This window comes from Arenicella sp. 4NH20-0111 (genome assembly GCF_040366405.1).
Taxonomy (GTDB): domain Bacteria; phylum Pseudomonadota; class Gammaproteobacteria; order Arenicellales; family Arenicellaceae; genus Arenicella.
Map to the genome: position 1 here is coordinate 230,686 of NZ_BAABWF010000003.1, position 57,671 is coordinate 288,356.

General features: G+C 46.5%; 46 protein-coding genes (2 of these 46 only partly in view). 31 read left to right on the plus strand and 15 right to left on the minus strand.

What is annotated here, in order from left to right:
* Together ABWW54_RS08395 and ABWW54_RS08400 are read left to right on the plus strand one after the other, a co-directional pair.
* Window positions 1-204 carry the final stretch of a tryptophan halogenase family protein gene (locus ABWW54_RS08395; RefSeq protein WP_353411799.1) on the plus strand. Its footprint begins 1,317 nt before the window's first position, so the window shows 204 of its 1,521 coding nt (coding positions 1,318-1,521); its start codon lies off the left edge, out of view; it ends in the stop codon at window positions 202-204.
* An 88-nt stretch (window positions 205-292) separates the two neighbouring features.
* Entirely contained in the window at window positions 293-3,085 is a 2,793-nt protein-coding gene (locus tag ABWW54_RS08400) for a Kelch repeat-containing protein (protein WP_353411800.1), read from the plus strand.
* 61 nt (window positions 3,086-3,146) lie between these two features.
* Here the strand turns inward: ABWW54_RS08400 and ABWW54_RS08405 are convergent, their stop codons facing one another.
* Window positions 3,147-3,899: a DUF481 domain-containing protein gene (locus tag ABWW54_RS08405; RefSeq protein ID WP_353411802.1), complete on the minus strand. Its 753-nt coding sequence runs from the start codon at window positions 3,897-3,899 to the stop codon at window positions 3,147-3,149.
* 148 nt (window positions 3,900-4,047) lie between these two features.
* On the opposite strand from ABWW54_RS08405, the gene ABWW54_RS08410 reads away from it, so the two are divergent.
* Both ABWW54_RS08410 and ABWW54_RS08415 read left to right on the plus strand, forming a co-directional pair.
* Complete coding sequence (locus tag ABWW54_RS08410; protein WP_353411803.1) at window positions 4,048-5,202, plus strand: cation:proton antiporter domain-containing protein; 1,155 nt, start codon at window positions 4,048-4,050, stop codon at window positions 5,200-5,202.
* Window positions 5,202-6,065, plus strand: coding sequence for a Rossmann-fold NAD(P)-binding domain-containing protein (locus tag ABWW54_RS08415; protein WP_353411804.1), 864 nt, complete (start codon window positions 5,202-5,204; stop codon window positions 6,063-6,065). Before ABWW54_RS08410 ends, ABWW54_RS08415 begins: the two co-directional genes overlap by 1 nt.
* Window positions 6,066-6,203: 138 nt before the next feature.
* On the opposite strand, the gene ABWW54_RS08420 is transcribed toward ABWW54_RS08415, so the two are convergent.
* A complete protein-coding gene (locus tag ABWW54_RS08420) occupies window positions 6,204-6,713 on the minus strand; it encodes a hypothetical protein (RefSeq protein WP_353411805.1) in 510 nt (169 codons plus the stop codon).
* Between the two features lie 95 nt (window positions 6,714-6,808).
* Between ABWW54_RS08420 and cobB the strand changes: the two genes are divergently transcribed.
* Together cobB and ABWW54_RS08430 are read left to right on the plus strand one after the other, a co-directional pair.
* Window positions 6,809-7,522 carry a Sir2 family NAD+-dependent deacetylase gene (gene cobB / locus ABWW54_RS08425; RefSeq protein WP_353411806.1) on the plus strand — a complete coding sequence of 238 codons (714 nt, stop codon included), beginning with the start codon at window positions 6,809-6,811 and terminating at the stop codon, window positions 7,520-7,522.
* 121 nt (window positions 7,523-7,643) lie between these two features.
* Complete coding sequence (locus ABWW54_RS08430; protein ID WP_353411807.1) at window positions 7,644-7,901, plus strand: hypothetical protein; 258 nt, start codon at window positions 7,644-7,646, stop codon at window positions 7,899-7,901.
* Window positions 7,902-8,071: 170 nt separating this feature from the next.
* Here ABWW54_RS08430 and ABWW54_RS08435 read toward each other — a convergent pair whose 3' ends face one another.
* Both ABWW54_RS08435 and ABWW54_RS08440 read right to left on the minus strand, forming a co-directional pair.
* The gene (locus ABWW54_RS08435) at window positions 8,072-10,753 is read right to left on the minus strand and encodes a VWA domain-containing protein (RefSeq protein ID WP_353411808.1); all 2,682 of its coding nucleotides are present in this window, start codon (window positions 10,751-10,753) and stop codon (window positions 8,072-8,074) included.
* 16 nt (window positions 10,754-10,769) lie between these two features.
* Window positions 10,770-11,363 (minus strand): hypothetical protein, encoded by a 594-nt coding sequence (locus tag ABWW54_RS08440; protein WP_353411809.1) that lies wholly within the window; start codon window positions 11,361-11,363, stop codon window positions 10,770-10,772.
* A 285-nt stretch (window positions 11,364-11,648) separates the two neighbouring features.
* Between ABWW54_RS08440 and ABWW54_RS08445 the strand changes: the two genes are divergently transcribed.
* The 6 genes from ABWW54_RS08445 to ABWW54_RS08470 all read left to right on the plus strand — a co-directional run bounded on the left by ABWW54_RS08445 (window position 11,649) and on the right by ABWW54_RS08470 (window position 18,900).
* On the plus strand, window positions 11,649-12,803 hold the full coding sequence (locus ABWW54_RS08445) for a PilT/PilU family type 4a pilus ATPase (RefSeq protein WP_353411810.1): 1,155 nt from the start codon (window positions 11,649-11,651) through the stop codon (window positions 12,801-12,803).
* 191 nt (window positions 12,804-12,994) lie between these two features.
* A complete protein-coding gene (locus ABWW54_RS08450; protein ID WP_353411811.1) occupies window positions 12,995-13,645 on the plus strand; it encodes a Slp family lipoprotein in 651 nt (216 codons plus the stop codon).
* 248 nt (window positions 13,646-13,893) lie between these two features.
* Entirely contained in the window at window positions 13,894-15,357 is a 1,464-nt protein-coding gene (gene betB / locus ABWW54_RS08455) for a betaine-aldehyde dehydrogenase (protein WP_353411812.1), read from the plus strand.
* Window positions 15,358-15,406: 49 nt separating this feature from the next.
* Entirely contained in the window at window positions 15,407-17,101 is a 1,695-nt protein-coding gene (betA, locus tag ABWW54_RS08460) for a choline dehydrogenase (RefSeq protein WP_353412078.1), read from the plus strand.
* Between the two features lie 5 nt (window positions 17,102-17,106).
* A complete protein-coding gene (locus ABWW54_RS08465; RefSeq protein WP_353411813.1) occupies window positions 17,107-18,324 on the plus strand; it encodes a BCCT family transporter in 1,218 nt (405 codons plus the stop codon).
* 87 nt (window positions 18,325-18,411) lie between these two features.
* Window positions 18,412-18,900: a GNAT family N-acetyltransferase gene (locus tag ABWW54_RS08470; RefSeq protein ID WP_353411814.1), complete on the plus strand. Its 489-nt coding sequence runs from the start codon at window positions 18,412-18,414 to the stop codon at window positions 18,898-18,900.
* Window positions 18,901-18,944: 44 nt separating this feature from the next.
* On the opposite strand, the gene ABWW54_RS08475 is transcribed toward ABWW54_RS08470, so the two are convergent.
* A complete protein-coding gene (locus ABWW54_RS08475; RefSeq protein ID WP_353411815.1) occupies window positions 18,945-19,334 on the minus strand; it encodes a hypothetical protein in 390 nt (129 codons plus the stop codon).
* Between the two features lie 143 nt (window positions 19,335-19,477).
* Between ABWW54_RS08475 and ABWW54_RS08480 the strand changes: the two genes are divergently transcribed.
* Window positions 19,478-20,623 (plus strand): MFS transporter, encoded by a 1,146-nt coding sequence (locus ABWW54_RS08480; RefSeq protein ID WP_353412079.1) that lies wholly within the window; start codon window positions 19,478-19,480, stop codon window positions 20,621-20,623.
* Window positions 20,624-20,793: 170 nt separating this feature from the next.
* Here ABWW54_RS08480 and ABWW54_RS08485 read toward each other — a convergent pair whose 3' ends face one another.
* Both ABWW54_RS08485 and ABWW54_RS08490 read right to left on the minus strand, forming a co-directional pair.
* The gene (locus ABWW54_RS08485; RefSeq protein WP_353411816.1) at window positions 20,794-22,185 is read right to left on the minus strand and encodes a lytic polysaccharide monooxygenase; all 1,392 of its coding nucleotides are present in this window, start codon (window positions 22,183-22,185) and stop codon (window positions 20,794-20,796) included.
* Between the two features lie 317 nt (window positions 22,186-22,502).
* The gene (locus ABWW54_RS08490; protein WP_353411817.1) at window positions 22,503-23,198 is read right to left on the minus strand and encodes a class I SAM-dependent methyltransferase; all 696 of its coding nucleotides are present in this window, start codon (window positions 23,196-23,198) and stop codon (window positions 22,503-22,505) included.
* Window positions 23,199-23,288: 90 nt separating this feature from the next.
* On the opposite strand from ABWW54_RS08490, the gene ABWW54_RS08495 reads away from it, so the two are divergent.
* Window positions 23,289-24,689: an alanine/glycine:cation symporter family protein gene (locus ABWW54_RS08495; protein WP_353411818.1), complete on the plus strand. Its 1,401-nt coding sequence runs from the start codon at window positions 23,289-23,291 to the stop codon at window positions 24,687-24,689.
* Here the strand turns inward: ABWW54_RS08495 and ABWW54_RS08500 are convergent.
* On the minus strand, window positions 24,686-25,015 hold the full coding sequence (locus ABWW54_RS08500; RefSeq protein WP_353411819.1) for a hypothetical protein: 330 nt from the start codon (window positions 25,013-25,015) through the stop codon (window positions 24,686-24,688). The two genes, ABWW54_RS08495 and ABWW54_RS08500, sit on opposite strands and share 4 nt — an antisense overlap.
* 124 nt (window positions 25,016-25,139) lie before the next feature.
* Here ABWW54_RS08500 and ABWW54_RS08505 point away from each other — a divergent pair, with 124 nt between their 5' ends.
* Entirely contained in the window at window positions 25,140-25,580 is a 441-nt protein-coding gene (locus tag ABWW54_RS08505) for a DUF1801 domain-containing protein (RefSeq protein WP_353411820.1), read from the plus strand.
* A gap of 45 nt (window positions 25,581-25,625) precedes the next feature.
* On the opposite strand, the gene ABWW54_RS08510 is transcribed toward ABWW54_RS08505, so the two are convergent.
* Window positions 25,626-26,168 (minus strand): hypothetical protein, encoded by a 543-nt coding sequence (locus tag ABWW54_RS08510; protein WP_353411821.1) that lies wholly within the window; start codon window positions 26,166-26,168, stop codon window positions 25,626-25,628.
* Between the two features lie 118 nt (window positions 26,169-26,286).
* The gene (locus ABWW54_RS08515; protein WP_353411822.1) at window positions 26,287-27,246 is read right to left on the minus strand and encodes an alpha/beta fold hydrolase; all 960 of its coding nucleotides are present in this window, start codon (window positions 27,244-27,246) and stop codon (window positions 26,287-26,289) included.
* Window positions 27,247-27,378: 132 nt separating this feature from the next.
* Here ABWW54_RS08515 and ABWW54_RS08520 point away from each other — a divergent pair, with 132 nt between their 5' ends.
* Entirely contained in the window at window positions 27,379-29,556 is a 2,178-nt protein-coding gene (locus ABWW54_RS08520) for a penicillin acylase family protein (RefSeq protein WP_353411823.1), read from the plus strand.
* 104 nt (window positions 29,557-29,660) lie between these two features.
* Window positions 29,661-30,404, plus strand: coding sequence for a glutathione S-transferase family protein (locus tag ABWW54_RS08525; RefSeq protein ID WP_353411824.1), 744 nt, complete (start codon window positions 29,661-29,663; stop codon window positions 30,402-30,404).
* 98 nt (window positions 30,405-30,502) lie between these two features.
* On the opposite strand, the gene ABWW54_RS08530 is transcribed toward ABWW54_RS08525, so the two are convergent.
* The gene (locus ABWW54_RS08530) at window positions 30,503-31,702 is read right to left on the minus strand and encodes an MFS transporter (RefSeq protein WP_353411825.1); all 1,200 of its coding nucleotides are present in this window, start codon (window positions 31,700-31,702) and stop codon (window positions 30,503-30,505) included.
* 148 nt (window positions 31,703-31,850) lie between these two features.
* Here ABWW54_RS08530 and ABWW54_RS08535 point away from each other — a divergent pair, with 148 nt between their 5' ends.
* From ABWW54_RS08535 to ABWW54_RS08550, 4 genes are read left to right on the plus strand one after another with little or no spacing between them, the layout of a single operon-like run.
* Window positions 31,851-33,644, plus strand: a complete 1,794-nt coding sequence (locus ABWW54_RS08535; protein WP_353411826.1) for an IucA/IucC family protein — start codon at window positions 31,851-31,853, stop codon at window positions 33,642-33,644.
* 41 nt (window positions 33,645-33,685) lie between these two features.
* Complete coding sequence (locus ABWW54_RS08540) at window positions 33,686-34,396, plus strand: GNAT family N-acetyltransferase (protein ID WP_353411827.1); 711 nt, start codon at window positions 33,686-33,688, stop codon at window positions 34,394-34,396.
* Window positions 34,393-36,150, plus strand: coding sequence for an IucA/IucC family protein (locus ABWW54_RS08545; RefSeq protein WP_353411828.1), 1,758 nt, complete (start codon window positions 34,393-34,395; stop codon window positions 36,148-36,150). Before ABWW54_RS08540 ends, ABWW54_RS08545 begins: the two co-directional genes overlap by 4 nt.
* A complete protein-coding gene (locus ABWW54_RS08550; RefSeq protein ID WP_353411829.1) occupies window positions 36,147-37,442 on the plus strand; it encodes a lysine N(6)-hydroxylase/L-ornithine N(5)-oxygenase family protein in 1,296 nt (431 codons plus the stop codon). Before ABWW54_RS08545 ends, ABWW54_RS08550 begins: the two co-directional genes overlap by 4 nt.
* 8 nt (window positions 37,443-37,450) lie before the next feature.
* Here ABWW54_RS08550 and ABWW54_RS08555 read toward each other — a convergent pair whose 3' ends face one another.
* On the minus strand, window positions 37,451-38,965 hold the full coding sequence (locus ABWW54_RS08555; RefSeq protein ID WP_353411830.1) for a sulfotransferase: 1,515 nt from the start codon (window positions 38,963-38,965) through the stop codon (window positions 37,451-37,453).
* A gap of 189 nt (window positions 38,966-39,154) precedes the next feature.
* On the opposite strand from ABWW54_RS08555, the gene ABWW54_RS08560 reads away from it, so the two are divergent.
* The gene (locus ABWW54_RS08560; RefSeq protein ID WP_353411831.1) at window positions 39,155-40,234 is read left to right on the plus strand and encodes a glycosyltransferase family 4 protein; all 1,080 of its coding nucleotides are present in this window, start codon (window positions 39,155-39,157) and stop codon (window positions 40,232-40,234) included.
* A gap of 39 nt (window positions 40,235-40,273) precedes the next feature.
* Here ABWW54_RS08560 and ABWW54_RS08565 read toward each other — a convergent pair whose 3' ends face one another.
* Window positions 40,274-42,436, minus strand: a complete 2,163-nt coding sequence (locus ABWW54_RS08565) for an exonuclease domain-containing protein (protein WP_353411832.1) — start codon at window positions 42,434-42,436, stop codon at window positions 40,274-40,276.
* A gap of 89 nt (window positions 42,437-42,525) precedes the next feature.
* On the opposite strand from ABWW54_RS08565, the gene ABWW54_RS08570 reads away from it, so the two are divergent.
* The 3 genes from ABWW54_RS08570 to ABWW54_RS08580 are packed head-to-tail and all read left to right on the plus strand — an operon-like array spanning window position 42,526 to window position 46,121.
* The gene (locus tag ABWW54_RS08570; RefSeq protein ID WP_353411833.1) at window positions 42,526-43,431 is read left to right on the plus strand and encodes a DMT family transporter; all 906 of its coding nucleotides are present in this window, start codon (window positions 42,526-42,528) and stop codon (window positions 43,429-43,431) included.
* Window positions 43,428-44,624, plus strand: coding sequence for a cystathionine beta-lyase (gene metC / locus ABWW54_RS08575; protein ID WP_353411834.1), 1,197 nt, complete (start codon window positions 43,428-43,430; stop codon window positions 44,622-44,624). The genes ABWW54_RS08570 and metC overlap by 4 nt, the downstream gene beginning before the upstream one ends.
* 42 nt (window positions 44,625-44,666) lie before the next feature.
* The gene (locus ABWW54_RS08580) at window positions 44,667-46,121 is read left to right on the plus strand and encodes a Na+/H+ antiporter NhaC family protein (protein ID WP_353411835.1); all 1,455 of its coding nucleotides are present in this window, start codon (window positions 44,667-44,669) and stop codon (window positions 46,119-46,121) included.
* Between the two features lie 94 nt (window positions 46,122-46,215).
* Here the strand turns inward: ABWW54_RS08580 and adk are convergent, their stop codons facing one another.
* Entirely contained in the window at window positions 46,216-46,872 is a 657-nt protein-coding gene (gene adk, locus ABWW54_RS08585) for an adenylate kinase (RefSeq protein WP_353411836.1), read from the minus strand.
* 414 nt (window positions 46,873-47,286) lie between these two features.
* On the opposite strand from adk, the gene ABWW54_RS08590 reads away from it, so the two are divergent.
* The 6 genes from ABWW54_RS08590 (at window position 47,287) to ABWW54_RS08615 (ending at window position 57,043) form a co-directional block, all read left to right on the plus strand.
* Complete coding sequence (locus ABWW54_RS08590) at window positions 47,287-49,101, plus strand: AMP-dependent synthetase/ligase (protein ID WP_353411837.1); 1,815 nt, start codon at window positions 47,287-47,289, stop codon at window positions 49,099-49,101.
* Entirely contained in the window at window positions 49,098-49,805 is a 708-nt protein-coding gene (locus ABWW54_RS08595) for an endonuclease I family protein (RefSeq protein ID WP_353411838.1), read from the plus strand. The genes ABWW54_RS08590 and ABWW54_RS08595 overlap by 4 nt, the downstream gene beginning before the upstream one ends.
* Window positions 49,806-49,900: 95 nt before the next feature.
* Window positions 49,901-50,728, plus strand: coding sequence for an MlaD family protein (locus ABWW54_RS08600; RefSeq protein WP_353411839.1), 828 nt, complete (start codon window positions 49,901-49,903; stop codon window positions 50,726-50,728).
* Between the two features lie 364 nt (window positions 50,729-51,092).
* Window positions 51,093-54,107 carry a TonB-dependent receptor plug domain-containing protein gene (locus ABWW54_RS08605; RefSeq protein ID WP_353411840.1) on the plus strand — a complete coding sequence of 1,005 codons (3,015 nt, stop codon included), beginning with the start codon at window positions 51,093-51,095 and terminating at the stop codon, window positions 54,105-54,107.
* A gap of 126 nt (window positions 54,108-54,233) precedes the next feature.
* Window positions 54,234-56,165, plus strand: a complete 1,932-nt coding sequence (locus tag ABWW54_RS08610) for an alpha/beta hydrolase family protein (RefSeq protein WP_353411841.1) — start codon at window positions 54,234-54,236, stop codon at window positions 56,163-56,165.
* A gap of 92 nt (window positions 56,166-56,257) precedes the next feature.
* Entirely contained in the window at window positions 56,258-57,043 is a 786-nt protein-coding gene (locus ABWW54_RS08615; protein WP_353411842.1) for an alpha/beta fold hydrolase, read from the plus strand.
* Between the two features lie 42 nt (window positions 57,044-57,085).
* Here the strand turns inward: ABWW54_RS08615 and ABWW54_RS08620 are convergent, their stop codons facing one another.
* Window positions 57,086-57,671: the end of a glutamine--tRNA ligase/YqeY domain fusion protein gene (locus ABWW54_RS08620; protein WP_353411843.1), read on the minus strand. Its footprint extends 1,094 nt past the window's final position; the window shows 586 of its 1,680 coding nt (coding positions 1,095-1,680); its start codon lies off the right edge, out of view; its stop codon occupies window positions 57,086-57,088.

Sequence of the window (57,671 nt, forward strand, 5' to 3'; positions counted from 1 at the left end):
TTATTTAGTGAGGTTAGTTGGCTGGCTGTTTTGTTTGGACAGAATGTTGTGCCCGATGGCTATCACCCTCTGGTTGACACCTTAGATGAAACCGCTCTTTTGAATTATATGAACAGCATTCAAGACGTGATCAAACGTTCTGTGGAATCAATGCCTAATCATGTCGACTATATCAACCAGCATTGCAAAGCAACATCCCTATAAAAATCGCCGGTTAACGTTAGGGGCACGCCTCAGTGCGTTACCGTGAAAACGCCAACACCTTAACCTCGGTCCCCAAAGAGAAATGACTATGAGTTTTCGTTCAATTGTTTTTGTGTTGTTACTTTTAAACTTAACAGGGTGTCAAACCCTGATGACGCCAGAATGGCGTTGGGAGACCGTTCAAGCGACAGGAACGCCCACAGCGAGGCATGAAGCTTCCTTTGTTGAGCATTTAGGAAAGTTATATTTAATCGGTGGTCGGAGAATCAATCCGGTTGATGTATTTGATCCGGCAACCAATACCTGGGAGCAAAAGTCACCAACTCCGATTGAATTACATCATTTTCAAGCGGTGTCGTTGGGTGATGCAATCTACCTAATTGGTGCCATGACGAGTGGTTGGCCGAAGGAAGAGCCATTGGCGAATGTCATGGCTTATTATCCCGAAACGGATACATTTAAAACTCTCCACGCGATTCCCAAACACCGACGCAGAGGCGGCGCGGCAGCGGTGGTTCACAACGAGAAAATCTACTTGGTTGGAGGAATTACGAATGGTCATTTGGATGGTTATCAATCTTGGCTTGATGAGTATGACCCTAAGACTGGACGTTGGAGGGTCTTACCGAGTGCTAAGTTTGCGCGTGATCACGTGCAAGCCGCCACGATCGATAACAAACTTTATGTCTTTGGCGGGCGCACAAGTCGCCATCGAACTGAGGAGGTATTCTCGTTGCCTGTGCAACATGGTGAGATTTTTAATTTTGATGACGAAGCCTGGGAACCCGCTAGCGAAGACTTAATATTGCCGACCCTTAGGGCTGGGAATAGTCTGTTTGCGTGGGATGACGAGATTGTCGTTGGAGGTGGTGAAAGTCATACTCAAGAAGTATCTCACGCTGAAAACGATGCGTTCAACGTAAGCTCACGTCAATGGAGGCGCTGGCCAAATTCTTTAGTTGGTCGGCACGGCACTGGGTATGCGGTGACAGGAGGCTACGTTTACGTTGCGTCAGGTTCGGCAAAACGTGGCGGCGGGCCCGAATTAACATCGGTGGAAAGGCTACGCTTACCGAGTAGGGTAACAACAAAGACAAGTAAGAATGACAAGAGCGTGCTTGTTCATCAACAACACCATCGTGTGACACTCTCGTTTACAGGACCACATACCTCTGAGCAGGCTTCGCCAAACCCGTTTACTGATTATTTGCTGGAAGTGGAATTTACGCTTGGAGACAAGCTTAAGAAGGTGCGTGGATTCTATGCGGCTGATGGCAACGCAGCGCACACGAGTGCAAGCGCCGGAAACGTCTGGCAAGTAAATTTCTCACCCAGTGAACTCGGACTGTGGAAGTACAAAGCCAGCTTGAAGCAGGCTGATGGTATTGCTTTGGGTGAAAATTTGAGACAGGCGCAGTTAATAGATATCTCTAATTCGGAAGGTCAATTCAGAGTCGTTCGTTCGGATAAAGAAGCCCCCGACTTTCGAGCACAGGGTAGGTTAGTTACAAAGAATGGCTACTTTTATCATCCTGCGTCTGACCAATATTGGCTAAAAAGTGGTGTCAACAGCCCGGAAAACCTCCTAGGCTATTATGAAATTGACGGCACGTATCGAACCAAAGTCGAGGCTCGAGAAGGCGAAGCGGTAGCCACGACTGAGCTGCATCGTTTTCCAAACCATGCTAAAGATTGGCGCATGGGGGATCCGACATGGGCGAACGGTAAGGGTAAAAATATCGTCGGTGCACTCAATTATTTGGTGTCTAAGGGAATGAATGCCAATTATTTTTTGACCATGAACATCGGTGGCGACGGAAAAGATGTGTGGCCATTCATTAGTCATGACGACTTTACTCGTTTTGACGTCAGCAAATTAGCACAATGGGATCTTATCTTTGACCACATGCAGGCAAACGGTATTCTCTTGCATGTGGTTTTACAGGAGACTGAAAATGAAACCTTGTTTGATCAAGGTGACACGGGTCCCCAGCGAAAGTTGTATCTAAATGAACTGGTATCTCGGTTTTCTCACCACCCTGCCTTGATATGGAATCTAGGAGAGGAAAACGGCCCGCAATCGTGGTCTCCAGTAGCTCAGAATGACGGCCAGCGCCGGGCGATGTCCAATTATCTCAAGAAGATAGACCCTTATAACAATCCGGTATTCCTGCACACTCATTCAGAGCCGCACGCAAAAGATGATATTGTGGGTCCAATGCTTGGCCATCAAGCCATAGATGGCCTTTCTTTTCAGGTAAACCTTCGTGAACAAGCGCACGATGAAGTCATTAAGTGGCGGGCTAGGGCAAAGAGCGCAGGCAAAGAATGGTTGATCACGATGGATGAAATTGGAGAGTGGCATACCGCGGCACTGCCAGACAGTTTGGATCCAAACCACGACACACTTCGCAGATATGCTCTTTGGGGAACATTAATGGCGGGATCCGCAGGCGTTGAATGGTATTTTGGTGCTAAATATCCGCATAATGATTTAACATCGGAGGACTGGCGCGAGCGGGATCGACTTTGGGACTTAAGCCGGTATGCGCACGACTTTTTCATGACCTATTTACCCTTTTGGGAAATGCGCCCTATGGATCATTTAATTGAAGGGAATGAGCACTATATTCTGGCGAAGGAAGGGCGTATTTACGCAGTGTATATGACTGAGCCTGAGGTCACTAATTTGGACCTAACCCGAGCTGAGGGCGAATTTTCAGTCGATTGGTATGACCCTAATTATGGTGGCGAATTGAAGGTCGGAAGCGTCAAGGCCGTTGCTGGCGGCGGAGAAGTCTCTGTTGGTATGCCTCCATTAAAGAAAGAGGCATTACTTGGCAACGACTGGGTCGTACTTCTTCGCAAGGTAAGTGACTGACTGAATATCGTTCTCTCAGAGCCCATTTAAGCAACGCAAAGAGCTCTGAGAGATAGGGCGTCTATTGGCTAAATTTGTACACTAAGCTAAACGATGTGATCGTATCAGTTTCATCAGCTCCAGGCGCTGGGTCTGTGTTGTGGCGTACGATAAACCCCGCTTTAAGTGAAAAGCGATCATTCATCGCGACAAATAATGCTGCATCGTTTTCTATGAACGAATTGTCTGAGCCAAGCTCGGCTTTAAATTTGTCAACGAACTCGGTGTTGTCGGTTAATTTGTGGTGAAAATCCGAGCGCAGTACTAGCGTGGCCCCGCTCACGTCTTCGCCTTTTAGCTCGCTTCCATCATCGAGTCTGATGGCTGTATTGGTATCTCTGTAACCCACGCCTAACCCTGTTTCCCACTGAGTCGGTTCAGAATCAATGATTTTGTATCCATACCCAATCGCCAAACTTGATTGCTCCGTGAAGCCATCAAAATCATCGTCTAAGTAGCCCAGAGTCAAGAAGAGATTGCTGCGCTCGCTTAAAGCCCGCTTTAACGTATAGTCTGCAGAAAGATTGTTGGCCGTATCGGTACTGTCGTTTGAGGTTTTGTAAGTTGCGAACTTTATGTCATGGCTCCATAGCGGGCCTTGCTTATTAAAGTTCAAGCCCACGTTTAGGTTTTCACTGTCTGTATTGCCACTGGCTTTCACATACCCAGCCTCTCCTTGTCCGCTCCATTTGGGGGACGCGTCTTGTGCTGATGAGTGACCAAAGACCATGCTGGATGTGAGTGCTGCAAAAAACAGCGTTAATGATTTATTCATCGATTCCTCTAAATGTCATTTTAAGGTCGTCTTACCAACCCATACTTAGCTAATTATTGGGGTATGATGGAGCTCGACTACACCGACTTCAAGGTGCTCGATCTGACATTTATAACTTGTTGACATATTGCTCTAAACACGTCTGATTATGCTTTTTTCACTGTTTCTAATTTTTGTAGGTGCCGCGCTCTTTGCGACGTTGGCCTTGGCTGCGCGGCAATCTTTGATTATCGGTTATATTGTGCTCGGGGTGGTGCTTGGCCCATGGGGGGTAGCGTGGGTCACTGATACTCAGCTAATTCAAGATATCTCGAATATAGGGATAATTTTTCTACTTTTTTTGCTTGGCCTACATTTAAGCCCCAATAAGCTCTTTGATTTATTAAAACAAACCATGTTTGTCACACTATTGACCTCGGGCAGTTTTGCGCTGATTGGTTGGGGCGTGGCAATGTTAAGTGGCTTTACGTTAAGCAATGCGATTGTGGTTGGCGTGGCATGCATGTTTTCCAGCACCATCATCGGGCTAAAGTTGTTACCCACCACCGTGTTACACCATAAACACACTGGAGAGGTCATTATCAGTGTTCTGTTACTACAGGACCTTATAGCCATTGTCGTTCTATTGGCCTTTCAAGCCGTCTCCAGTGAACAGAATGCCATGCTTGAATTGGCGAAATTGGTCGTTCTTTTACCCGCGTTGATTGGCGTTGCTTGGGGATTGAAGAAATTTGTTTTGATGAAGCTTTTCTTCAAGTTTGACCGTATTCAGGAATACGTCTTTCTTTTGACTATCGCGTGGTGTTTAGGCATTGCCGAATTGGCTTACGCAATCGGCTTTTCGCATGAAACTGGCGCATTTATCGCTGGGATCACGGTCGCGACCAGTCCAATAGCGATGTTTATTTCTGAAAGCCTGAAGCCTCTGAGAGATTTTTTTCTAGTATTGTTCTTTTTTGCATTAGGGGCTGGGCTCAATATCACGGCCTTAGGCGATATTTGGGTGCCTGCGGTGGGGCTGGGATTGGCCATGCTCGTTGCTAAGCCCGTGATTTTTAGATTTGCCCTTCGAAAGGTTTCCGAGACCAATCGTCTTGGTTGGGAAACCGGGTTTCGTCTAGGGCAAATGAGTGAATTTTCATTATTAATAGTTTTTGTGGCATTGCAGAGTGCATTAGTTGACAATACAACCGTTTATTTTGTGCAACTTGCTACTTTAGTTACGTTTATCGGGTCGAGTTATTCTGTGGTATTACGATACCCAACACCCGTGGCTGTTTCCGATAAGCTTAGGAGAGATTAATGGCGATAATATTTGGTTGTGGCGATGTCGGTCGACGTATCGCGAATCACTTAATGGAAAACGGGTTACCCGCCGATCACATCAATGCTTACGTTAATACCGTCGATAGTGCTGAGCTTTGCGCGAAGATAAAAGTGTTGGCCCTGCGCGTTGATCTCGATGATTTGCAGCGTGATTTAAGTTTGTGTAACGAGCAGGATTTGTTTTATACCGTGGCACCGCAAAAATATGGAGAACATGACGAACGAAGTCGAACTCTGTTAGAAATGTGGGAGGCAACAGGCGTGAGTCCGCGTAAAGTCGTGTTGATAAGCACCACGGGCGTCTACGGTGATTGCAATGGCGAGTGGGTGACAGAATCCTCAGCAACCACTCCCCAAACGGATCGAGCTAGGCGACGGTTGGACTCTGAGACGGTTTGGTTTGATTGGGGGCAGCGTACTCGTGTCCCAGTGGTGGTTTTGAGAGTGCCAGGAATTTACTCATACAGTCGTTTGCCCAAAGATCGATTAATGAAGCGCACACCGGTGGTCAGACCAGAGGAATGTGGGTTCACCAATCGAGTTCATGCCAACGATTTAGCACGTATAGCCGTCCGAGCAATGGAGGTGGGTGAAGCGGGAGAAGTTTTTAATGCGACGGATGGCGTGCCAGGCAAAATATCGGAGTTTTTACAGGAGGCCGCCACTGTGCTTGGTATGGAGCCGTTGCCTCAAATTTCGATGGAAGAAGCTAAATCTGAACTTTCCGAGGGTATGTTGTCGTACTTAAACGAGTCTCGTAAAATCAGTAATCAAAAAATGATTGCGCAATTGGGAGTGGAACTTTTATACCCCAACTTTAAGCAGGGCATTAGATATTAAAGCTCAAAGATAAGACACAGCACCGTGGGCCGATGCTGTGTCTTAATAGCGGTCAAGCCGTAACCAGCGTCTTGACCTTGGGCCTACCCAGCCCTTTCCCAACCAACAGGGATCTGTCTTACTGTTCTCGCTGCGCGGTTAGCTGCAATGGAAGTGATCTTTGTGTCGAGTACAGCGTAAGTTATCGTCATAGTATGGTGAATATCCGTTTATTGGGCATACTTCCACACGTCGATTGTTGTAATTCCGGTTAGACCTGCCACCGTAGTAATAGTCGTTGTTGTAACCATTGTTATAGCGGTAGTTATAACGGTCGTTGTATCGATTGTTATAACCTCGGTTGTAGTAGTACCGATTACTGCGTCTGCGCTCGTATCTGCGAGGCTTATAATCATCGTAATAATGGTCATGGCGATAGCTACGATGTCTCGATCGATGGCCTCGATTGTTTCTATAGACCCGACGATAGCGCTTTTTCTTGTATTGGTGATCATGTACACCAATGCTGATACCCGGCAGATCAAGGTGCAGACTGCCGCCAGCCTGCGCTGTGACGGGCGTCAGAGCGATTCCCAGTAGACCAAATGCAGACGCTAGCACGGTGATTAAGCGTGATTTATTGGCGCTTTTTACAGCATTAAACTTCATGGAAGCCTCCTATTTCTCGTCTAGAGCAGTTACGATACATGAACTATACACAGTCGGAACTGAACCAAACCTGAACCAATGCCAATCGGAATTATATGAAAGACGTTAAATCTATTGTGGTGCTTACTGGTGCTGGTATTTCAGCTGAATCAGGTATAAAAACGTTTAGAGCGTCAGATGGGCTGTGGGAAGAACATCGAATTGAAGATGTCGCTGCGCCTGAGGGCTTTGTTGCTAACCCAGATTTGGTGCATCGTTTCTACAACCAACGTCGTCAGCCTTTGCTCGGCAATGAGGTTGTTCCGAATGGGGCGCATCATGCCTTGTCGCTATTAGAAGCGGGTTTTACCGGGCGATTTTTACTTGTTACTCAAAACATCGACAATCTGCATGAGCAAGCTGGCTCACAACGCGTGTTGCATATGCACGGGGAGATCTTGAAAATGCGTTGCAGCAACACTGGCCGTATTTTTGAGTGTAAAGATGATATTTCGACTCAAGATCTCTGCCCTTGTTGTGCCGACACCGGTCAGCTGAGGCCACATATTGTGTGGTTTGGTGAAATGCCTCTGTATATGGATGAGATACATAGAGAGCTGGAAAACTGTGATCTATTTATTTCAATAGGCACGTCAGGGAACGTTTACCCAGCAGCGGGTTTTGTCGAATTTGCTAATCGAGTGGGTGCGCGAACATTGGAAGTTAATTTAGAGGAGTCAAAGACAGCATCAGCATTTGATGAGGGGATATACGGAAAAGCGGGCGAGGTGTTGCCAGTATGGGTTGAGGATTTTTTGGCGGATCAGTGAAAATTCACCCAATCGGGTGAAGTGCAAGAATATTGTTTGTCATAAATTAAGCATCGACCCACGGATCGGGTCACACGCAGTAAGCGTGTTCTAAACAATATAATATTATTAGGATGTAATAATGAAAAATAAAACTATTCGTAATTCAATTTTAATGGCGTCCATATTTGGGGCAATTTCTTTCAGTGGCCAAGCGTCAGCTGGAGACTGCAAAGGACTGGAAAACGCCGCCTGTAGTGCCGAGTCTGCTTGTAGTTGGGTGGAAGGCTATGAACGTAAGGATGGTCGCTTGGTTAAATCATTTTGCCGCGCTAAACCCAGTGTAAAAAACAAGCTGGCGGTCCAGAAAAAGGGCGGCGATAAAAAGCAGCTAAAATAAGGGGCTCTGGCGTCCGGTCCTCGAATGAGGGCCGCGCCTTGGTAGCCATACAATGTTGTTCAGCAAAAAAGGGTTCGTTTATCGAACCCTTTTTTGCTGAAGCCTTTTGTCGATACCAAAGCCCGTGGGAATAGCGATGGGCTCTGGTACTCATTGCGGTAGAACCGTTTTTATCGAACCGTGATCATAGGTTTTGATTGATCGGATTTTTGATCTGCTGGCACCGCAATGACGCCGTTCTCATCTACGTAGAATGAAATCAACGCTTCACGGTGTAGCCGGTCTCCAATTTTTGCCACCACTCGAGCAACGTAAACACCGGGTCGCTCGACCTTGATCAGTGAGGAATGGATCAAGTCGCCGGCTTTCAAATCGCCGTCGCTTCCGAAGTCATTGAGTTCCACACTAAATTGATCAGAGACGAGTCTCTTGTTACCAATTGACGCTTTGGCTTCCTTCTCAGGGTTTGCCTCAGAGCCCCGTTTGTCTTCATTTTCGCTGTTGGTTTTCTCCGTTGCTGGCATCTTCAATTCAGCGTACAACCGTACTTTTTCGACCGGGTTTACCCCATTAAAGATTTTGCCTACAAGTAGCGGGCGTCCGTCGAGGCTTTTCACATCAGCCATCAATCGGAGGTCAGACTTTCCGAAAACGATGATGTCATTGAGTTCATTGGCATTCGACACGTTCATTGACTCTATACGCCAGACTCCTTCTTTGTCTAGAGAATCCTTACACTGAAACGGCAGTGCTATACGGGCTAGAGTGTGAGTCTTCCCAGCCCTAACATCGACCCCCTTCATGGACTTTTCTAATTCCATTTTACAACCGCTGGGGCTCGTCACGGTGGTCACTATGGGCTTATGACCATCGTGAACCCAAATTGAGGCGACGTCTAATTTTCGATCGCCGACGTTAGCTATAAAGTTAACAATATTGGACTCTCCAGGCTTTAGATCTTTGCGCGGGTCGACTAGCATCGTATCATCAGCCGCTGACGCTGCAATCGATAGAAAGTGTTTGCTCAGTTCAAGAGGGCTGAGACTGGGGTCTTCGGCATGCGAGCCACCACTGGCTAAAGCCACATCCGCCAATACCGCGCTGGATAGGTCAGTTCCAAAACCAATCGAATGTAACCTGATATCGTTGCTAACGATGGGGGCAGAGATATCATTTAGGTCTGAGCCAAAGGGAGTATTATGCCGCCCGTCTGAAAACAACAGGAGCATTTGTCGAGGGTTTGGCGTTGCCAGCCCCGTTAGTTGAGCAACACCTTGTTGCACTCCATCAATGATATTTGTGCCACCGCCAGCACTTAGGTTTTGGATGGCGTTGTGAGCGGTGCCAATTGAGGCTGCATCTAAGTTCTGAATCCCGAACGCAGGCGTTGTGTCATTGGCTGTATTTGAGAATTCGATCATGCCTACTCGGCTGCCGCCGGCCAAATCAAGAAAATCGACAAAAGCCGTCGCAGCGTTTTTAAGCGCTGTGATTTTACTTTCACCAGGTTCTCCTGAAGCCCAGTTCATTGAGCCACTGACATCAAAAACCATGGATATATCGGTTTGTTGACTGCCTGTGACGAAATCAATGTTTGGTACGGCGCTACCAGATCCAACTGTGATGGGTTGAATTAGGTCAACTTCATCAAAGTCAGGCGCAGTACCGCCGGTAGCGTAATCCGGAAAACACTCCGTTGCCCAGCCAGCCGTGGAGTCATGGTTTGCTCCGTTGACTGTAGAGAGAGTGTAGCGAGCTGGATCATCAGGGCCTACTGACGGAACGGCGTTTGACCACGGAATGATGCAGGCAAAGTAATCACCAGGTAGGGCAGCCTCCAACCGGTATTCACCCGCAGACAGCTGGGAATCAAACTGAGTTGCCGTAAACGTTTCATACACCGGTTGACTGGTGTCTCCGACATCGTAAAACCAGACACGTGCTCCTTGAACTGCATCTCCGTTGGGCATGGTAACTTGGCCAGTGATTGTGCCTGTGGTAAATGGAGCAGTCCCGTTTGGGTGTGCGCCAGTACCGGCGTAATCTTTTGTGGCTGACCGAAAGTCATCTTCCTCTAAAGTCGCTTGCTGATTTTGAGCGGCAACATCGGTATCGGTGACGAAGGGGAACATGGTGACTCGGTCATTGCCGGTAAAGGCCATGCTGACGTGTGAGAGGCCAAACAGATGTCCGATCTCGTGCGCACTAACCGCCAGCACATCAACCACATTATTGGTTGTGTTAGGAGTTAAAACATAGTCAAAATTGAGTGAATTCCAAACCATATCCATGTCTAAGATTGTGCCCGGCTGAAGGCTCATTCCATTGGGGTAGTCAGCAACCGGCAGAGATACGTTTGTGCTTGCTGACCCATCGGAACATGGTACGGTTCTATTGCCTGCATTTAATGTGATTGCGGGTCCTACGTAGACCGTTGTGATACCGCGAGCAATGGTGGAAGCGGAAAACACCTGAGTGGTATCTGACCACGTAACGATGTTCTCTAAATCGCATCCAACGTCGGCCGTTGCGGTATCGGCAACATTATTGAAGGTTAGGTTTGACGAACCGACGGATTGCCATGAGTTAAACGCTGAAAGTAACTCATTACGTAAGCTATTGATCGGAATATTTGCCGTGCCTGCACCTTGAGAATTGTTGTTCACGGCTCCGGCATTATTTAACGACCAATCAATCGGCATTGCGCTGTTTGCCCAAGTGCGGTTGCGGATGACCGTTCCAGAGTCGGTAACCGCCTCTAGGTTTTCTCCGGCTTGAACGGGTTTTATAAGAGGGCCGTTCGAAAATGATATCGCACAGGCGGCTGCTAAAAGTTTGTGTTGTAGTTTCATGATCATTCTCCTTATGTCATTTCACGGCCGCACGAATGCGGTTCAGATGGCGTGTTAATCGGACGTTTTCCTCAAGGCGTGACTCATCCTGTTCCGGCGCTAAAATAGCCACTTTACTTTTCTCTGTCGAGAATTCGAAACTGTCCATTTTTTTCAGAGCCTCGCTTTGGGGTTCGCTGATAAATAGCACAGCCACCTCATCAACATTAAGCGCAGGGGTGTGTGTCACGTATTGAGCGATCGGGCCAATGACGCCACCTGGGTAGCTCACTTGAACTTGGCGGTTGGTTTTGCCCTTCATCGTTTCTAATACATCTATGGTGGCAGTCGTGACAATCACCTTCCCGATCCAAGTGGATTTTTTACTTAATACTCGGCCCATTACTACAGCGTCTGATTTGGCCGCCGACTGTTGTATTTGACCGATTTCAGAGTCGGGGTCAATGTCACCATTGGGTTGGTCAATCAGTGGTTGAGTTGGTAGTTTGATTGAGTGAGATTGTTGGTGGGTGTCTAAGCCCGACAGCTCGGATGCAAATGCAACTGGGGAGCATGCGCTTGATGCCAGAAGGGTGGCACCAAACAATAGGTTGATGAAAAGTTTGTTCATGTTTTTCTCCTTGGTAAATAAACAAAAGTGGTGTTCCAAGAAGACGTAACCCAGCCTTCTTCACTGAAAGCAATAAAATCCTCTCCTTGGTAATACTTTGACGACGCAAAGTTGTTTAATACGACAGGCGGGCGGTAATTAGGTTGATCTTAAGTAACCCTCGTGCTGCGTTAGGGTGGTTCAGTGCAGCAAATATTGTCGTTCTATTTGTCAACCATGACCATTCTTCGGTAAGATTAATGCGTATACTTATTGGTTAAGACATTCTAATAATCGAGTCGTTCAATGTTAAAAGCGCTATTAAAACTGATCGTCGATAAAGACGGTTCTGATCTGTATTTATCATCTGGTGTCCAACCGTCCATGAAAGTGAATGGCAAACTGATGAAAATTGGTAAGCAATCATTGACCGGCGCAGACGTTGAGAAAATTGGTTTAGAAATCATGAACCCTGAGCAGGCTAAAGCGTTTGAACTTAAGCCTGAGATGAACCTCGCGATTGATGAGCCATCTATAGGTCGATTTAGGGTGAATATCTTTCGTCAACGCAATGACATGGCGCTTGTCATTCGAGTGATTAAAACCGAGTTGCCTAACTACAAAAAATTAGGCTTGCCAGAAAACCTCACCGAATTGATTATGGAGAAACGCGGTCTGGTTATCTTTGTGGGAGGAACTGGCTCGGGTAAATCGACCTCGTTGGCGGCATTGATAGACTTTCGGAATCAAACCCACGCAGGCCACATCATAACGATTGAAGACCCGATTGAGTTTGTTCATCCTCATAAAAAAAGTATTGTGAATCAACGAGAAGTTGGGGTTGATACTGACAGTTATGAGGATGCGCTTGAAAACACGTTGCGCCAAGCTCCAGACGTTATTCTGATTGGCGAAATTCGCAGTCGAGAGACGATGGAGCATGCTTTGGCGTTTGCCGAAACAGGTCATTTATGTTTGTCCACGCTGCATGCGAATAATGCCGACCAAGCTCTAGATCGCATCATTAATTTTTTCCCAGAGGATCGTCACAAACAGTTGTATTTGGATTTGTCTTTGAATATGAAAGGGTTAATTTCACAGCGTTTGATCCCAACGAAGGAAGGGGGGCGCGCTGCCGCAATTGAAATCTTAACGGGTTCACCAAGAGTTAAAGATCTAATTAAAGATGGGAAAATCCATGAAATTAAAGAGGCCATGGAAGGGTCTGAGCAATACGGCATGCAGACTTTTGATATGGCCTTACTTGCGCTGTTCAAAGCCGATCGAATTACGGAAGAAGAAGCAATGAAAAATGCAGACTCGCCAAATAATTTACGCTTAAAGCTCAAACAAGGTGAAGGTTTTTCTGCAAAAGCAGAGTTCTCTCTCATGACCGAAAAGTCGGCTGAGGATGAGGATGAAGAGGAAGAAGTTGAAGAAGATCCTGGTCAGATGTTTTAGACCTAAAGTGTCATAGAATTGTGGGCAATGGATGACGAAGGTCTAAATTAACTTTTATACACATGCCGAAGGATTGGTGAGCGGAAAACGTTCTACATAGGAAGTAGCGCAGTTTCCGTTCAACTGAGTACTCGTTTACTGGGCCGACGTTGGCCTCATCTAACCAGGACTCCACAGTCATGAGGTATTAAATGATGATACATTCTATAAAAACGTTTCGGCTAATGGTCTTCGTTCCCTTGCTATTGATTACTTCTGGGTGCGCATCCACCGCGATTGAGAAAAACATTTCAAATAAAATAAGCGTGGCACCGGCTATTGATGTTCCTTATGGTGAGGTTATAAAAAGTACACCCGATCATATTGGCGTTAATGTTCGATGGGGCGGTCAGGTAATAGGTGTCGAAGATGTGGATGGTCGGGCTCAGTTAATGGTATTGGCCTATCCACTTAACCGCAGGGGCCAGCCAGAGCAAGAGCCTGTGGACGGGTTTGTCGGAGGACGATTTATTGTCGAAACGGACAATTATGAAACTAAAGGCAGCAGCCGTTTTTTAACGGTATATGGCCCAATCTCTCGTACCGAGATTTTGACCAATGGAAGGCTTAAAAAAGCCATACCGGTGGTGACCGCATTGGAAACCAAGGAGTGGAGCGATCACGAGCAGCGCTATGCGCGTAATAGAAAATATCACCTTCCGTACAATGGTCTTGGTGTTGGGATAAGGCTTGGCCATGTTCGCGTTGGTTACGGAGGTTATGGTTACTTTCGAACACACCCCTTTTTCTATCCCTATACGTATTTTGGTTCACGCAGTTATCGCAGTCGTCGATTTAGGTGAGCAGGGGTGTTGTCGGCTTAACGGCATTGTTGATTATATTTGTTGTGCTCAGTTCGCGCGTTGATTAGCACTAAGAGAATCAGCGGCTAAGAAAACGGCTTCTCCTGGATGACTGATGGGCGTCATTATTACAATTGAACAGTATCGCGGTGTTCTGGACTTATCTGAAATAAATCGATGACTCACATTTTGATAGTGGCTATGATTGATCAGAATAATTTCTTAAAGATCAATCATAGAGTCCAGTCATGTCCTTAGTGCGGTATCAAAATTTTGTCGATGGGCAGTATGTAAAAAACCAAACCAATGCGTTTTTTGATGTCACAAACCCCGCCACAGGAAACATTGTATATCAAGTTGAGATTGCTGATGACAAGGTAAAGGAACTTGCAATAAGCAGTGCCAAGAAGGGTTTTAATGCTTGGGCTCAGTTATCGGGTATTGAACGCAGTCGAATACTTATGAAGGCCGTCACTTTGTTGCGAGAACGCAATGATGAGCTGGCGAAAATCGAAGTGGAAGATACCGGAAAACCGTTGTCTGAAGCCGTGGCAGTCGACGTGACAAGTGGAGCAGACGCTATTGAGTTTTTTGCGGGAATTGCTCCGGCAATAGAAGGCAATCAGCAATCCTTAGGCAACGATTTTTACTATACTCGGCGTGAGCCACTTGGTGTGTGTGCTGGTATCGGAGCTTGGAACTATCCCCTACAAATTGCCTGTTGGAAGGCTGCGCCAGCACTTGCCGCTGGTAATTCAATGATATTTAAACCGTCTGAAGAGACACCCTTAGGAGCATTGAAGCTCGCTGAAATTTTCGTTGAAGCCGGTGTGCCCGCAGGCGTGTTTAATGTGCTCCAAGGCGATGGCGCTGTCGGCGCCTGGTTGAGTGAATGCCCTGAGATAGCTAAAGTGTCTTTTACCGGTGAAGTGTCTACCGGCAAAAAGGTAATGACCAGTGCGGCAGGTTCATTGAAAGAAGTGACGATGGAGCTAGGGGGTAAGTCTCCCATGATTATTTTCGAGGATGCAGACATTAATAATGCGGTGTCTGCCGCGATGCTGGGCAACTTTTATACTCAAGGAGAGGTCTGTACTAACGGTACTCGAGTCTATCTGCACGACGCTATCTATGACGAGTTTGTGGATGCATTGTTAACGCGCACGAAAGAAAATATTGTTGTTGGAGACCCGTTAGATCAACGCACAAACTTTGGGGCAATGATTTCAAAAGCCCATCAAGAAAAAGTATTGGATTGCATCAACAAAGGTGTTGCCGAAGGAGCAACATTGCTATGCGGCGGTTCAAATGTCATTCCAGAGAACGCCCCCAATGGCTATTTTGTTGCGCCTACAATCTTTGCTGATTGCCACGAAAATATGAGCATTGTTAGAGATGAAATTTTTGGGCCGGTCATGTGTTTAATGCGCTTCAGTGGAGAAAAAGAAGCAGTCCAAAAAGCCAATGCGACCGACTTTGGCCTTGCCGCCGGTGTGTTTACGCGAGATATTAATCGTGCACATCGTGTCGTGCACCAGTTGGAGGCGGGAATTTGTTGGATCAATAGTTACGGATTGTCGCCCGTGGAAATGCCAGTAGGTGGGTACAAACAGTCTGGGGTAGGGCGCGAAAATGGCGTCGAAACAATCAAACATTACACACAGATAAAGAGTGTTTACGTGGGCATGCAAGCATTAGAGTGCCCTTTTTAATAAGTTCGTTCTGGAGAGCGAACAAATAGATTACGCGGAGAGAACGACTATCAAAAACGACCAACAGTTTGATTACATCATCGTAGGGGCGGGTTCAGCCGGGTGCGTTTTGGCCAATAGGCTTACTGAAGACCCGACGGTACAAGTTTTGCTGTTGGAGTCCGGTGGTAATGACGGCAGCCTATTTATCCGCATGCCCACGGCGTTGTCATACCCGCTAAACACCGCTAAGTACAATTGGTCGTATCTGACAGAACCTGAACCGTTTATCAACAATCGAAGGTTAGATTGTCATCGAGGAAAAGTGCTAGGTGGTTCTTCTTCGATTAATGGCATGGTCTACGTGAGGGGACATGCAAAGGATTTCGATGAATGGGAGAGCTTGGGGGCGAAAAACTGGAGTTTTGCTGATTGTCTCCCCTACTTTAAAAAGTCCGAAGATTGGCTAGAAGGTCAAGATGAGTATCGAGGCACTGGTGGACCTATTTCGGTGAATCTTGGGAACAAAATGCAAAACCCGTTGTACAGAGCGTTTGTCGAAGCCGGGGTCGAAGCCGGCTATACCGCTACCGATGATTACAACGGCCACACGCAAGAGGGCTTCGGGGCAATGCAAATGTCGGTGAAAAACGGCGTACGGTGTTCTACTTCGTTAGGGTATTTGAGAGCAGCCAAAAAAAGATCAAATCTGACGGTCAAGACGAAGGTGTTGGTGGAAAAAGTTTTGCTGGAAGGGAAACGAGCTGTCGGCATTCGTTGTCAATCCGGCAAAAAGACAATCAGTTACAGAGCGCGAGGAGAAGTCATCGTGTCAGCCGGCGCTATCGGTTCGCCTCACTTGTTGCAATTATCAGGCATTGGTCCTAAGGACGTGCTTGATCAGGCTGGGATAGAGGTTAAGCACGCTTTGCCAGGAGTTGGTCAAAACTTACAGGACCATTTGGAGTTCTATTTTCAGTATCGTTGTAAGCAACCTATTACCTTGAATGGTAAGTTAGGGCCGCTAAGCAAGCTTCTAATTGGCGCTCGTTGGTTTTTCTTCAAAACAGGTTTGGGTGCCAGTAATCATTTTGAGTCGTGTGCATTTATTCGTTCAAAAGCCGGTGTCGAATGGCCAGATTTACAGTACCATTTTCTACCGGCTGCCATGCGTTATGACGGCCGCGTTGCCTTTGATGGGCATGGATTTCAAGTGCATATCGGACACAATAAACCTAAGAGCAAGGGATGGATAAAAGCGCTCTCCGCCGACCCTAAACACAAGCCCAGCATTCAGTTCAATTATTTGCAAGAACAAGAAGACATCGAGGGGTTCAGGGCGTGCGTCCGTCTTACTCGCGAAATACTCAATCAACCAGCATTTGATCAATACCGTGATGGTGAGATTCAGCCGGGTGAACAAGTGGCCTCTGACGAGCAAATTGATGAGTTCGTTCGATCGAATGTCGAAAGCGCTTATCACCCTTCTTGTGCTTGTAAAATGGGGGAGGATGAGATGGCTGTCGTCGATTCTGAAACCAAGGTGCACGGGATAGCGGGTTTACGAGTAGTGGACTCAAGCATTTTTCCTAGTATCACTAACGGTAATCTGAATGCTCCCACGATTATGTTAGCTGAGCGTGCGGCTGATTTAATAAAAGGCGTGACACCGCTTGTCGCTGAGCGGGTGGATGTAGGTTTGATTGACGGTTGGGAAACTGCCCAGCGGACCGGCACACCCAAACGTTCACTACGAGAAGGGTAAGCGACATGACTAACTGGTTAAGCATTGGAGTGCTATTTATCCTAGCGCTGATTTTTTTCGTACTGTTTAAGTGGGGAGCCGTACGATGCGTTGGCGTCACTCCCGTAAAATCAATCAGCTTTATAGCGATTCTTTTTACGTCCGGACTGGACGTTGGCTTAATCATGTTTCCTCTCACAGAATTCCCTGTGTACGCAGATTTGGTTAACAATCCCGAGTACGCATTTTCAAACCCGTTAGCTATTGAGTTTGGTTTCTGGGGTTTTCTGGTTTGGGGTATGTACTTTTTGACCTGTTTCTATTTTTGTGTGCTTGAGCCGCACGTTAAGTTTTTCGAAATTCCCTTGGTCAAGCTGTTGAACAACATAATAATCGTGGGTACCTGCGCTTTCACTGCCAGTTTGTTTTTGAATAACTTACCTTGGTATTTGCCCCAATTGGGCGACGGTAAGTCTGTCGGTGTCGGGTTTTATGTCCTAGTATTTTTGGTGATTGCCGCGGCCGTTCATTCGAGTTCCAACCTGAGGTACGTGCGCTGGCTTAGCCTTGGCTCAACCGTGCTATTTCTGGCGTTGATTGTATTTATGGGGAGCGATTTTGCCGTAAATACCGATAATGGCATGGCCATCATGTTTCAAAACTTCCTGCTAGTCTCAGACTACTTTAAGCAGTTGGATAAGTTTGTTTTGCCAATAAATAGCTATCACGAATTCTACCTTTATTGGTGGTTCGCGTGGAGCATCATGATTGGTCAGTTTACCGCGCGTTTTGTGGGTGGTTTTAAAACTTGGCAATTGCTGTTAGCGATGATGATAGTGCCGTCCGTATTGATCGCTATTTGGTTTACGGTTCTGTATTCGCTGTTTTCTCAGGGCAGCCAACTCGGAAGCATTATTCCGATCTTGATGGTGTGTGTGGGCGTTGTTTTTGTGATTAACTCTCTGGATTCTCTGATAAGGCTATACACTGATAACCTTTCATTGAAACTGCATAGGTTCGGTTATGCGCGTTACTTCTTTGGAAATTTACTCGCTTTGGTGGTTCTTACCATGTTGTTTCAGCTCAACTTTTTGAAAATTGAATGGGTGGGTGCCTTGGTCATCGCGTTGCTTTTTGGGTGCTTTTTCTACATCTTAGTTAGCCGACGAGCGAGAGTTTGGCAGATTAAAGGTTCGCCTGAACAGAACAGGTTAGATTTCGAAAAATTAGCAAGAACCGTTTAGTTTTGTCAGGGTAAGATTTAGTAGTGGCTGTCGAGTAACGTAAATGATTTACAAAAAAATACGGTATCGCTTTAGGACAAGGCTTGTATGATTATTCGTGAAGCAAAGCATGACGATTGGAATTTGATATGGCCGATATTTCGGGAAATAGTCTTGGAAGGTCAAACCTACGCGTATGATCCCGAAATCACAAAGGGCGACGCTGAGAAAATTTGGTTGGCCGACCCGCGCGCCACCTTTGTGGCCGAAGACGGAGGACGCATTCTCGGAACGTACTATCTAAAGTCAAACCAGGCAGGCCCGGGGGGGCATGTATGTAATTGTGGGTATATGGTTTCTCCCAAAGCAAGAGGCAAAGGTGTGGCAAGTAAGCTGTGCGAGCATTCTCAGAGCGTGGCATTAAATCTTGGCTACGACGCCATGCAATTCAATTTTGTGGTTGCCAGTAATACCGGTGCCGTCAGGCTTTGGAAAAAGCTAGGCTTTGAAATAGTAGGAACATTGCCCAAGGCGTTCAAACATCCTGGACAAGCTTATGGAGATGCGTTTGTAATGTATAAGTGGCTGAAAAGCTGACACTGCATTACAAACGGCGTCGTCGTATTTTCTCTCTGAGATCGCTAATTGGATTTTAGAGACCTTAAAAATAGCCCAATACCACCGACGGTGAGCACTAAGATGACGGCTAAATCAAATGCACTCATCGATCGCATTTGAAACTGTATTGAAGAAATGACCCCAAAAACCAATGCGGTTAATGAACCAGCAGCGAGGAGCCAGCCAAATATATTTTTCGCATTGTAGAAAATCATCCCGACGCCAAACATGAATGGAATCATGATCATGCCGCTGGTGATGTTAAAGCTGCCGAAACTATAAACCCGCGACCCAAAGCCGTGGTGGGCGTAAAAAGTGATCGAATTTAGTAGCATGTAAACGCCACCACAAAACATAAAAAAGCCAATAAAAAACTGACCTAGGCCACCCGAACTGCCGCCTGCTCCACGCATGTAAATCTCCTGAAATAAATTAACTGGATGATTGTCCTTTGCTGGAGGATAATTATCAAGTAATTCATCGAGCCATACTAGTAGGACGGCCAATTTTGAAATCAGCTAGCTCTTGGAAGTCTCCCACCACATTGTTGTTGTTAATGGCGTTTATTATGCCGCTGGCATTTTCAACTTGGGCGGCCTTGATTAACAATTTCAGTAAAGAAGCCGCCGATTTCACAGGACGAGAGATTGGTATCTTACAGAGTTTGAGAGAGGTGCCAGGCTTTTTGGCATTCACCGCAGTCTTCTTATTGGCCTTTATCAAAGAGCAGCGTTTGGCCATGATCTCTCTACTCTTGCTTGGAATAGGGGTGTTGTTGACTGGCTTCTTCCCGTCAGTGCTCGGTTTGTATATCACCACCGTCATCATGTCGATTGGTTTCCACTACTTCGAAACGGTGAACCAGTCATTGACCCTACAGTGGGTCGAAAAGGACAATGCCGCGCACTTTATGGGTAAAGCACTTTCAGCGAAAGCAGCGGCCTCCATTCTGGTTTTTGCAAGCACCTGGGTCTTGTTTGAGTACTTTGATGTTTCGTACAAAACGGTTTACCTTATTTTTGGTGGCATGAGTCTGCTGATATTGTTTTACGTTTGGATCGCGTTTGCCGAGTTCGAAGCCAAAGTTGAGCAAACCACGAGTTTGGTTTTTCGAAAATCCTATTGGTTGTATTACGTACTGGTATTTTTGAGCGGAGCGAGGCGCCAAATCTTTATGGTGTTCGCCGGTTTTTTACTGGTAGAGAAATTTGAGTATTCCGCGGCGACTATCTCACTTTTGTTTTTAGCCAACTATATTTTCAATTTATTCTTCGCGGCAAAACTGGGAAATATTATCGGCAGGGTGGGCGAACGAGCGGCATTAAGCTTCGAGTATGTCGGATTAGTTCTTGTCTTCGTTGCTTATGCCTTCGTTGAAGACGCCACCGTGGCAGGCGCTCTTTATATTATAGACCACTTCTTTTTCGCCTTCGCCATTGCAATGAAGACCTACATTCAAAAAATAGCTCACCCAGAAGACATCGCTTCCACCGCGGCTGTTAGCTTTACCATAAACCACATTGCGGCTGTTGTATTGCCAGCAATATTGGGAGTTTTGTGGCTTTACAGCAATGCGTTAGTCTTTATGTTTGGTGCGCTGCTGGCGTTCGCGTCGCTTTGTTTTTCGCAATTGATACCACGAAGGCCGCAAGTGGGGGAAGAAACTAGGTTGGTTAAAGTTACAAGATCACCTATCACATAGAACCAAGCCTGATTCGGTGCAATTGAGCTAGTATTACGAATTACTTGTGTTGAATTTGATCTGGGAAATTCGCTTTGTCGTACGTATATCACTCTTTTCTATTTAGATTCTGTGATGGCCAAGCGCGAGTCAGTTGCGCTTGGCCGTACCTTATTCGTTTCGCTAAGATCTTACAACTCGGTCCAAGCGTGTTCCCATGCCCAGCCACTGCCTGGTGCATAGTACACTTCACTCGGGCTGTTGCACCAGCCAGGTATTTTGCAGCCGTAAAGATTGCCATCGGCATCTTGAACCACGGTATTAAGCTGATATTGGCCCCGGCCTTGAGGATAAACTGGCTCGTCGCCGCCTGTGCTTGCCTCAGTCACAGTGAGGGTAAACGTCTGTTGTGTCGAGGCCTGTGTCGCCGTGTTTCTGGCTACGATGATTAGGTCATGGGTGCCGATAGAAGGCGAGTCTACTGTTAAATTGAAATTCTCGTACGAGATCACAGTTTGCTGTTGGAAAGCCACTGACGCGCCAGCAAAGTATAGTTGTGCCGTTACTTCTAGCGTTTGGTTGGTCGATACATCAAAGCCTAGATTAAGTGGTTGATCGTTCGCGAACTCAGTTTGAGCAAGCGTGACATTGAAGACCGGCTGAGTGTCTCCAGCGGGTTTGACTTCAATTTCAGCGCGCACAATGTTGGAGTCTGTCGCGACAAAAATATCATTTTTCCCGAATGCCGTGATTAACTCTCCTTCGTTGTTTAAGATGCCTGCTGACATCGCAGAGCCTTGGCCGTTAAGGTAGTCAGCTGTTAATTTTGGCCAGGTGTTGGTTTCGCCGTCCGCATCCGTGGGAATAACGAACTCAACCACTTGATTAGTTAACTCGCCATTGACATCAAATGGACGAACACGAACCGTGTCGTTGGCAGAGAGTTGTTGAGTGGGAGATATATCGCCGATGTCTCGTAGTGTATTGTCGGGCTGGCCCCCAGGAAATTGAGCATCTATCACGCTGTAAAAGCTTGCGGTGGTGTCAGCGACATCCCATACCCCGAGAATGATCTGGTACCCTGACCGTTGCGGAACGGTGCAGTTATGAGACAAGTTAAAGGGAGGTTGTGTGTCATTACCCTCGTAAACACAAAAAGGCGTTAAATCAAACGAATTTCGGCCTAGTGGTTGAGACGGATTCCAATTTGGTTTGGTGATGAAATAGCGCCAATCTCGGCTACTGTGATTGGCCGTAAAAACCCAGTTAAATGTGTTCGACCCTGCTTGCATGGGCACCTTGTTCCACCGGGTAGGGGACTGTTCATTCAGCGGAGTCCAGGAAGCAGATCCTGCGGCGGCAATGGTGCCGTCTTGCGGACCTGTCTCAGGAAACCGGTCCGGTCCTTCGACACTTTGCGGTTCATATTGAACGCCACCACAGTTTTGATTAGTGCCATCCGCGCATTGTTTGGAGCGCGAGGTTTCGATATAGCCGTGTGCGTGTGCCTGTGAATTTAACGCCGCAGTCAGGCTGATGGTAACGGCGTAGAGTAGGGTTTTATGGGTGAGTCTTAAATACATTTTGTTCTCCTGTGATGATTGCAACAGCTAATCTGCGACGGAATAGGGTGTCGCTGAAAGTGAATTGCATCTGAATTGTTTTTATACTTCTGTCCAGAAAAATCAAAATACAAGATAAAAGACAACGTTGTCAAGCTTAATTCTGCTCTGTTTGAAGATTCGACGCTGCTGTGAGTTAGAGGTGCTTGAGAGCGAGATGGCTAATCGAGGATGTGAACTAAATCAATAACCGCTGAATGAGTGTCATGATTTTTTGGAAACTTGTCTGAGGTTTCAGAGAGCACAACAACTTGCCGTGGCCTTGCTCGATAACGAGATTAGGTGACTCGAAAAATGCCCACGGAATTAAAGTCCGAGGACTCCCCAAGGTCGGGCACTGTACTGCTTGATAGTCTGTCAATCTCTGATAAGCCGCGGAGCTCTGAAGGTTTGACTCTGGAGTCGGCCACAATCACATCGGCGTAATCCTGAATAAACCCTGAGAGCATGGGTATGTTATCTCGGTCGTAGAAAACATCCGCAATCAGTAACAAAGACGAGGACAGGTTTATCTCCTTATTATGAAGTCGTTGCCTTGTTTCAATCGTGATTCCGTTCAGCGATGCGTTCAGTTTGCTGGCCATGAGTGCCGCTGGGTCGATATCTAATGCAATGGCCCTCTTGGCGCCCGCTTTCGCCGCCGCGATGGCCACCACCCCAGAACCGCTGCCAAAATCCACGACCGTTCGGCCTTCAACGAGAGAAGGATTGTCTAATAAAAACCTAGCCATTACCTGACCGCTAGCCCAACAAAATGCCCAGTAGGGAGGGGAATCCATAAGATTGTCAATTTGTGATTGGTTCAGTTCAGCTTGAGGGTAGCAGTCTTCGATGAGTGCCAGAGTAATTTCAGGAACTTGAAACAAAGCTTGTTCAACGAGTTGGGCGTTAGGCACCTTAAGTTGTAAGGTCGACTGTAACTGGTGAAAAAGGAGTTCGTTATCGGTCGAGATGGAAGTGTGATTGCTTGTCATTACGAAATTTGAGAGCGTGCTATTATCGGCGGTTCGAATCTTACCAAGGCGCTTGTTTTCTATGCGCGTTGTTCACTAGTTTATCTGCTTATGTACTCACTTGTATCATCAATTAATAATGTACTTTGGGGCCATATATTGGTCTATTTGTTATTGGTTGCAGGGGTTTGGTTTTCCGTCCGACTAAAGTTTGTTCAGGTCGGAGGGTTTAAACATATGTTTACCTTACTCAAGCAAAGTAGGCAGAGTGACTCTCTGGGAATTTCGTCTTTTCAAGCCCTTTGCACTAGTTTGTCCGCGCGAGTCGGAACCGGAAACTTGGCTGGAGTCGCCATCGCAATATCGGTGGGTGGGCCTGGTGCGGTGTTTTGGATGTGGGTAATCGCGTTTCTTGGTATGGCGACGGCGTTTGCTGAAAGTCTGTTAGCGCAAGTTTATAAAGTTAAGAATTCGGCGGGTGAGTATCGAGGTGGCCCAGCTTATTACATCAAGCAGGGCCTAAATAGTAAGTTACTAGCGGTTCTTTTTTCGATATCGCTGATGTTTGGCTATACCTTAGTATTTAACGCGACCCAGGCAAATACCATTGTCGATGCGTTAAATCACAGTTATGGCTTTTCGCAATTAATGAGCGGTGTCGTAGTCACTGTCGTTGCCGGGTTTATTGTGATTGGCGGATTACGCTCAATTGCACGCTTCTCGGAACTGGTGGTTCCGATTATGGCCTTGATTTTTGTGGCCACTGTGTTGGTGATCACACTGTTAAATGCGGCTCAGGTTCCCGCCTTGATTATTGAGATAGTTCGGTCTGCTTTTGGCCTGCAAGAAGTTGCAGGGGCCACGTTTGCTGCGGCGGTGCAAAACGGCATTAAGCGAGGTTTGTACTCTAATGAAGCGGGTGCAGGAAGTGTTCCACAGGCCGCAGCCGCAGCTTCTCCTAAGCCAAATCACCCAGCTACGCAAGGGTACATCCAAATGCTTGGTGTGTTCATTGACACGATGGTGATTTGTACCTGTACCGCGGTAGTGATTATGCTGGCCGGCGGGTACGCTGGAGTCGAAATGACTGGAATTCGTTTGACTCAAGATGCGATGACCAGCCATATGGGCAGTGTGGGCGGACACTTTGTCGCCATAGCAATCACGTTGTTCGCGTTTACCTCTATTATTGGGAACTACGCCTACGCTGAAAGTAATCTGCACTTCTTTAAATTAGATAATCGTGTCGGGCGTAGTATTTTTACGGCGATATTTTTAGGAATGACCTTGTTGGGTACGCAATTGGAACTTAAGTTGGTGTGGGCTATGGCTGATATGGCTTTTGGTTTGATGGCGGTGATTAACGTGGTCGCCATCATGTTATTGACCCCAACGATTTATGCCGTAGCCATGCACTATCAGGCGCAGCGTCGACAAAATAAAGAGCCTCGCTTTAAGCAAGGCTCGGTAAGAGTTCAGGGCCGATTAGAGGAAAAAATTTGGACTGACTAGTTGGAATAGTGTGGAAAACTGTTCTCGGTGTGGTTATTTTGATTTACGCGCTCAATGCTTTCCAGTGCCTTAAGTTCGGTTTGAAGGCGGCTTGTCGATAGCAAGTCTCTTAATGCGCCTTTAAGCTCGTCATACACCCATTTAATTTCTTGGCTATTCGAATTATTGGCGTGACTCACAATGTCTGAGAGGCATGAATCGCTGCTGACCATGATGATCGTTTCGTCTGTTTCATGCGCTAACTTAGCGTATTTTGCCATTACATTTAAACATCGAGCGTTCAGCCACTGAACCTTAATGTCCTTTATATTTACCCGTTTGTGCATTCTTTTCTCCTAAAGTGATGCGAAATCGACCTATTTTTTGACCGCAGTTAGGTTACCGTATAGTGATGGAATGTCTGTATTACAGATCATTACAAGTTAACGAACCCGACCCAATGGAGGAGTAATGCCCAAGAAAGTCACATTAAAGACGAGTCAGAATGACGTGTCTCCGCAGATTTACATTGAGAGCATTGAATCAGAAAAAACTAAGAAACAGGCAGTTGAGCTAGACCTATTATTCCGTGAGGCAACTGGGATGGAACCCAAAATGTGGGGGGGCAGTATTGTTGGTTATGGGCAATATACCTACTACAGAGCAAATGGTGATGAAGGCGAAATGCTAGCAACAGGATTTGCCATGCGAAAGTCAGGGCCGGTGCTCTATATTATTCCCGGATACAAAAAAGCGGCGCCATTGCTGGAAAAATTAGGGCCGCATAAGTTAGGTAAGTCGTGTTTGTATCTTAAACGATTGGACGATGTTGACCCTTCGGTTCTTAAAAACTTGATCATTGAAGGGTTGGCTGACTTGAAGGCACGCTATTCAGTCAAGACTGATAACTGAATAGCGTTAGACCTTGATGGTACTTCCTTCGCGAGCTGATAGGTGTTATCTAGCCCAGTTCGGTTTAGTCTCAATTTTGTTTTCGAACAAATATTCCATTTGGCATGGTTTGCCATCACACGTTGCTGGATCAAATTCAGTGTTGGTAATGATATAGCTGAGCATCGTGGCAATGTTTGGAGTTGGGGCTTTATACACCGTCACATTTTCAACTTTACCGGTTGGACTGATCATCGCAATAGCGAGCACGTCACCCTCTTTTTTAAGTTCCAAGTTGGCTTTGTAGAGCGGGCGATAAATAACTTCAGTGCCTTCCACTGGAAACGGAGGGTGTTCACTGTCTTTTAAGCCACCATACGGGGTTTTTACTCGTTCTTTTAGTGTTGGCGTTAATTCTGAATAGCTTTTGTCAAAAGGTACATCCGAACGAAAAAGCTTTTGCTTGAATTTTGACCCCGGTCGTGGATCCCCAAGTAAGAAATACGCTTTTCTGTCTTTAGCCTGTTTTGCCTGTGCTGAACTCACGACGCCCGTTAAACTCACCGCCAAAAGGGTAGTCGCCAATAACAATTTAATAGAATTTCGCATCAAGTTCTCCTTAGCTCGTTACCGAGCTATCTGTGCCTCACTAATTGGTTAAATCAATAATTTCGGCTGTTTTTGAGCCGTTCATACTGATTTAGATGCGCGAAGTTCTAATTTGGATTCACTTTGATGCGATTTTTATTATTTCTTTTACAATTAGTGGTTTATTCAGGCGGTCGATGTAGTGCCCCATTCCTTCTATTAAGAGTAAGCGGCTGTCAGAGATTAGCTCGGCGGTGTGCTCTCCATGCTGATAGGGTAACAAATTATCGGCTTTACCATGAATCACCAACGCTGGCTGCTTAATGGATTTTAGTAGCTCCACGCGATCGCCCGAATCTAATATGGCCCAAAACTGCCTACCAAACCCTTCTGGATAGTGTGATCGATCATAGCTGCGAGCCGTTAACGCTATCCATTGTGACTCGTTTAGTTCAGCAACGGTTCCGTCAATTTGTTGTCCTATCGTAGCGGAGGCTAAAATAGCTTGCTCCCGAGTTTGGTCACTTCGGTCTGATAAGTTTAAATCTACGGTTCCGGCAGGTAGATGTTCTGCGCTGCTTGAGGACATGATTGACGTTAGTGATTGGATTTTGTCTGGGTCTTTAGCGGCCATTATTTGCGCTATCATCCCACCCATTGACATACCAACCACGTGGGCAGTTTTCACGTTTAAATGCGCCAACAGCCCGAGCGCATCGTCTGCCATGTCGTCGAGCTTATAGGGAGAGCCTAGTGACATACCTAGTTTGTACCGTAAGCCCGTCAAAATTCCAGGTGTGCTCTCGTGGTAGAGTTTTGATGACCAGCCGGCATCTCGGTTATCGAATCGAATGACGTGAAATCCGGCATCGGTTAATTGCCATACAAGATCATCGTCCCAATGAATAAGCTGGCCTCCTAAGCCCATCACCAACATGATGGTTTCGTGCTCTGGATCGCCAAACTCTTGATAAGCAATGGTCAGACCATTGACGTTTGCATAGTAGGTCGGGTATTCGACTTGATCGGGCCGTTCTGACCGTGCGGCGTCATTAATCGTAAACAGTATCAGAGAAAGGAGTATAAGAGCTGATCGCATATCGCAATTTATTGATTGTTGAAATTTTGTATCAAGTATAGAGTGTTTGAGAATAAACGGCGTTATTGAACAGATAGAATAAATAAAATAGTTAATGGCTCACTTAAGTCTATTCTGCCAGGGGTTAAGACAATGAAAGCGATGAAAAAGATAGTACAGGTCAGCGTGGCTGCGTCGTTGATGTTGCTTGCAGCGACGGCTGTCTGGTTATGGAAGCCAATGCCAGAGGCTCCAAGCTTTCAAGAACTTAGCGAGGGAAGCCAACACTTTAGGGCTGAAATTCTACGAGATGTATGGGGTGTTCCTCATATTGTCGGGTTGCGTAACTCGGACACCTCATTTGGCTTGGCGTATGCTCACGCTGAAGATGATTTTGAAACAATACAAGAAACCGTCGCTGCTACGCGAGGCGTGTTGGCCAGATACCGAGGGCGAGTTGCCGCGCCAACGGACTACATGGTTCAATTAATGGATGTGTGGGGTACGGTATCTCGCCATTACGAAGGAGTTCCGGCTGACATTAAAGAAATTGCAGAAGCCTATGCCGCAGGGATCAATCTATACGCCGCCGAAAACCCTGAAAGCACATGGCTTGGTTTACCGCCCTTTACAGCCGAAGATGTTGTCGCCGGGTTTGTTTTCAAAACACCGTTTTTCTATGGTCTCGATAAGCCTCTACTGAATTTGTTTGATGAGTCGACTCAATTGGAACTCGCTCTGGCGCCGACTTCTACAACCTCAGCGTGGACAGTTAGCAATCAAGCCAGCCCTGAGCTTGGTTCGAATGCCTTGGCCGTTTCGGCGAAAAGATCTACTGATAATTCGACACGCTTGTTGATAAACTCACATCAGCCAATGACGGGGCCAGTGGCATGGTATGAGGCTCATTTACATGCCCAAACAGGTTGGAAAATTCAAGGAGGGGTATTCCCTGGAACACCGGTAATATTGCATGGGTTCACGGAAAATTTGGGGTGGGCGAATACCGTAAACCACATCGATCTTACTGACGAATATCTATTAACTCTCAATCCAGAGAATTCGAACCAATACCTGCTTGATGGTAAATGGTATGACTTCGAATCCAAAGAAGTCACTCTGTTAGTTAAACTGTGGAGTAATTTTCGGTTTCCCGCCAAACGAACCGTGTTGAGGAGTCAACACGGGCCGGTAATTAAAGTGAATGGTAAAGCATATGCGTTGCGCTACGCCGGCATGGATGAAATCGGCCAGTTAGAGCAATACGCAAGACTAAATCAAGCGACCAATTTGGCAGAATTCATGCAAGCCATGTCGCTGCAGCAATTGCCGAGCATTAATTATGTTTACGCTGACAAAGAAAGCAATATTGGTTTCATACACAATGCTCAATACCCAGATCGATTGGAGGGGTGGGATTGGTCTAAGGGGCTTCCTGGTGACCGTAGTGATCTAATTTGGCAAGGGTATCGATCGTTTAGTCAGGTTCCCAAACTAATGAATCCAAGTTCCGGTCTGGTGTTCAATGCTAACAATACACCATTCAGTGCGACCGATGGAGATGACAACTTACGCCCAGAGAACTTCCCGCAATCAATGGGGTTGGCTCGAAACCAAACAAACCGGTCCTGGCGTTTTATTGAACTCAATGACGGAGTGACACCTTTGAGCGAAGCCGAAATACTTAAACAGAAATTCGATGTTGAGTATTCTGAACGATCCGATTATCTGCTTACTCTCAATAAAGTGATGGTGCAAAATTGGTCGGACTCTGACCTTCTGCTCGAAGCACAGTCATTGATTAAAGCGTGGAATCGTCAGGCTAACATCGAAAACCGTCATACTGCCATAGCAATTTCTGTTCTTCGTGAGCTTCATGCAAACAAAGATAAAGACGATCGTTCGCCTCAAGTTTTGAGAGCGGCTACCGAGAGGGCTGCAGCCTATTTGACTCAAAACTATGGTCGTTTAGATCCTTTGTGGGGGGAAGTAAATCGGCTGCAGCGAGGTGATTTCAATCAGCCAGTCAGCGGAGGGCCTGATGCGCTAAGGGCCATCTACTCTCTGGGCTACAAACCAGATGAAAAGGCCTATGCGACGGCAGGAGATACTTGGATGGCGCTCATTGCATGGGATCAGAATGGAAAGCAAGACGCAAAAGTGTTGCATCAGTTTGGCAGTGCCACATTAGACATGGAGTCTCCACATTATTCCGACCAGGCTGAATTGTTCGTGACGGAGCAGTGGCGTAATGCGTCATTTGATATCGATCAAATTAGGAGTTCAGCTAGCCGAAATTACGTGATCGGTAATCCTAAGCTAGTGGATTAACCCGCAATATCTGTATGCTGTTACTCAATTTTCTAAGCTAGACCGCGCTATGCGATAACTGCATTCTTAGCGTTTAAATCAATTCAAACATCGGCTCCTTTACTATGTCCAAACCCGTACTTTACATATTTACCATCTCTCACTACTGCGAAAAAGCAAGGTGGGCTCTAACGCATCTTGGGATCGACGCAGAGGTGCGAATATTGGCCCCGGGTACGCATTTACAGGTAGCACAAGGTTTGGGTTTAAAACGTGGTTCTGTCCCTTTTTTACAAGATGGTGATCGCGTTATTCAAGGTTCTGATGAAATCATCAGTTGGGCTGAGAAACAGGCAAAGGGCGAACAATCGCTGGGCTCGCACAATCAAGACGTACTTGCGATTGAAAAGCGCTTAGACGACAAGCTTGGTGTACATATTCGGCGTTGGTTTTATTCTGAGGCCATTATAGAGTGCCCGCATACGGTTAAACCTATTTTCATGGAAGGGCTGTCTATTTGGGAGAAGGTTAAGCTGACCATAAAGTGGCCCGTCATTTGCAAGTTGATGATCAAACGGATGGATCTCGGCTACCAGCAAGGGCTTGAGTCCTTAGCGATCGTTGAAGAAGAGATAACGTGGTTGGAGTCCTTGATCGACCACGAAGATTCATTTCTGGTGGGCGATTCGTTGACGCGCGCCGATATCGCTGCAGCCAGTCTGCTTGCTCCGTTAGTTGGGCCGATGGAGTACAGCTGCAGTAAATTAATGACGCTTCCTCCACGAGCTATTGAGCAGTCTGTGGGTATGGACGAGCGCGTATTTTGGCGGTGGGTTAATCAGGTTTATCACACGCACAGAGAGCGATAATACTGACGTTTGATTTCCGCGCGCTGTCGAGAGACTAAGCCGGAACCGGTCTAGCCGCACGCGGCGGTTGCTACGCGCACCGGATTTATGCAATTGTACTAGCTAGGTAGCAACGTTTTAGTTCGTTGGCGATATTTAAGGCTGCGAGGTAGCAGCATCAGAGAGCTGATTACGCTTAACACGCCTATTCCGATAAACAGAGGGAGATTGCTATCCAGAAGTAACCAGCCAGCTACCCAAGTGCCAAGGCTGCCTCCCAACGCATGAGCCATTCCAAACAAACCGATCGTGCGGCCTCGGCTGCCCACGCCTTTAGCCGCCTCGCTTTGATATATTGGTGCCAACGTTGCGGCAGCACTGGAAATCATGATCACTGCAATTAAAAGTGTGACCAAGGAGTTTACAAACAACAGAGCGCACCCCGTAATTAGGCTTAAACATGCTAAAGGAACGGCGTTAACCCAAGGTTCATTTAACTTGCTGGTAATACATACTTGTAGGGATAATATAAACAGCGTGCAGAAGATTAATACGAGTGCCGTTGTTATCCCAGCCTCTTTGCTCGAAGTAAGATACTCACTCAGTAAAAAACCCAGACTGTATTGCAATGCTCCCAAGATCATTGTTAGCGTGATGCCAGCCAACAGCAGCAGCCAAATCGTGGTCGTGGCCTCCCTCTTGGGCGGCACACGAAAGTGCGTTACTGCATTTGGGATCGCCGTCACAAGAACGGCGAGAAATGTCGCGAACAGCGATAAAGCCAACAATACCCATACTGGGCCAAATATCAGTAAGGGTGCTGCGATTACTGGCCCTGCCAGTCGGCCAGCGTTAACAGCCGCAGCCAGTTGAGTTAAGGTTTTGGTTGCCAGCACCTCATCCTGAGGCGTTGTATTTTTACTCAGGCTATCCAGCGCCCATGCTTGTATTGTGGGGTAAATGGATGATGCGGTTAAGCCATAGATCAATCGCGCGGCTAGGAGCAAGTAAAAAGTGTGTTTAGTCTGCGATTCTGGCGTTTGGTGTAGAGCGAGAGCGATGACCAGAAAGCTAATGGCATACCCGGCTACGCCTACCAGCAACGCGCCTCTGCGCGACCAACGATCGGATAGATAGCCCCATACTGGATTACCGATTAGAAACATGCCACTACCAAGTGCAACAACGCTGGCCATTTGAGCGGTATTTAACTTCGTTATACTCGATAGAGAAGGAAGACACACGAGTAGAGCTGTCTGTCCGCAGCCTAGCAGTGCAGCGAAGATCATTAACTTAGTGAGTGTTTTTCTTTCGGACATTCCGTCGTTCTGTCTAAGGTATACATGGGTGTCGCGCAAGAGGTTAGCGATTAACTCAATCAAATGCAAATATAAATGATAATCATTTGCATTTGCATAAATGTCCCATTATGCTTCAGCTCGAGATTACATAGTTATAGGACTGAATATGAAACCTTCCCTTGGCGACTTCAGCGAGCAGGACGGCGAAGCGATGATGGGCTTTGCGTATGCAGCGTCAAGCTTTGCCAATGCAATGCTGAAAGAATCCAGTAACTGGACTTGGCTAGAATCCCATCATGAGTGGTGGCGAGCAATGCCTGAAGACACTGACCCCTTGGTTAAGTATCCATTGACGGGTAATCGCTGCCTACTAATTCCCATAGCATCCGCAGGCCAAGCGTCGGTTTACCGATGTTATCAATCTTGGTGGTATGCAAGTAAAACGTCATTAAAGCCCATAGGGTTAGTTCAAGCAGCGCAATTACTGTGTCAAGAAGGCTTGGATAGAGAGGAAGAGCAGCAAGCGGCCGTGCTGCCGTCGCGGGTGCAGCAAAGTGTTTCGGAAGTTCAAAAGTTAATGGAAAGACGGCGACTCAACGACGTCTTTTCGGTGACCAGTAATTTTATTGACAGTGATCAGGCCCTATTGGGTGGGCATCCTAGTCACCCATGTCCACGAGCGAAGGGTGGATTTAGTGACCAAGACAGTGTGACCTATTCTCCTGAACATCAAGGGAAATTTGCATTGCGGTGGTTAGCCGTTGCGCCTAGTGTGGTTTTTTCAGAGTGCCGAGGAGAAAGTCTGGAGAGACGGTTGTGGAGTATTGTGGAAAGTGATGCGGAGCTAACAGGACTTTCTAAGCGTGATTTCGGAGCTGATCTTCCATGGCCATTGCACCCCTGGCAGGCTGAAAAACTCCTACAAGAGCCGCGAGTTAAGCAATTGATTAGTGACGGTTTGATTCGAGATTTCGGTGAACGAGGAGATGTGTGGACGGCCACTTCATCACTTCGTTGTATTTATCGAAGAAATTCGCCCTACATGTTGAAGTATTCCTTGAGTGTTCAGTTGACCAATTCTGTACGTCACTTGTTACCGCATGAGGTAGAGCGCGGATTGCAGGTGGTTGATGTTTGGGACAGTGAACTCGGGAGAGCGTTTTCCGAGCGGTACCCTAGCTTTAGTGTCATTCGTGAGCCGGCCTGGTTGGCGTTGAAAGATGAAAACGGCCAGCCCATGATTAATACTATCACTGTCTTGCGAGACAATCTTTTTACTGAAGGTCATGATCAACAAGTGTTTATGTTGGGATCACTATGTCAGTTACCGCCAGCAGGTAAAACTAGCCAGTTGGCGAACATTATTAAAGCAAAGGCGACTTTGGAGAAGACCAGCGTAGATGTCGCTGCTCGAGACTGGTATCAGCGGTTTCTGATGGTTGCTCTGGAACCTTTGTTGATGGCTCAAGCCGAAGAGGGGCTACTCTTTGGAGCTCATCAACAAAATACCTTACTGAAATTGAGAGACTTTAATCCTGATCATTTTTATTACAGAGATTGTCAAGGGACTGGATTTTCGGCCTTAGGAGTACAGAGGCATCAAACCGTAGTCGCCGCGTTTGCAGATAATCGTAATCAACTGAATGAGACGATGGCTAATAATTTGTTTTCGTATTATTTAGTCGTCAATACGTTGTTTGCCACTGTCGCGGCTATCTCTCAAGACGGATTGCTGAATGAGTCAGAATTATTGACCTCCACACACCAGTTTATAGACGAGTTACGAAGGCGTAACCCGAAAGACACTTCGTGTCTCGATATGCTGTTAGAGAGTGATTTCTTGCACGTGAAAGGGAATTTGTTATGCAGCCTACGAGATACCAATGAAAACACGATGACAAACCCCTTAGAGCTGTATTTGCCATTAAACAACCCGTTGAAATTATCTAGATCAGCCTAATTCGCCACACCGACAACCGCCATTACGGAGACAGTACGAGCATGTCCATAACCGATTCGCTTCAACCCTACAGTGAAGAGAGTGAACAACTTAATCAGAGTTACACCACTACCCTAAGGCCGAAAAAATATTTGCAACCGGGTCATTCTGCTGCAGTAAGACACCCTACACGACCCATCAAACCAGAAGGTTGGGTTTATGATCGCGTAGATACCGAGTTTGATCGAAAAATCAGCTTTAAAGCAATAGACCCAGAACAGGACTTGGCAACGTTTCATCGTTGGCAAAATGACCCTTTGGTGTCGCGTTTTTGGGAAATGGCCGAATCGGAAGATACATTGGCCAAATACCTGCTTGATCAATTACATGATCCCCACACGCTTGGGTTAATCGGATATCTCAACGATCAACCTTTTGGTTACTTTGAGGCGTACTGGTGCAAGGAAGATCGTCTTGGCGCGTATTACGATAGCGATGAGTTTGATCGTGGTTGGCATGGACTAACAGGGTCCAGGCAACATCTTGGGCGGAAAAACACGCTGACCTGGATAAAAGGGCTTTGTGACTACTTGTTTTCAGACCACTCAGCGACTGAGCGCCTAATGGGAGAACCCAGAGCTGATAACTTAATGTTGTTGCGTTATGCCGAACAAATACCGTATCAAAAGATGTGTGAATTTGATTTCCCTCACAAGCGGTCCGCCTTAATGCAGCTGACTCGAAACGACTTTTATGAAACGGTGAAATTATGAATAAGTTTTATCGTGAAGCAGCAAGAATGCTGCTGGAGAAAAATCTTTCTGAATTGCTATACGAAGAAGCAATATTGTGTGAGAGTCATGGAAATCGCCAAGAAATTTTGTTGCACAGCGGCCATGTGTACGCCTTCATCGGTGACCTTTCTATATGGGGACATTGGCTGATCAAGCCTAAGTCTATCCAGCGCAATAATAGTTTAGCGACATGTCCGTTGCAGTTACTGATCGACGCTAAAAGTGAATTGCAACTGACCGATATTGTTTTGGCCAATTTAATTGAGGAAACAAGTAATGGACTTGTCTCTGACGCAGAGCTGCGTAAAAATCGGAGCACGTGGTCTGCAGAGCGTATCGCGCTTCTGAATTTCAATGAACAGCAAGCGTATTTTGAAGGCCATCCGAAGGCGATTGCAAATAAAGGCCGCATGGGGTGGGGAGTATCAGAACATAAATCCTATGCGCCTGAACACAGCCCTAGCATACAGTTACGTTGGCTGGCAACGCAGAGTGACCTGTTGCAGAGTGGCTATCAAAAAGACTGGAGTCCGATCAAGTTGTTAGCGAACAGCGTTTCAACAGCCCAGTTGCAGGCCGTGTCTGAACTGCTAGCCGAGCCGGTTGATTCTTGGTCGTTTATTCCCGTGCACCCGTGGCAATGGGAACATAAAATTAAGACGTTGTTTGCCAAAGAATTGGCCAATGGAGCGCTGGTGGATTTAGGTTACTTAGGCGATAACTTTCTGCCCCAGCAATCTCTCCGTACGTTGGCGAACAGGCGAGCTGAAGAGAATTTGGATATTAAGTTACCGTTAACGGTGTTAAATACGTCGTGTTTTCGAGGTATTCCAGCGAGATATATTCGCATCGGCGCTGAGCTGTCGGCGTGGCTAAAGGGTATTTGCGTTAATGATTCGGAGCTTTCAAATACCTATGTCTTGCAGGAGGTAGCAGGCGTTCATCTTCCCCAGAACCTCTATCGTCAACTAGGCGAAGCCCCGTATCGCTACAATGAACTCCTAGGTGCAATTTGGCGTGAACCGGTCGCTAAGTATCTTGAGCACGGACAGCAGGCCGTCATGCTTGGAGCACTCTGGCAAACTGATAACGCAGGCACACCACTTCTTAATACGTGGTTGGAGCAGTCTGGACTCGGTCTGGACGACTGGCTTGGAGAGCTGTTTAGGGCTATGGTCGTTCCGCTGTACCACCTTCTTTGTCACCATGGAATTGGTTTGGTAGCTCACGGGCAAAATATAACCTTAGTGCTGGAGCAAGGGCGTGTTGTGGCTATGGCGTTGAAGGATTTTCAAGGTGATTTAAGGTTGGATGAAAAGCACTATAAATCGAGAGATGGCTTGTCGTCTAATGCGCTTGAGGCCATTGATACCTTGCCGCCTGAATATTTGATTCATGATTTACAGACAGGGAATTTTGTCACCGCACTGCGCTTTTTGTCAGGCCTTTGTTTTACTCGGTTTAAGTTTTCAGAGGTTGAATTCTACTCGTTATTAGCCAAAGAGCTGCGCGCCTATCAATGCAGGGAATCCAGTTCGCAGGAGCAGCATCAACGGTTTAATTTGTTTTCGAATGACATCGCTAAGTTGTGTATAAATCGGGTTCGTTTACAACAAGGTTACGAAGATTCGGCAGAGCGCCCAATACCAATTAGAGGGAGTGATATTAAGAACCCTTTGTTTCTCGCAGAACAAATTAACGTTGATAAAGCGGTGCAGGAGAATGTCGCATGATGTACGACCTAGTTGGAATTGGAGCGGGGCCTTTTAATCTAAGCCTAGCGGCTCTGTTAGAACCTACGGGTTTGAAAACGTGCTTTTTGGAAAGGCAGAAACAATATCAATGGCATCCAGGAATGATGTTGCCTGGCGCTAAGCTACAGAATAGTTACTTGAGAGATTTGGTCACTGGAGTGGATCCCACAAATCGCCATTCTTTCTTAAACTACTTGGTGGAATCGGGGCGGTTCTACCGGTTTCTGCACGCTGATCAATCGGCGGTGAGCCGGCAGGAATTTGACCTGTATCTAAAATGGGCGTCGAGCCGAATGGAGCATGTTCGTTCTGGCGGCGAAGTGCGCGAAGTAGATTACTGTGAACAAAGCGCCTGTTTTCAGGTGCGGCTTGCCGATAATTCTGAGCTAACGAGTAAGCATTTAAGCTTAGGGACGGGAAAGAAAGCAAAAATACCACCAGAGGCGTCATCGTTTATGGGGAATGATTGTTTTCATGCCAGTGAGATTGCTTTGAGAAAGCTTAACCTGGCTGGAAAGCGAATTGCTGTCGTGGGTGGCGGTCAGTCTGGTGCCGAAATCTTTCTTAATTTGATCAACGATAATTGGGGAAAGCCGGCCGCAGTTACGTGGATTAGTCGGCGTAACAACCTCGCGCCGCTGGACGAGACGCCGTTTACCAACGAATTTTTCGCACCTGGCTATCAAGAAGCGTTTATTTCAATGCCACCCGCAAAGAAAGATCAGCTTTTATCAGAGCAAAAACTGGCGTCAGATGGCATCTCAGGTGAAACTTTGCGCGATATTTATCAGTCACTTTATCAGCGCGAAGTCTCTCTTGGATTGAATTCCGAAATACAGATAAAACCGAGTCGCGAGTTAACGAATGTAAGCAAGATAGCATCTGGCTTTGATGTGGCGTATGTAAATAAAATTGATGAACAATGGGAATCAACACAGGTTGATGTCGTACTTTTGTGTACAGGGTATCAGTATCACGTACCCACTTATTTATATCCGTTGGCTGAGAAGTTTGATTGTGATGCCAGTTATGGAATGGCTCTGGACCCTCAATATCGTGTGCGTTGGGAAGGCAATCCTAATAATCGTATTTACGCGTTGAATATGGGCTTGATGAGCCATGGAATTGTTGACCCACAAATGAGTCTGAATGCCGTTAGAGCGGCCACAATAGTTAACGATTTATCGTCCGAGGCCGTGTATCAGCTTAGCAGTGATGGCTACCTCCAATGGCAGTCCCTGACGAGCGAGAGCCAAACATTCGCCGCCTAGATCTTTGTCTATGAGTCTATCTCTATGCCCGCGTTTTGCGCCTTTTGTACGAGACCTGAGAGTTGTGTCTCGTAGTTTAACCAGCGATTAATGCCGCGCGTAAAGATAGGTTCACGAACCTGCGAGCTGCTCAGAGTTTTAACGGATCGTTTGGTCTTGTGAAAATCATAACAAGCTTGCTCAGTGTTTAGGCCGCAAAACCTCAATAGTCCGTCGATGGCTGTTTTGGGTTCGGTAACGAGCTGTTCATAACGTACCCTATAGATGAGTCCATTTGTATTCTCATCCCAGTAGTTGATCAAGTTGTAATAGCTTTTGTAAAGGCCAACAAGTTCATCGTAGTCGTAGCTGAATGGCGCGCCATCGCCGCCAAATAGTTGTCGGTAGCAACCAAATAGCACGTCCATTGGTTGTCTATCGACAACAATGATTTTGGCATTAGGAAGAGCTGCCTTGATGACGCCTACGGAGCGGTGGTTAAATTGATTTTTATCGGTGAATACCCTTTTGTTACCGCGTATGAAACGCATGTTTTGTTCGTAGGCTTTACCAACGTTAATCCAGTCTGAGGTGTTTCTAGTAGAAAGCCAATCATCAATACCACCTGTATGCTCAGTGGATCTTTGAACCCGCATAACGGCATTTGCTAAGGCTGTGTATTCGTCGCCGCCCGCCACCTCACTATGACTGGCAATGATTTGTTCGACCAGTGTCGTGCCGCTGCGCGGCATTCCCATAATAAATATCGGGGTTAGGTCACTAGACTGTTCTCTATCGAGTGAGTTGAGTTTTATGGGCGTAAAGATTTCAGTGGCCTTACGGTCAATGCCCACTTCTGACTGTAAATCATAATGCAATGTTTTTCGCTTAAGGCCGTTGCCAAAGCACAAATGCTCGTAGGCAGTTTGAAAGTCACCGAGCCGTTCCGCGTGTTTATAAGCTGCGAACTGTAAATAGTGGGCTCTACTTTCATGTACCAGTGAATTTGATATCTGTCGAGTTACTTGGTTTAAGGATTCCGCGTGCTCTGAGCAAAGTTCTGCTCGATGCCAATATGGTGGAGCGTAGTTGGGGTTTACCGTGATGGCCTGGTTAAAGCTGGACAGGGCTTTATCGAAATCGCCTTCATCTTTATAGAAGGTGCCTAACATCGTTACGATATTATGGTCGTTGGGGTCTCTTAGGTAGGCGCTACGCAGCATTTCAATGGCTTCATCCTGTCGAAACATATGCCTTAAAGCATCGAGTTTCCATGAAAACGCCACCGCGCAATTGGGTGTATTTACTAAACGTTTGTTAGTAAGCTCGAGGAGCTCCTCAAACATATACATGGACAATAATTTCTCATAGAAACTCCAAAGTAACTCGGTGGCATCTGGGTTGTTTTGAGTGAGTTTTAGAGAGTGAACTAAAGCGCGTTGCATGTCCGTTGCGGCAATTTGATCGAGCATTTGAATCGCTTGCTTTTGAGAAATGCGTTTCTCAACGCCATTTTGCGTGTATACGACCTCAGTATTGTTCATTAATTGGGTGCAGCTTGTTGTTCTTATGATTGAAGCAGGAAAACTAACTCAATGGCAAGCTCTGTGCAATTGAATCGACCTTGAAACCTGTTAATATTTGGCGGCGTTTAATCCATTACATTTGCTGCTATGACGTTCGTATTTTTGACTAACCAAGCTTCTTATCATCAGATGCATTTTGCGAGGGCAATGGCGTCTGAATTGGGAGCAGATAAATTTCGCATTATCTTGCACAAAGGAACAAGCTCGGCTCGGGCAGAAATGGGGTGGAAGGACGATTACGAAGATGAATTTATTATTCGTTACGCTGAATCAGAAAGCGCTAAGAAAGAAAGCATGAAATGGATTGATTCAGCGGACGTTGTTATTCAGGGGCGGTTTCCTATAAAACACGTCAGAGCTAGAATTAACGCAGGAAAACTGACTTTCACTTGCCAAGAGCGTTTGTGGAAAAAGCCTCCGTCATTGAAACGAAAAATTTCTAGGATGGTTCACCTCTATAAAAACTATTTTTCTGTTGATAAGCCCAACTACCACTTCTTAGCGATCGGCAGCAATGCAGCTAAAGACCTGAACGACATGGGGCTGTTTAAGGGGCGCAGCTGGCGTTATGGCTACTTTATCGATTGCCCTCCGTTGGTGAAAAAAAAACGGCATGATGAATTGGCACTTCTGTGGTGTGCCCGATTTAGTCAAGTGAAACAACCATCGAAAGCGCTGGAGATATTGAAAGGCTTGATTGACGGGGGCATTAAGGCCAAATTAACCATGATTGGTGATGGTGAGCTAAGAGAACAGACCGAACAATCAGCAAAGCAATTTAGTGTGTCAGACAAGGTGGAGTTTACCGGCTGGAGGTCGCAGAGCGAGGTATTTCAAGCGATGCAGGACGCCGATTTGTTTTTAATGACAAGCGATCAGGGTGAAGGATGGGGGTTGGTGGTAAACGAAGCCTTGAGTCAGGGCTGTGGCGTGATTGCCAATGCGGACCTCGGTTCTGCGAAATGGTTGGTTCAACATGGCCGTAATGGGTTGTTGTATCGTGATGCCGATTTGACCTCTCTTATTGATGAATTGGTGTCGATGGAGCCACACGTTATTCGCGACTTAGGCCGAGCGGCACATCCTATCATGGAGAATGAGTGGTCTGCTCCAATTGCCGCTAAGAGAACCATAGCGTTGTCAAAAGCTCTTCTGACAGGTTCTGCCGAGTCCGCGGTAGAGCTATATCGAGCAGGGGTGTGTTCGTTTATCGAAGATGACAGTTAGGATTTAAGACCCGTTAAGTCTTATCACTACGTCGACAGTTTAATTGACTGGTTTGTTTGACGTATCCTGAATCAGCCTTAGTAAATGCGCGGTAGCTCTGGCATCATCTAATGCGCGGTGATGATTGTTTAGTTCAATATCGAGCGCCTCAGTTAGCTTTCCTAAGCTGTAGGACCTTAGACCAGGGAAGGCTCGTCTGGCATTTTTGACCGTACAATATTTAGGCATACGGAATGATTGTCCTAAAGCATCGTAGGCTGCCTTTATGAATCCATAATCGAACCCAACGTTGTGCGCCACGAAAATTGAATTGTCTAATAGCCGTTTCAAGGTATTGGCAATTTCGGAAAAAATAGGTGCATCGCGAACCATGCTGTTATCAATGCCGGTCAGGTGTGTGATGTGCCTAGGAATGGATTGTTGGGGGTTTACTAAGGTAGACCATTGATCAACAATTTCTCCGCCTTTCACCTTAACTACGGCAATTTCAGTGATCGCATTGCCTGATTTTTGGCCCCCTGTGGTTTCAATATCAACGACTGAGTACACCTGCTCAGGGTTAACGGCCCATTCAACTTGGGTCAGTTCAACCTGAAATCCCGACTCTCTCAATCGTTGAATACTAACCAGCTGATTTGGCCTCAATACATCGCCCGGCGCTTTGATTTCCTCGAAGCGCAGGTGATTGTTTTCTATTACCAATATGTCAGGATACCCGTCTTTGGCGTGTTCGAAATTCTGTGCGATTCGCCGCAGCGTATTTGCAATTGCACCATCAGGTGAATACTGTAAGCACTTTATCAATGGCTCTAACAGTTCTTTGCGCCAACGGAATAACCCAGTAGGGTAATTGTAGTGCTTAACCGCGATATGGGTGAATCGTCGAATGCTCTTGTTCTTGTCTTTGAGTGAAGACAATATCTCTTCGATGGACCGTTCGTTGTCTTGATAGAAATGTTTGGACCTTAATGGGGCAGGCAGTCGGTCAAATTCACTGTGATTTTTTTGGTTATACAGAAGTTCCCAAAAGGTAAATGCGAACAGCGCTTTCCAAAGATCATTTTCCGTAAAAGTTGCGTATGAATCAGTCTGTTGATAATGGTTTATAACACCTTCTTCAACGCTATTTATGAACGCTTCATCAATCAGCAGTGTTCTGTTGGACTCCCGCAGCATATCGGTGTAAATGCTGGTGCGCTTGCCCTGATATTTTCGGCAATAGAAATCTTCAATGAACAGTCGACTCAACGCAGGAAGGTCCGCGCGACTTCTTAACAAGGTCAGCGGCGCCTCAAAAGCGTGTTTGCCCAGATTACGAAAGCTTAAGCGCACCCAATGCTCGATGGCCTTGGGATGCGTTGAGAGTTGCCATAGGGTAAGGGCCCGTTGGGGGTCTTCATCCGCCACGTAGTCGCCCAGTGCTAACAGTAGTCTGTCATTCGAAGAGCTATTGGATGAGGTGCTAGATGAGACAGTATCAGAAGGTTGGGTAGCGACGGAGTGAGCGAACAATGCGGCCTCATTGAAGATACCGTCAGGATTTATAGTCAATTCGCGAAGGTAATACTGGATCCTAAATGCAATTTTGGCTTCGTGTTTATCGTTATGCCTTGCGCTTGGTGGCCGTTTACTTTTCCTGACTCTTAATACTCCTAAGTCACGCATGGCAAATTTCTGGAAGCGATTGCGTAAGTCACCGAAAAACAGAAAAAACAAATAATCAGTGATCGATTGTTTCCGCCTGGCAATGTACTTGATTATAACGTCTGACTTAATGGCAGTATTACTGTCTAAGTTCGTTAAGGCGTGTTCCAGTAATACGCTTTTTCTATTGGAGGCCTTTAACGTGTGGCCTGACTCAAGTAGTAGTTCAATCAGCTCTGGCTTGGTCAGCAGGGGCATTAACGTTTTCCAATCAGCATTGAGTGCGGGACTTATTAGTCCTGACTGTTCCAGCGTAGTGAGCGCAGCGGAAATATCCTCTATTTCAGGGTAGTTTAAGCTCGATCGCTTTACGAGCGTGTGTTTACGAGTGAGGAGCCTGATTAATAAGCATTGCGCATCTTCATTTAGTTGTGAGAATACTGAAAGGTATTGAGCATGTTCTGTATCTAATAAGTGGCTGCAGTGTTCACTGACGTAGTCGAACACTTCATTTGCGTGCGCTAGATAGTATTTCGCGGGTAGCTGTTTATGCATCATGAATACTATAATTACATACAGTATTGAGCATTTTCAAGCGATATATTTGTTGCTTGTGTTCGCTTGCAGGTATGCCATACCATGCACGGATGACTTCACCACAATCTTCTCAAAAGAGGGCCACTTTATTCGGCTTGGCGACGGTACTATGTTGGTCGACGGTTGCGACTGCATTTAAAATGAGTCTCGTTTATTTGACGCCATCACAACTCATTTTCATTGCCACTATTGTTTCGGCGTTGTTTCTCTGTTTGGTGTTGAGTATGCAGGGGCGGTTATCGGAGCTTTGGTCACAAAAGGCTCAAGTTTATCGGCAGTCATTTTTCTTTGGGTTACTCAATCCAACCTTGTATTACTTGCTGTTATTTTGGGCGTACGATTTGTTGCCGGCTCAAGAGGCGCAAGCGATCAATTTCAGTTGGGCGATTGTGATGACGTTTATGGCCGTGCCGCTTTTGAAACAACGATTACATTGGTATGACTTTCTTGCGGCGATTTTCTGTTATTTGGGCGTATGTTTGATTGCAACTAGAGGTGATTTGTTAAGTTTCGAGTTCGACAGTTCATTTGGTGTTTTCTTGGCTCTTATGAGTACCTTGGTATGGTCTCTTTATTGGATTTTGAATCGAAACGATAAAAGAGAGCCTGTGTTAGGCTTATGCTTAAATTTTTTATGCGCATTGCCGGTCATCGTTATATTTAATCTAATCAATGGAACGCTTACATTCAATGGAGTTCCGCTACAGGGACTATTGGGTGGTGTGTACGTCGGACTTTTTGAGATGGGGTTGGCCTTTCTTCTATGGCTGTCAGCAATGAAAAAGGCCGAGAATACCGCAAGGCTGGCAAACTTAGTCTTTATCACGCCGTTTTTGTCTCTGTTTTTTATCTCCACGTTTTTAGGAGAGACAATACTCCCCAGCACTTTTCTAGGTTTGAGTTGTATTATTCTTGGCTTAGTCGCACAACAGTGGTTCTCACCTAAGTCAACATGAAAAAAGACACCAAGCTAAACACCACGCTGGACACCAAGCTAGTCAATGCAGGCCGGCATAAGAAATTCACTGGGTCAGCCGTAAACCCTAGCCTTGTTAGGGCTTCGACCATTGTCTTTGACTCGGTGGCTGAAATGTCGGAAGCCGCTCGTGGTAGAGATGATGGCGTTGCGTATTACGGACGTCGAGGTACAAGTACAACGTTTGCTTTGTCTCAAGCCATGATCGATTTAGAGAATGCCGCTGGGTGCTACGTTTACTCCTGTGGAACCGCCGCGATTACTTCTTGCTTATTGTCTTTTCTATCCGCCGGTGATCACCTATTAATGGTTGATTCTGTCTATGAACCAACTCGAGAATTTGTGGATGAAACGCTTACTAGATTGCAAATTGAGACGGATTATTACAATCCATTGCTCGGTGCTGATATAGAACACCTGATTAAGTCGAACACCAAGGTGATCTTTATGGAGTCACCCGGTAGCCTCACGATGGAAGTACAAGACGTGCCGGCCATCTCACGTGTGGCTAGCGCGCACGGACTGGTCACCATGATAGATAACACTTACGCCACGCCGTTCAATTTTCGCCCTCTCGATTCGGGAGTGGATATTTCAATTCATTCTGCTACAAAGTACCTGAGTGGACATTCTGATGTCATGCTTGGCGTGGCGAGTGCGAATGAGCGGACTTGGCGCCAGCTTCAGAAAAACAGTTATCAACTGGGGCAATGTGCCTCGGTCGATGACTGCTATACCACTTTACGGGGCTTGAGGACGTTACCCGTCCGTATGAGGCAGCATAGCGAAAATGCGCTGAAACTTGCTAGCTGGCTGTCCAGTCATTCGTTGGTTGATCATGTTCGGCATCCTGCATTGCCCACCTGCCCAGGTCATGAATCATATAGCGCTGATTTTTCCGGTGGCAATGGATTGTTTTCATTTGTTCTCAAGGAATTCAACACCGATGCGTTGACTAAAATGCTAGACAGTTTTTCTTATTTCAAATTGGGGTTTTCTTGGGGCGGGTATGAGAGTTTAGTGCTGTCGGCCACTCACTTCTCCAAGCGCAGGACAGCAACTGACTGGCATGCCACAGGCCACCTAGTTCGATTGCACGTAGGGTTGGAAGACTTTGAAGATTTACAAGCTGATCTGGCAACAGGTTTGAACACGTTTCAGGACAATCTATGATCATGTACGCCTATAGACTCCATAAAAGAGAGGCATTTAAGTATGACTGAATTTCCACAATGGCTTTCTTTATTGCCTCCATTAACTGCGCTGCTGTTCGTTTTATGGAGAAAAGAAGTCGTATCTGCGTTGCTAGTGGGTTTATTTGTCTCAGAAGTCTTACTCAGTTTCCAAGCCGGAAGTTTTAGCTTGTTGGGCAGTTTCATTGCCACTGTCGAGCGCGCTGTGGCTAAGTTAAGCGAACCAGGCAATGCGCGCCTGCTGCTGTTTAGTTTGCTCATTGGTGCTTTGTTAGCCTACATGCGCTTTTCTGGCGGTGTGAGTGCGACCGTCAATAAGATGATCAACGCGGGCGTGGCCAGTAATGCTCGCCGCACAGGTATGATGACCTTCGGTACGGGTGTGGTTGTTTTCTTGGAGTCAAATTTAAGCGTGCTGACGGCGGGAATCGTATCCAGAGGTTTGTTTGATAAATTTCAAATGAGTCGGGAGCGCCTCGCTTATATTATTGACAGCACATCAGCACCAGTTTGCATCTTGATATTCCTTAATGGCTGGGGAGCGTTCGTGATGGGGTTGGTCGCGCCGTACGATATCGGAAAGACGCCAGCGGCGTTAATGCTCGGTGCGGTGCCCTTTAACGTTTATGCGATCTCAACCTTATTAGTTGTTTTGTATACGGTTTGGAGTGGACGTGTTTTTGGTCCACTAGCTCGAGTCGAGTTGTTGAACAAACAACGTCAGTTTGAGCGCGATGATGATAGGCAGGATGGAGTGAGTGAGGATAACGGAGCGCAAGGTCGAGCAAGAGACATGCTCGTACCGTTGTTGGTATTGGTGTTCAGTATGATTGGGTTTATGTACCTGACTGGGAGCGCCTCATTGGGTTCATCAAATGACGGTTTTACGGTTTCGCAAGCCGTGCTTGCCGGAAGCGGATCAAAGTCGGTTTTATACGCTACTATCCTGGCGACGCTTGTTTCCTTTTTCATGCTGATCAGTCAACCTCGATTTACCCATCAACAGCTGATGAACGAAGGCTTTAAGGGGATTTCTGAATTACTCCCGTTGGTCGCCATCTTGTTTATGTCCATTTGCTTAGGCGCGAGTGTGAGAGAACTGGGTACGGGCGAGTTTATTGCTGGCTTGGTTGCTGACTACTTGCCGCTGTGGAGTGTTCCAGCGATTGTGTTTATCGCAGGGGCTTTCGCCGCCTTTACCACTGGCACGTCGTGGGGGACTTTTGCCCTGATGGTTCCCATTGCCATGCCTATTGCGTTAAATCTGGGGGTGTCTCCCGAGCTGATGCTGGCAGCGGTGTTGGGCGGTGGTGTGTTTGGCGATCACTGTTCACCCGTTTCAGATACCACTGCGGTATCTTCTTTGGCGGCTGGTTGCGATTTGTTGGATCACGTTAAAACACAGTTGCCTTACGCTTTAGTCTGCGGTGGTTTTACCGTAATTGCGTATCTGCTGATCGGCGTTATGAGTGTTTGAGTGTTTGAGTGTTTGAGTGAACGTGCAAATGCAGCAAAGCCTCAGCGGACAATCACTCTGAGGCTTTAGATAAAAGTGCTATTGTTAACTCAGGCTAGCTTTCTAGCGATGAGAAAACCTTTGCTTTAATGTCTTCAACGGCTCCGATGCCATCGATTTTTGCGTAGCTAGGCGCGTTGCCTTCGCCGCTAGAAGCAAAAGACTGATAATACTCAATCAGTGGTTCAGTCTGTTCATGATAGACATCTAATCGCTTTTTAACGGTTTCTTCTTTATCGTCGTCTCGCTGAACTAACGGTTCCCCCGTTACGTCATCAATGTCTTCAACCTTAGGCGGGTTGTAAATAACGTGATAGGTTCGGCCCGAGGAAAGGTGGGCTCTGCGACCGCTCATTCTTTTAATGATTTCATTGTCGTCTACACTGATCTCTACGACGAAATCTATATCGATGCCGAGCTCTCTCATTGCGTCAGCCTGAGGGATTGTTCTAGGAAAACCGTCGAGTAGATATCCATTTTTACAATCGGCTTCAGCGACTCGATCCTTAACCATGCCGGTGATAATTTCATCAGAAATCAAACCACCTTGATCCATTATCTTCTTGGCTTCTAAACCCAGAGGGGTGCCGGCTTTGACGGCAGCTCGAAGCATGTCACCCGTTGAAATCTGCGGGATGCCATATTTTTCTGTAATAAAGGTTGCCTGAGTGCCTTTACCAGCACCTGGCCCGCCTAGAAGAATGAGTCTCATATATCTATCCGGAGTTGAATACTCTCTGCTCGACTTGCGCCTTACATTGAATGAAAGTGGTTTCAGGGAGAAATGCGCTGAATTGGCGCACTTTTCAAAGAGCCGCGTAATTTAGCACAAATATTGGGCAATTCCCAAGCTGTGATAGTAAGCATTCGTGCAGATAATACTAAAGTAGCACATGGGTATCACTTCAATAATGAGACTAATGGATGATGACCTGAGGTCATGGAAAAGCTAAACTACACTTTTGGTCACACGACAGATGCAGAGATCGCTGTTTTTATGTGACCACACAAACAATTTAAAACACAAATCTGGCGTACTCTGAACGTTTAGCCAGATCATTGGTCTAGCACTGTGCACTCAAATTCGAATAATAAAACGGCTACTAATTATCCTCAGGATGCGCTTTTGAATACAGAAGGCGTTGACATGATTAATGGTCAGGACGTACACACCCTTGACGAGTTGTTTCGTGAACGCGTTCGGAGAAGTAACAACGCAATCGCATACTCGCAATGCCCGCCAAGATCGAAGGAGTGGCAAAACATCACTTGGGCTGAACTTGCTGGCGAAGTCGAGCGATGGCAATTAGCGTTTAAAGACAGTGGTCTGCAGAAGGGTGATCGCGTGGCCATTTGTTACAGAAACAGTATTGAGTGGGTGATTTTTGATCAAGCTGCACTAAGGTTGGGGTTGGTGGTTGTGCCACTTTATACGGCGGACCGAGCGGACAACGTCGGTTATGTCATTGCTGATTCGCAAGCCAAATTAGTATTGTTTGCGAATGTCGCGGCTTGGAAGAAAGTCGAAGAGTGCGAAGAGTGTACAGAATGCGTCGAAACTGTGTTGATCATAGAGGGCGAGAGTTCGAATGAAATCAAGACTATTCACGATTGGCTCCCAGCAACGGGCGCTCACCTAGAGCGAGGAATGGCACAGCCTGACGACTTAGCCTCTATAGTTTATACCTCTGGAACAACGGGTCGACCCAAAGGGGTAATGCTGTCGCACAAAAACATGTTGTCCAATGCTTATTGTGGCATGCGTAGCGTGGCGTTGACTCCGAGAGATCGACTGTTGAGCTTTTTGCCTCTGTCGCATACGTTTGAACGAACCGTTGGGTACTACGCGGCAATGATGTCGGGCGCTCATGTTACGTTTAATCGTTCTATTCCAGAGCTGGCGTCGGATCTAAAGATTGTCAAACCAACCGTAATGATTTCCGTGCCACGCATTTTTGAGCGGGTACACAATCAAATTTACACGGGTCTTAAGAAAGAAACGGCTTTCAAGCAAAAGTTGTTTCATCTGGCTGTAAAGGCCGGCTGGGCGAGATTTTGTTACCAACAGAAAATCTCGAAATGGCGACCTTTAGTACTTCTGGCCGGCGTCTTAGATCGCTTGGTAGGCGCCAAGGTTCGAGATAAATTGGGTGGCGAGATGAATTATGTGGTTATTGGTGGAGCGCCAATGCCCGTCGACGTCGCCAAGACATTTATAGCGCTCGGTATTCCTTTGTTGCAAGGGTTTGGGTTGACTGAATCAAGTCCTGTTGTAAGCGTGAACACGCCGGAAGCTTGCCGGCCGGACTCAATTGGTCTGCCGCTTCGAGGTGTGACCGTTAAACTTGAGGAAAATGACGAGCTCTGGGTTCAAGGTGACAACATTATGTTGGGGTATTGGAGGAATCAGGAGGCGACCGATAATACGATTGTGGAAGACGCGAGTGGTCGCTGGTTAAAAACTGGCGATAGAGCCTCAATCGATGATGATGGCTTTATTAGGATTATCGGGCGTATTAAAGACATACTGGTAATGGCTAATGGAGAAAATGTGCCGCCAACGGATATTGAAGCCGCGATTATGCGTAACCCTTTATTTGAGCAGGTCATGGTGTTAGGCGAGGGGAAGTCATTTCTGTCGGCTTTAGTTGTGTTAGAGAAAGAAAACTTCGCGGAACTTTGCGTTCAGCATGGTTTTGATCCATCTGACACCGATAACTCTAAGTTGAACGCCGTGTTAGTTCGATTGGTCACCAACCAAATGAGTAAGTTTCCTGGATACGCTCGAATTCGTAAGGTCTATGTTTGCCCGCATGAATGGACGGTAGAGTCTGGATTAATCACGCCGACATTGAAGATTAAGCGGGCGTCGTTAATGGCCGAATATAAGGAACAGATCGATGCGATCTATCAAGGCCATGGTGTTGTGACGTCTAAATGAAAGCAGCTGGTTGTTTGATTCTTCTTTGTCTTACGTTGCTTACTGCGTGCGATCAATCTCAGCCGCTCGCTACTGACAAAACGGGTATTCAAGGGAGCCCTCTTAAAGATTATGAGGCCGCAAGAAAGGTATTTTGGCGTGATGTGTACTCCGGCGAAGTAACTTCGCTCTATTGTGGAGAACGGTTTTCAAGTCGGAAACGTCGTGGTTACAATGTAGAACACGTATTTCCTATGTCTTGGGCTGCCAAGAGCCTCAAATGTGGTAAACGTAAGCAGTGTCGTAAACGGTCAGCTCAGTTTAATTTGATTGAAGCGGACATGCATAATCTCTATCCTGCGAGATCGGATGTGAATCATGAGCGGTCCAGCTATCGATTTGGATTAGTCGGGGGAGAAAGGCGCCAGTTTGGCCAGTGCGATTTTGAAGTTGACTACCGATCTAGGGTTGCCGAGCCCGCCATGAGTGTCAGAGGCGACGTGGCCAGAGCCATGTTTTACATGGCGCTTAGATACAAAGATCAGGGTTTGAAACTATTCGACAAGCAAGCACGACTTTTGCTCACTTGGCATGAGTCTGACCCTCCAAATCAAGAAGAACGACGTCGCAATAAAGCCATTTTTAAGATACAAAACAATCGCAATCCCTTTATTGATGATCCTGAGTTACTCAGTGATTTGTATAAAAAAGGAGCATTTAGGTAGGCTCCAACCGTTATCCCTAATAATTGGTCATTAAAGGCCAGTACGGTCTCGCGAAATGCTAGGCTATCAGGGTAATCGTTATGGGTGGATTTGATATGAGTAAGTTGCAATTTTTAATGATCGGGCTGGTTTTGTTGTTAAGCGCATGCACTAATGATGGCGTGTTAATAACAACTAAATTCGCCAACACACAGGATATCAAGGAAGGAACATCGGTGTATTTGGGGAGTGATGTGGTTGGTGTTGTCGACGACATTTCATTGACTGAGCACGGCTCGGTAGTTCAGCTAGAGCTTGATCAAGAATTGGCGGTGGGTGTTGATAGTAAGGCGGCGGTGGTCGTCAACCGGCTTCGAGAGGGGGCTCCGTTGGAGCTTCATAATCCGCCCGGTTCGGTCAAGATACCAGTTCAGGACGGACAAAATATCGAAGGCTTGGACTCGATGATCCAGCTAGTCGGATGGGGCATTGGCAGTTCAATCGACGCTGGCTCGCAAGGATTGGCTGCGATTAGCGAATACCTCAAAAGTGATGACTTTGAGCACGATAAAGCTCAAGCAGGCATTGCTTTAGATCGCGGCTTAAAGGCAGCCAAAACGGGACTTCAAGACGCGGAAAAAGAGCTGGTAAAAACGATGGCCGACATTAACCTCACGGAAGAAGAGCTTGCCGAAGTTATCACGGAGCTCGGTGAGGAAATGGGGCCAATGGTGAAGGAGCTGGCCGCCAGTGGTACAGAGTTGCTCCTTGAGTTAGAACGTTTTGCGGAAAACCTAGAACATTCAAGCCCCGCCGAGCAGCGTTCTGGAGAATTGTTTTTCAACAGTCTTACTAAAGCCTTAGAGGACTTGAATCACAGTTTTGAAGAAGGGGTTGAACAAGGCAGTAATTCGGCAGATTTGGAATTTGATCCCAACAATTAGCTTTCTGTATGGATTTGCACTAGGAGAGAATGCACTTTCTGTGCTTTTGGCGCCTTAGTCATTCTATGCCCCGAATCAAACGTTAGATTGATAGGGTTTCTCCTTTTCTTGAGAAATATCGTTCGGTTGAACCTTTCCGGATTGTTACAGGTAGTTTATTATTTATTCATCGCACGTACAGAGACATTTTGACCAATAACAGTTGTGGCGCTTACTTAAAGTCCGCGCTCCCTGTGTTCTTAGGTGCAGCGAAATCCACGAAGCTGACAAAAGTGCTGAGCTAAATGCCAGCAAGATAACCGATAAATTCAATTGAATTTTTAGTGTTGGCTGTTTTGAAATAATAATAAAGAGTGATAACCCTATGAAAACAAAAAGGTTCGCGCGGACAAAAATGTCCAGCGTTATATCTGTTTTACTAGCTTCCTCAACTACCTTGTCTGTGGCTGCTTTTGCCCAAGAGACGGAAGCTGATACTCAAACCCAACCAACAGACGCCGTCGAGCAAGTGACGGAAAACCAAGCACAACAAGTAACCTCAGAAGCGGAAGAATCTGCTCAAGAAATTGAACAGATAGTTGTAACAGGCTCTAGAATTAAACGTGATGCGTTTAGTTCAAACGCGCCTGTCACGGTAATAACTAGCGAGCGTTCAGCACTTGCTGGGCTGCTAGATACGGCCGACATTCTACAAGGGTCAACCGTAGCGTCTGGGCAGCAAATTGACGATTCTTTCTCTGGGTTTGTCACTGATGGTGGGCCAGGTGCCAATTCTGTGTCGCTACGTGGCTTAGGAGCGCAGCGTACCCTTGTGTTAGTTAATGGTAAACGCTGGGGGCCTTCTGGTATCCGCGGTTCGGTCAATTCTGTTGACCTTTCGGCCATTCCATCGTCAATGATTTCTCGGATTGAGATCTTGAAGGATGGCGCCTCTTCTATATACGGTGCCGATGCGGTAGCCGGTGTTGTCAACGTCATCACCAAAGAACGCCAAGATGGCTTTCAAATGAACGCGGCTTCATCGCTCCCATTTGATGGTGATGCCGAGGAATTTGGTCTTAACTTGGCATGGGGCAAAGTGGGTGACGATTGGTCTGTAAGCTTTGCAGCTGATTTTAACAAAGTAGAACGCTTAGTCAGAGCTGATCGGGACTTCTCTAGTTGTGATCGTCGACCACGTATCACGGATCAAGATGGCGATGGTACGATTGATAACCGTGATCCTGCGACGGGCGAAGAACTGTGTTTTGGCGCTATCTACGGTCTTGTGTCTGGGCCATTTGGGTTTAGTCGCTTTGATCCCAGTTTAACCCCAGGTACGGGGCCAGAAAATCCAAACTTTGACCCTACCATTAATGGTGCTTTTGGCATTCCATTTTTTACCGGCGTAGATGAAGGCCCGTTGGATAATCAAGGTGCGTTCTATAGAGATAATGACATTGAGTATCAAGCTGCGCAAATTGTGCCTGACTCTGAAGCAATTTCGTTGACGTCGTTTGGTGAGAAAGATTTGGACTTATTTGGTCGAACGTCGACAGCGTATTATGAGTTTTTCTACAATAAGCGTGAAACGCAGGCCAACGGAGGGTATCAGCAACTGTTTCCTAGTGTTCCTGCAAGTAACCCAACCAATCCATTCGGTACCAGCGGACCTCTTGCGGGTTTTGGAGGTTTCTCAGCGATACCGGTCATGATGAGTTGGAATGTGCTTGATCCGGTGCAAGACATCGAAGTGGAGAGAACACAAACTTTTGTTGGACTCAAAGGCGACATCAGTGAAACATGGTCATACGACGTCACACTAGGATACAGTCAATCTTCTGGTGAGTATCGATCACAACGAATTCTAGATGACCGTTTGACCGCGTCGCTCGATGCGGTGTTCGACGGCAGTGGTAACCTAGTTTGTCGCGATCCTTCGGCTTTTGGAGGGTGTGTGGCAGCGAATTGGTTTACTGCTGAGAACCTGCTTAATGGTAATTTCTCGCAAGAGTATTTAAACTTTATTCGTAAGGATACCGTTGGTTCAACAGACTACGAAAGCGTTCAACTTTCTGCTTACGCGACTGGCGATTTGTTCGAAGTCTGGGGCGGAACGGTGAAGGCGGTGTTTGGTGTGGATACTCGTCGTGAAGAAATTGATGATCAACCGGATCCTGAAGCACAGCGTGATAATATTTTTAGCACGACCGCAGCGGGGCGTACGAAAGGCGACGATACAGTTCGTGAAGCGTTCTTTGAACTTGATATTCCTTTGATTTCTAAGGCTAAGTTTGTTGAAGAGTTGAACGTGAATTTTGCTGCCCGTTACACCGATTATGATTCTTATGGGTCGGATGTAACTGAGCGTGCTCAAATTAATTGGCAAGTTAACCCATCTGTTCGATTAAGAGCAACGTCCGGAACTTCATTCAGAGCACCGGATTTGTTTGAGCAATTTTTAGGTAATCAAACCGGGTTTCTACCTGTGGGCTTAATTGATCCGTGCATCAACTATGGTGCAGAGCGTCGGCCTGGCGATCCGGTGTATGACAATTGCGCAAGCTTAGGCATTGCTGAGGATTTTGGCACGGGTGGTGGTATACCTTCAGTACGAACAATAACCGGTGGAAATACAGAGTTAGAGGCTGAAACGTCAGATTCAACGACATTCGGAATTGTGCTAACGCCAGAAGGCACTAACTTTTCTCTCGCGGTTAACTACTTTGATATCGAAATTGAAAATTCAGTATCTCGTCCGACTGTTGGATTTGTATTAGGTGACTGTTACACCAGTGTGGGTTTTTCAAGCCCATTTTGTTCTCGTATCGCAAATCGAAGTCCAGAAGGCTTTCTGACGGATATTGATGCTTCTCTACTAAATGTGGGTATTGAGCGTTCGAAGGGTTACGACCTGGATATGACATACCGTAAAGAGTTTGACTCCTTTGAAATAACGGCCGACTTAACGGCAACTAAGCTGGATGAGCAATACACTGAGCTTCTCGGTGAAGAGTTCGAGCTAGAAGGTCGTTGGGGCTTTCCTGAGTATACTGGTCGTTTAGATTTGTATGCGGACTGGAAAGATTGGAGATTCTTGTGGGGCATGAACTATATTGGTTCATCTGAAGAGGAAGCTGTATTCGATCCGGGTACGACTAATCGTGATCGCTTTAATGCGACGGATAGTTACCTCTATCACACTTTATCAGCTCGTTATACTAGCCCAAGTGAATGGCAGTTTATCGCGACAGTAAGGAACTTGACTGAAGAAGAGCCGCCGATCGTTTCTGATGGTCAGCAGTCTGATTCAGCGACTAGAGTATTTAATACGCTGCCAGGTGTTGGTTACGACTTAATTGGTCGTACACTAGTATTGCAATTCAGCAAAAAATTCTAGATTTGCTTTGCATCACTTCACCACCTTTGTAGTGGTGTGAGCTAACAAAATGGCGCGGGCGTGAAGCTTCGCGCCATTTTGCGTTTTGATTAATGCGCCTCTTTAGAGGTAAGTAGGATTATAACTATGCATAAACTATTTCAATATTTTACCGGTAAAGGTATGGCGGCATTTATTGTCGCTTTGCTTGGTATGTCTGGTGCAGCTAATGCTGAGAAAATACCCCTGCAAGCCTGGATTCATGACCCTGTTATTTCCAGTATAGAAACCAATCCAAGTGGTACTAAATTGGTTGGTTTAACGTTGACGGATGTTAATAAAGCGCCCGAAATTACAGTTTGGGATCTTGCTGACTTGTCTAAGCCACCAATTCGATTTGGCCCCAAAGATATCAAGCCTTTGTTCGTCAGTTGGCTAAATGACGAACAGCTGTATGTCTATGGAAGGCAAAAATATGATATTCGAGCCTCAGGTCGATTTATAAAATGGTTTCGCGATAAAGTCTATATTGTTGATGCCAAGGGCAAGAAAACACGTGAAATTCTAGCAAATCGTGAAAAAGTAGGCGCTCGACTCATCGATACCTTGCCGTTGGATAAGGACAAGATTTTGGTGAGCGCAACTAATTTAGAATTTGCTGAAGACTTCTTTGAAATTAATCTCAAGAACTTTGCCGCCAAGCGAATTTATCGAGGGTCGCCAGAGAACTCAGTGATTCTCGATCCCAATGGCACTGTGATGGGCAAGACTTACTTTGAGGGAGGAAAGCCAGGAGCTCGAATCGAATTCTCTTATAGAAATCCTGAGACTGGGGAGTGGGATGTTCACCACACCTTAATGGCTAAGGAGCGCGAGGGAATGCAACCGGTTACGGTTGATCTAGATGGAAGAACTGTCTACATGGCGGACAATACCGGTACCGATAGAACGGTGCTTAAGAAGTACGATATCGTGACTAGAGAGCTCAGTGAGCCGATTTTTTCGGGTGACTTTGAAGCAGCTGACGTTATTCAAAGCCGCCTTCCTGAAAATTACGGCAAGGTCATTGCGTATGTTGGTCAAGGTGCTAAGACGGTGGTTAATTATGTTGATGAGGATGCAAAGAATCTACAAGCCATGCTTGATTCAGTGCTTCCTGAAGACCAAGATCACCGCATAGTTTCTCGTTCAAACGATTCCAGCGTAATAGTGATTCGATCGTCGGGCCCTAAAGAGCCTGGCAGTTATGCTCTGTTGCTCAATAAAAAGGAGTTGTTACCTTTGGGGCGTTCATACCCGCAAATTGACTCGAGCAAAATGAGCGACATGAAGTACGTTGAATATAAAGCCAGAGATGGTTTGGTGATACCAGCGTATTTGACGAAACCCAAATATGGCGAAGCACCGTACCCAACGGTGATCATGCCTCATGGAGGACCGTGGGCACGAGATCGCTATGGCTGGGATATGTGGGTCCAGTTTCTTGCCAATCGGGGTTACGCCGTGTTGCAGCCGCAATATCGTGGTTCCGAGGGTTGGGGACAAAAGCTTTGGCGGGCAGGTGATAGAGAATGGGGACAAAAAATGCAGGACGACAAAGACGACGGTGCTGCATGGTTGGTCAAAGAAGGCGTTGCCGCAGAAGATAGAATCGCCATGTATGGCTACTCTTACGGTGGATACTCCGCCATGGCTGCGGTGGTTCGACCCAATTCGCCTTATCAATGCGCCATTTCTGGAGCGGGTCTTTCTGAACTGAGGACGTTTGACAAAATCACGTTTGAAGGGGCGTTTGGTCGGGAGTTTCAAAACCCATCGATCGCCGGACTATCTCCGTTTGACCATGTAGAGGATGCGAATATTCCTTTGTATATCTTTCACGGTGATCGTGATCAGAGGGTCCCAGTGGACCAGTCTCGTAAATACTACAAAGCACTCAAGAAGGCTGGGAAAACGGTTGAGTACAATGAAATTCCGGACCTCTGGCATAGTTTGCCCTGGTGGCCCACTCATCACGTGAATGTATTGTCTAATATTGAGGAGTACTTAGCCGAACGTTGTGGGCCTGGTGGGCTATAGAGTGTTGTATCTGGGCTATTCGTTTACGGGTAGCCCAGCTTTTTAGGCCTTATTAAGGAACCGTTTAATTTGAAGGTTTTATGAACGACTCAATGACATTTAGCCCCGCCGACACAACACCGTTTGCCGATCACTTTAGATTTGATCGCGGGGGTATTGAGCATTCTGTGTTTGTAAAGGGTGAAGGCCCCGGTGTTTTATTGATGCATGAGCTGCCCGGAATGATGCCAGAGTTTTGGCGTCTGGCGAATTGGTTGTCCGAACATTTTACTGTTTGGGCGCCAGATTTGTTTGGTAACGATAGTTCTCATACTCCAGCAAAACAGGGCTTATTGACGTTGAAAGCCTGCATCAGTCGAGAAATACACTTGTTTGCTGATAACGATCCAGGCCCTATCACACAATGGTTGAGAGCGCTGGCTCAAGAATTGCACCAAAGGGTTGGTGGTAATGGTGTTGGAACCATTGGCATGTGTATGACGGGTAATTTTGCTCTGACCTTAGCATTGGATCCCTGGGTTACCGCGCCGGTGGTGTCGCAACCGGGAATTCCAGGCAGTACGCCGTTTAAAAATCGCGATGGCGGGCTGCAAATGACAAGCTCTGAAAAAGGGCAATTAGCGGGTCGTGACGTCGATGTAATGGGGTTGCGATTTGACGGCGACAAATTTTGTAAAGCCGCTAGATTTGATGCGATTCGATCGGTGATCGGGGAAGACAGGTTCTTTGAGAACGTACTCCCAGACTCCGCTCGTAAACCTAACGGCCGTTTAAAGTTTCCGCATTCAGTGTTGACGACCGACTTGGTGGATGAAAAAGACAGTGTGACTAAGCAAAAATTGGCTGAAGTAATTACGTTTCTTAAAAGTCGAGTGTGATGATCTGCAAGGTGGTTTGTGTAACCACCTTGCATTGCCTCGTTAGCCCTTGGCTTTTGCCCAGGTGTCTCTCAGACTGACGGTCCTATTCATTACCAGTTGCTGCTCGGTATTATCCTTTTCATCAAAGCAAAAATAGCCTACACGCTCAAATTGGTAGCGGTCATTTTGGTCGCCCTGAGCGACACTTGGCTCGAGCTTGGCATCCGGGTACACGTGCAGAGAGTCTGGGTTTATCAATGAGACGAAGTCCTCACTTGCGCCAGGGTTTGGCTCGCTGTAAAGACGATCGTATACTCGAACTTCGGCGCTCAAAGCGTGTTTGGCGCTAACCCAATGAATAATGCCCTTGATTTTACGCCCATCCGGTGTTTTTCCTTTGGCGGTCAAAGGATCGTAAGTGCACCGTAATTCGATGACATTGCCATCGGAATCTTGAATGACCTCATTGCACGTTATTGCATAACCGTATCGCAATCTAACTTCACGTCCTGGGCCAAGACGGAAGAACTTAGCTGGCGGATCCATCATGAAGTCATCTTGGTCGATGAATATCTCTCGGCCGAAGGGAATTTCGCGAGTACCCATGCTCTCGTCTTTTGGGTGGTTTTTAACCGTGAACGTTTCT

Bases quoted from the DNA above. Each gene is read 5' to 3' on its own strand.
- ABWW54_RS08485 (WP_353411816.1), bottom strand. From the start codon at position 22,185: ATGTATTTAAGACTCACCCATAAAACCCTACTCTACGCCGTTACCATC.
- ABWW54_RS08595 (WP_353411838.1), top strand. From the start codon at position 49,098: ATGAAAGCAGCTGGTTGTTTGATTCTTCTTTGTCTTACGTTGCTTACT.
- ABWW54_RS08560 (WP_353411831.1), top strand. From the start codon at position 39,155: ATGGCGTCTGAATTGGGAGCAGATAAATTTCGCATTATCTTGCACAAA.
- ABWW54_RS08475 (WP_353411815.1), bottom strand. From the start codon at position 19,334: ATGCGTGGAGCAGGCGGCAGTTCGGGTGGCCTAGGTCAGTTTTTTATT.
- ABWW54_RS08570 (WP_353411833.1), top strand. From the start codon at position 42,526: ATGACTTCACCACAATCTTCTCAAAAGAGGGCCACTTTATTCGGCTTG.
- betB (WP_353411812.1), top strand. From the start codon at position 13,894: ATGTCCTTAGTGCGGTATCAAAATTTTGTCGATGGGCAGTATGTAAAA.
- ABWW54_RS08465 (WP_353411813.1), top strand. From the start codon at position 17,107: ATGACTAACTGGTTAAGCATTGGAGTGCTATTTATCCTAGCGCTGATT.
- ABWW54_RS08415 (WP_353411804.1), top strand. From the start codon at position 5,202: ATGGCGATAATATTTGGTTGTGGCGATGTCGGTCGACGTATCGCGAAT.
- metC (WP_353411834.1), top strand. From the start codon at position 43,428: ATGAAAAAAGACACCAAGCTAAACACCACGCTGGACACCAAGCTAGTC.
- ABWW54_RS08480 (WP_353412079.1), top strand. From the start codon at position 19,478: ATGGCGTTTATTATGCCGCTGGCATTTTCAACTTGGGCGGCCTTGATT.
- ABWW54_RS08520 (WP_353411823.1), top strand. From the start codon at position 27,379: ATGAAAGCGATGAAAAAGATAGTACAGGTCAGCGTGGCTGCGTCGTTG.
- ABWW54_RS08400 (WP_353411800.1), top strand. From the start codon at position 293: ATGAGTTTTCGTTCAATTGTTTTTGTGTTGTTACTTTTAAACTTAACA.
- ABWW54_RS08490 (WP_353411817.1), bottom strand. From the start codon at position 23,198: ATGACAAGCAATCACACTTCCATCTCGACCGATAACGAACTCCTTTTT.
- ABWW54_RS08440 (WP_353411809.1), bottom strand. From the start codon at position 11,363: ATGAACAAACTTTTCATCAACCTATTGTTTGGTGCCACCCTTCTGGCA.
- ABWW54_RS08615 (WP_353411842.1), top strand. From the start codon at position 56,258: ATGACATTTAGCCCCGCCGACACAACACCGTTTGCCGATCACTTTAGA.
- ABWW54_RS08495 (WP_353411818.1), top strand. From the start codon at position 23,289: ATGTACTCACTTGTATCATCAATTAATAATGTACTTTGGGGCCATATA.
- ABWW54_RS08530 (WP_353411825.1), bottom strand. From the start codon at position 31,702: ATGTCCGAAAGAAAAACACTCACTAAGTTAATGATCTTCGCTGCACTG.
- ABWW54_RS08420 (WP_353411805.1), bottom strand. From the start codon at position 6,713: ATGAAGTTTAATGCTGTAAAAAGCGCCAATAAATCACGCTTAATCACC.
- ABWW54_RS08410 (WP_353411803.1), top strand. From the start codon at position 4,048: ATGCTTTTTTCACTGTTTCTAATTTTTGTAGGTGCCGCGCTCTTTGCG.
- adk (WP_353411836.1), bottom strand. From the start codon at position 46,872: ATGAGACTCATTCTTCTAGGCGGGCCAGGTGCTGGTAAAGGCACTCAG.
- ABWW54_RS08540 (WP_353411827.1), top strand. From the start codon at position 33,686: ATGTCCATAACCGATTCGCTTCAACCCTACAGTGAAGAGAGTGAACAA.
- cobB (WP_353411806.1), top strand. From the start codon at position 6,809: ATGAAAGACGTTAAATCTATTGTGGTGCTTACTGGTGCTGGTATTTCA.
- ABWW54_RS08515 (WP_353411822.1), bottom strand. From the start codon at position 27,246: ATGCGATCAGCTCTTATACTCCTTTCTCTGATACTGTTTACGATTAAT.
- ABWW54_RS08565 (WP_353411832.1), bottom strand. From the start codon at position 42,436: ATGATGCATAAACAGCTACCCGCGAAATACTATCTAGCGCACGCAAAT.
- ABWW54_RS08610 (WP_353411841.1), top strand. From the start codon at position 54,234: ATGCATAAACTATTTCAATATTTTACCGGTAAAGGTATGGCGGCATTT.
- ABWW54_RS08505 (WP_353411820.1), top strand. From the start codon at position 25,140: ATGCCCAAGAAAGTCACATTAAAGACGAGTCAGAATGACGTGTCTCCG.
- ABWW54_RS08550 (WP_353411829.1), top strand. From the start codon at position 36,147: ATGATGTACGACCTAGTTGGAATTGGAGCGGGGCCTTTTAATCTAAGC.
- ABWW54_RS08405 (WP_353411802.1), bottom strand. From the start codon at position 3,899: ATGAATAAATCATTAACGCTGTTTTTTGCAGCACTCACATCCAGCATG.
- ABWW54_RS08435 (WP_353411808.1), bottom strand. From the start codon at position 10,753: ATGAAACTACAACACAAACTTTTAGCAGCCGCCTGTGCGATATCATTT.
- ABWW54_RS08580 (WP_353411835.1), top strand. From the start codon at position 44,667: ATGACTGAATTTCCACAATGGCTTTCTTTATTGCCTCCATTAACTGCG.
- ABWW54_RS08500 (WP_353411819.1), bottom strand. From the start codon at position 25,015: ATGCACAAACGGGTAAATATAAAGGACATTAAGGTTCAGTGGCTGAAC.
- ABWW54_RS08555 (WP_353411830.1), bottom strand. From the start codon at position 38,965: ATGAACAATACTGAGGTCGTATACACGCAAAATGGCGTTGAGAAACGC.
- ABWW54_RS08600 (WP_353411839.1), top strand. From the start codon at position 49,901: ATGAGTAAGTTGCAATTTTTAATGATCGGGCTGGTTTTGTTGTTAAGC.
- ABWW54_RS08430 (WP_353411807.1), top strand. From the start codon at position 7,644: ATGAAAAATAAAACTATTCGTAATTCAATTTTAATGGCGTCCATATTT.
- ABWW54_RS08545 (WP_353411828.1), top strand. From the start codon at position 34,393: ATGAATAAGTTTTATCGTGAAGCAGCAAGAATGCTGCTGGAGAAAAAT.
- ABWW54_RS08445 (WP_353411810.1), top strand. From the start codon at position 11,649: ATGTTAAAAGCGCTATTAAAACTGATCGTCGATAAAGACGGTTCTGAT.
- ABWW54_RS08450 (WP_353411811.1), top strand. From the start codon at position 12,995: ATGATGATACATTCTATAAAAACGTTTCGGCTAATGGTCTTCGTTCCC.
- ABWW54_RS08470 (WP_353411814.1), top strand. From the start codon at position 18,412: ATGATTATTCGTGAAGCAAAGCATGACGATTGGAATTTGATATGGCCG.
- ABWW54_RS08605 (WP_353411840.1), top strand. From the start codon at position 51,093: ATGAAAACAAAAAGGTTCGCGCGGACAAAAATGTCCAGCGTTATATCT.
- ABWW54_RS08525 (WP_353411824.1), top strand. From the start codon at position 29,661: ATGTCCAAACCCGTACTTTACATATTTACCATCTCTCACTACTGCGAA.
- ABWW54_RS08510 (WP_353411821.1), bottom strand. From the start codon at position 26,168: ATGCGAAATTCTATTAAATTGTTATTGGCGACTACCCTTTTGGCGGTG.
- ABWW54_RS08535 (WP_353411826.1), top strand. From the start codon at position 31,851: ATGAAACCTTCCCTTGGCGACTTCAGCGAGCAGGACGGCGAAGCGATG.